Source organism: Micromonospora sp. M61, from assembly GCF_018070245.1.
GTDB lineage: Bacteria > Actinomycetota > Actinomycetes > Mycobacteriales > Micromonosporaceae > Micromonospora > Micromonospora zamorensis.
Genome location: NZ_JAGPYA010000008.1, coordinates 1 through 57,671 on the forward strand (window position 1 = coordinate 1; position 57,671 = coordinate 57,671).

Sequence of the window (57,671 nt, forward strand, 5' to 3'; positions counted from 1 at the left end):
TAGTTGGGGTGGCGGGACTGGCGGGCTCGGTGGAGTGGAGGGGGGATGGGTGGATGGACCAGAGCAGGCGGCGCCACCAGGGGCGGGCGGAGCGCAGGTTGGCGACATAGGCCGTGGCAACTTCGGCGGCGCGGGCCGCCTGGTCGGCCGCCGCGGCGTCGGGGGCGAAGCCCACCCGATTGAGCAGCGCCGCCAGCTCGTCGACGGCCGGATCATCGCCGGTTGCGCCTTTGCCGGTAGTGCCGCTGCCGGTTGCGGTGCTCCCGGTAATGCCGCTGTGGGTTGGGCCGCCTCCGGTCGCGCCCTTGCCGGTTGGGCCTTCGCCGGTGGCGGTGCTGTCGGTCGCGTTGCCTCCGCTCGCTCTTGCTCGGGCTTCGGCGAGGGCCTGGCGGGCGTGCCGGGCCACCTCGGTGGCGGCCAGGTCGTCGCCGACCGGTCGACCGGCCAGCCGGAGCGCGTCGGTGACCTCCCGCCAGGCGCCGGCGATGCGTTGACCGGGGTCACCCTGGACGAGGCGGGTACGGGTGAGCGAGCGGCGCATCGCCAGCAGGGTGAGCAGCAGCGCCCCCACCAGCAGCAGTAGGCCACCGCTGCCGGCGCCGACGAGCACCACTGTGGACGGCCGGCCAGAGCTGGGCGGCCCGCCCGGGGCGGCCACCGGCTCCGGCGAGGCGCTCGGCTCCACAGTGGGTGCCGGCGCCTCCGACGGTGGCGGATCCTCCGGTGTCGGCCGGAAATCCTCCTCGACCGGCCGAGGTTCGCTCTTCGGACGCGGCAGCGGGTCGAACGACACCCACCCCAACCCGTCGAAGAGCACCTCGGGCCACGCGTACGCGTCACCGGCCAGCACCGGCCCCTGCCCACCGGCGCGGAAGCCCACCACCACCCGGGTCGGCAGGCCGGAGAGCCGACCGAGCACCGCGAACGCCGCCGCGAACTGCTCCGAGGTGCCCTCCTGCCCGCCGCCGTTACGCGGCCCGAAGAGGAAGAAACTCAGATTCGGGTACGCGTGCCCGCTCGGCGCGTCCGCCGCCACCCGGTAGTGCTCGGCCAGGAACTGCTCGATCGCCAAAGCCCGCGCGAACGGCGCGCCGTTCTCCTCGGCGAGTTGCGCGGCCAGCCGGCGCATCGGGTCGGGCACCCCGTCGGCGACCCGCAGCACACGGGCCACCTCATCGCCGGCGGGCACGTTGGCGGTGGCCAACAGGTTCGAGTCGGGGTGTTCCTCGGCAGAGGTCACCGCGTACCGCAGCCCCGGCGTCAGCCCCTCCGGCCGGATCAGCGTCCCGCTCGCCGGGTCGTACGCCACCCGTGCACCACTGACCTCCTGAGGCGTCGCCACGGCGGGCAGCAGCCGACCGCTCAGCTCCGCCACGGTGATCTGCTGACGGACCGTTCCCACACTGCTGTCCCGGGGTGGCGTGGCAGCCGGCAGGATCCGACCGGCGTTGCGGTACGTCGCGCCGACCCGCCAGGTCACCCCGTCGTAGTCGCTGAGCACCGCCAACCGGATCCGCACACCGCCACTGGTGTCCGCCGGCCCCGAGGAGGCGCCCGGCTCCGGCTCCGGCGAGGCGTCGTCGGACGGCGGAACCGGCGCGCCGGAGCGTTCCGTGCTCACGTCGAGGAGCTTCTGCTCCGGGTGCAGCGCCCAGCCGGAGATCCGGATCAGCGGGTTCTCGTCGAGCGTCTGCACCTGCGGCGGCTCCACGTACCGGCGCGGGTCCACCGGTCGGCCGTCGACCTGACCGGCGACGACCGGGCCGAGCACCGCGACCAACCCGACCACCAGGGCCACCCCGAGCGCCGCGCTGGTGGCCAGCCGAAGCCGCACCGCCGCGCGTACCCGGGGAGTCAGGCTGGCGGCGGGATCGTCGCCGGCCGTTGTCGTGCTGGGCGGGCTCGCCAGGCCGAGCGCCGCGACCGCGACGAACGCCACCGTCGCCCCGACCGCCGGTTCGGCGTTCGGGCCGACCGCGTAGAGGGCGGCGGCGTAGAGCCCGGCCGGCGGCAGGTAACCCAGCAGCACCCGGCCGGCGCGCAGCGCCACCTCCGCTCCGGCCAGCCCGGCCAGCCAGGCGGCGACGACGGGCACGAGCACGGTGTCCGGTGCGGGCTCCACCGGAATCATCGCGGTGAGCAGCCGCGGGATGCCGTTGCGAGCGGCGTCCGCGGTGACCTCCAACAGGCCACCAGGAAGCTCGGCGTGGTTGGCGGCCAGCCGCAGCGACCAGAGCGTCCAACCGGCCATCGCGGCCACCGACAGCGGCGCCACCAGCCAGGACGGCAGCCGCCGGGTGGCGACACTGACCAGCACCGAACCGACCGCCGCGCCGATGACCAGCCGGGTCAGCAGGTCACCCGCGTACACCCGGCCCAGCACCACCCCGGCGAGCGCGGTCAACCCGATCAGCGCCACCGGGACGGCGGCCGCCCGCAGCACCCGCACGAGGCGCGTCACCACCGGCGTACCCCGTCCCACTCGGCGGCGAACTGCGCGCCGTCCGCCGCGTCGACCACCACCAGGCCGGCCGCGCCCGGCGGCGTCGGCTCGGCCGCGCCGAAGACCCCGACCACCACCGAGGGGTACGCCCCCCGCAGCGCCCCCACGTGCCCTAACTCGCTCCGGCCACCCGGGCCGGTCAGGAAGATCAGCGTGTCGCCGAGCCGGTCCTGACGCAGACGGGTGGTGGCCGCGCGGACCGCGTCGTCGTCGCTCGACAACCCGGCGGCGGCGAGCCGGTCCAACGGCCCGAGCGCGCCGCCCCCGTCCACCTCCCCGCCGGATGTCACCGGCGGGGCCGGCTCCGCGGCGGCGAACAGCAACACCACCGGCAGGTCCGCGCGGTGCGCGGCGGTGACGATCGACGCCGCCGCCTCGCAGGCCGACTCGAACGACTCCACCACCCCACCCACCCGCTCCGGATGGGCGGTGGCGCGATTGTCCAGCAGGACGACCAGGCGGGGCAGGCTGGTGTCCACGTTCTCCCGCACCATCAGCTCACCCACCCGGGCGCTGGTCCGCCAGTGCACCCGGCGCAACTCGTCACCCACCACGTACTCCCGCAGCGAGTCGAACGTGATCGACCCGTGGGGGACCCCGTCCACCCGGCCGTCGAGGCTGCGCCCCGCGCCGGTGGGCACCGCCGACAGCGGGTGGACCCGGGGGTACACCCAGACCGGCACAGTCGCGCCGTACGGGCGGGCCAGCGCCACCAACCCCAGCGGGTCGCGTCGGGTCACCCGCAGCGGCCCGACCGGCACCACCCCACGTCGGTGTGTCGGCACGTCGTAGCGGACCTCGGTGTCCCGGCCCGGACGCAGGCGCAGCACCGGCACCGGCACGGTGCGGTCCCCGCACCGGTCCTCGGCCAGCAGGTTCGCCGACCGCAACCGGCCGGAGTTGCGCACTGTCAACGTCATGCTCGCCGGCTCTCCGCGCGCCACCCGATCCGGGTCGGCCAGGCGGGTCACCGTCAACCGGGGCCGCCAGGCCGCGACCAGTGCGGCGTAGCCGACGGCCGCGCCGGCCGCCGCGCCGAGCAACGTCAACTCGGGGTACGCGAACCGGAAACCCACCCCCAGCAGGACGACGGCGGCGACGAGCAGCCCGACCCCGCGGGCGGTGATCCCCATGCCGCTGCTGCCGGTCAGCCCTGCACCGGAGCTGGCTGCCCCGACGGCAGAGGCACCGGCACCGAGGCGACGGCCTGGCGCAGCACCTCCCCGGCGGTCACACCGCGCACCTGGGCGTCCGGCGTGAGCAGCAGCCGATGCGCGAACACCGCCTCGACGAGCGCCTTCAGGTCCTCCGGCATGATCCAGCCCCGCCCGTCGATCAGCGCGTACGAGCACGCCGCGCGGGTCAACGCGATCACACCCCGGGGACTGACCCCGACCCGCACCTGCGGGTGGGTGCGGGTCGCGGCGGCCAGCCGGACCGCGTACGCGTAGAGCGGCTCGGCGATGTGCACCCGTAGGGCCATCCGGACCATCTCCCCGACGGTGGCGGTGTCGGTGACCGGGGCGAGCGCCTCGGGGGAGCGCACCGTCGCGCCGCGCAGCACCTCGACCTCCACCGCCTCGTCCGGGTAGCCCACGGACAGCTTCACCAGGAAACGGTCCAACTGCGCCTCGGGAAGCCGGTAGGTGCCGTCCATCTCCACCGGGTTCTGGGTGGCCACCACCAGGAACGGCGACGGCACCGGGTGCCGGACCCCGTCCACGGTGACGGTGCGTTCCTCCATCACCTCCAGCAGAGCCGACTGGGTCTTCGGTGAAGCCCGGTTGATCTCGTCGGCGATGACGATGTTGGCGAAGACCGGCCCCGGATGGAACTCGAAGTCCCGGGTCGCCTGGTTGAAGATCGTCACCCCGGACACGTCCGAGGGGAGCAGGTCGGGGGTGAACTGGATGCGCCGCCACTCACCCTTCACCGTGGCGGCGATGGCCCGCGCCAGGGTCGTCTTACCGACCCCGGGCACGTCCTCCAAAAGCACGTGACCCTGCGCGAAGAGCGCGGTCAGCGCCAGCCGAACCACCTGCGGTTTGCCGAGCACCACCGCGTTGACGTTCTCGGCCAGCCGGGCGGCCAGGGCCGCGAAGCCCTGGACCTCCGGTTGGGTGAGCGGCTCGTGGGTGTTCACGGTCGGCGGTGCTCCTTGCCTGGTGGTTCAGCAGGTGGGCAGGACATTGATGTTGTCGCCGCCCTCCAGGTTGAGCCAGGCCCACGGGATGTAGTTCTTCTTCCCGTTGAAGTCGACCTGCACCCACCAGGTGCTGCGCTTGTGGTTGTTGTAGACGTAGGAGTCGACGTCCTCGCCGGACTTCTTGCAGTACGCCTTCAGCCGGGTGCCGGGCTTCGCCCAACCGGCCTGCTGGTCGTTGTCCTGCCGGGTCACCTTGAAGACCTCGTTGCCGTTGCGGCCGTCAACTTCCCTGTCGCAGTAGGTGCGCTGGTCACCGTCGGACCCGTTGTTGCAGGTCGCGATTCCGTACAGCGACGGCGTGGCCTGCGCCCGCGTCGCCGTGCCCTTACCGGCGGCGTTGGTCGCCGTCACCGTGAACGTGTAGTTGGTGCCCGGCGCCAAGCCCGGCACCGTGATGCTGGAGCACGCCCCGGCCTTCGCCGGCTCACCCGGCGTGCTCACCGAACAGGTGGCCTGACCGCCGCCGGCGTCCACTGTGAACGTCACCGTCGCCGAGGTGGCGGTCGACGACGAGCCGGTCACCGTGACGCGTGGTTCGGCGACCGTACGCGCGGTGGCGGTGGCCTCCGGGCCGGGCCCTGCCTCGTTGACCGCCTTCACCTTCACCGTCACGTTCTGGCCGTTGCCCAGCCCGGTGACGGTCGTGCGGGTGTCGGTCACCTCGCTGGCGCGCCCGCCGACATCCACCAGGTATTTCGTCACCGGCCGACCGTTGGCCTCGGCTGGCGCCCACTGCACCGTGACCGCACCCGGCTGGTTGGCAACCGTGCCGGCGCGCAGGTCGAGCGGCCGACCGGGCGCCGCGAAAGGCACCACCGTGTTGCTGACCGGCGACGCCGCCGACCCCGCGCCCTTGTCGTTGACCGCCACCACGGTGAACGCGTACTGGGTGCCGAACTCCAGCTCACCGGCCGGCACCACCAGCTCCGTCTTCGTCGCCTCGCCAGCCGGGGCGTTCGTCCCCGCCGAACTGGCCGTCACCGCGTACCTCGCGATCTTGTTGCCCTGCCCGTTCGCGGCCGGCCACTTCACCAGGACCGTGCCGTCCGGCCGCTCCTGGGCGGTGACGCTCGCCGGCGGATCAGGCACCGCGGCGGTCGGGGTCACCGGATTGCTGTTGCGCGGCGGACCGTCGCCCTTGGCGTTGACAGCGTGCACCGCGAACCGGTACGTCTCACCGTTGGTGAGGCCCTTGACCTCCACCGCACGCTGGTTGGCGCCCACCTGAAGGCGCTGGCCGGCGCCCTCCACCACGTACTTGATGATCTCGGCGCCGTTGGCGGCTGCCGGCCGCCAGCTCACCCGCGCCTGCGCGTTGCCGGCGGCGGCGGTGACGCTGCGCGGCGCGCTCGGCTTGCCCACCCGGGGCTTCTTCGGCGGGGGCGGCGGTGGGGCAACCGGAGGCGGATCGCCGCCGAGCACGTCGTTGGCGTACTTGTTGACCTCGCGCACCTGGTGCTTGTCGTCCACCACCCGGGCGGTCGCCGAGTCGGGGGAGTTGATGAACAGGTGATTTTCCCGGACCTCCAGCTCCAGCGGGCCGTTCGCCCGCCCGCCGATGGTCTCGACCAGCTGACCGCCCCCGTCGAAGGCGTAGATGGTGCCGGTCGCCTCGTCGGCGCAGTAGAACCGGTCCGCCCAGGCCACCGCCGGGCTGAGTCGGTCGCCCTCGCCCGGCACGGTGAACGCCCTCTCCTCACCACCGTCACCCACCACCAGCACCCGCCGGTCGGCGGGCATGGTGACCGGGACCCGGGAGCCACTGGTGTGCGAGGGCAGTGCCGCCGGACCGGACAGCGTCAACTGCGTCGGGTGGACCTTGCCGCTCTGCACCCGCACCAGCTTGCCGGCCGTACGGTCGAGCACCGCCACCCCGTCGTCCAGGGTGGAAACCTGTAACTCGTGGCTGGCCTCGGCGACGTCGTACGAGTCGACACGCTCCGGCCGGAGCCCGGCACCGGGTGAGGCCGCCGAGGCCGGAGCGGACGGCAGTTTGGCGGCGGTGATCGCCGAGACAGTGCCCTGGCTGGGGACCGCGATCCACAGCCGGCCCGTACCGTCGAAGGTGCCGCCGGTGATGCCCGGCGGGTAGCGCACCGGCTCACCGACCGGAGACAGCGACCGCGGGTCGAGTTGCCGAACGATGCCCTGCACGGCGTCGACGATGAACGCCGCGTCCTCGTGCAGGGCCACGCTCACGCCCAGGCCAGGGGTCGTGCGGGTGGTCGCGGTCAGTTGCAGGGTCGCCAGGTCCAGAGAGCTGACCTGCCCGGTCTGCAGGTCACGCAGGATCAGCAGCCGATCGGTCTGGGTCACCTGCATCGGGTGCTGGCGGGCGGCGGGGATCTCGGTGCGGGTCGTCCACCACCCGGGCGGTGACCCCGTTGACCCGGGCCAGCTCACTGCGCGCCGCGCTCCACAGCCAGGAACTCGCGTCGTAGTTGGCCACCGCGTTGTCCGCCGCGCCCAACCCGAGGACGGTCAGCCCCATGGCGGCCAGCAGCGCGGTCACCGTGCCGATGGTCACCAGCCCGCCGCGAAACCGGGACCGGAAGCGGGGGGCGTCGGTCCGTACGGCGTCGTCCATGCTGGCCACAGCCGGCTGCCTTCCCTGAGTCGTGGCAGGTGGCGCGCCTCGCGGCGACCCCTCCCCTGAGCCGGGTGCCATCATATGGCGCTGCTGGTGGCGGGGGAACCCGCACGGTCACCCCTGTGGATACCGAGCGTGTGCGTTGTGGACGCCCAGCTCAGCTCGTGTCAGCTCGGCGACGGCCGCCCTGAGGGCTTTCCGCTCGACGGGGTGCTGCGCTCCCGCGCCGTGCAGACCTGGCCCGAAGTCGCAAAGCTGTCAGTGGAGTAGACCGCCAACACGGTGAAGCAGTGGTCCACTCGCGAGTTCAACCCGTTGACCGTGTAGCTGGTCTTCCCCGGGTCCACGGTGGCCATCACGCCCAACGCCTGCCCGGCACGTCCGGCGGCGACCATGAACGGCACCGCGCCGCCGGACGGATCCGTCCAGGTCAGCGTGATGGTGGTCGAGTTGTCCCGAAGCTTCAGGTCCCCCGGAGGAGGACCGGCCGCCGTCGGTGCCGCCCCCGTCGGCGCCACCGCCGTCGGTGCGCTGCCCCCGGGCGGCGGGTCGTCGCGGGTCAGCACGACCGCACCCAGCCCGGCCACCGCCACGACAGCCACCCCGGCCGCGACCACCGCGCCGATCAGCGTCGCACGGTTGCGGCCCGCCGAGTCGCTCTCGTCGGCGTACGCCGGCCGGTACGCGTCCGGTCCGGGGTGGTGGTACTGCTGACCCGGGTATGGCGCCTGGAACGGCCGGTGATCCTGGATCGGGCGGTGCTCCTGCGTCGGGTACTGGTCCTGCTCCGCCTGGGTCGGCTGCTGGCCCTGGTGGTACTCCGGGGCCGGTCGCGGCGTGGTCGGCGGCGGCGCGCTGCCCCCACCCGGTGACCAGGCAGCCGGAGACGGCTCGACGGGGTGCGGCTGAAGGGCGCCTGGTGTCGGCTGGGACGTGACGGGCTGGGCCGAACCGGCGAAATCCCTGGCCGGACCACTGCCGGGCGCGACGGCCGGGAGGACCTCGGTCTGGTCGGACGCCGCGGCCCGGGCCCGCTGCGTCGGCACCATTGCGGCATCGAGGATGTCCGGCCCGAACTCACCGCCGTCCGCGCCGGTGCGCTCCGCGTCGGTCGGGTGCGGCCCAGCGTCGCCGGCGTCGGCAGTTGGCGGTGGGCCGGTGCGGCTCCACGGTGGCGCGGTCAACCCCCAGGGCGGTGCGGGTGGTGCGCTGACCGGCGGCGCGGAGACGGGTGGCGCGCTCAGCGGGCGCGCGAGGAAGGGCGGCGCGCTCATCGGCGGCGCGGAGATCTGCTGGCCGAACGCGGGTGGTGCGGACACGGGGTAGGTGTGCCCAGGTGGCCCGGATACCGGGTGCGCCGGGGGTCCGGAGACCGGGTGGGCCGGTGGCGCCGAGACGGCGTGCCCGGGTGGCCCGGAAACCGGGTGGGCCGGTGCGGAGACGGGGTGGCTCGGTGGTCCGGAGACCGGGTGGGTCGGCGGTCCCGAAACCGGGTGGGGGAGGGCCGGTGGTGCGGACACTGGCCGCGGAGCAATGGGCGGCGCGCTGATCGGGTGGGCTGGTGCTCCACTGACCGGCTGGGTTGGCCCTGGGTGACTCCTGCTCGGGGATTGGCTGCTCAGAATCTGGGCAGCGGATGCGTCGACCGGTGCGCTCGCCCCGGTGGCCCTGACTCCCGTTCGGGCAGCCTCCTCGGCGAGTAGCGGTTCGATCTGCCGTACCTGGATCGTCGGGTCGTCCCAGCGGGGCGCCGGCAGCCCGGATGCTGGCGTCGGGGAGGCCGGGGTCGGGGCGGTTGCGCGCGATGGCCGGTGGGAAGCGTCGACCGCCGGGTCGTCGCCGACCCGTTGACGGGGCGCTGTGGCGGGCCCGGACGGTGATCGGTGTGGTGGCCGCTGACCGGACGACGGGATCGGATGGCTCTCGGCCCTCGGCCGCGGTGGCTGGCTCTCGACCCTTTGCCCGGGTGGCTGGCTTACCGCCCTCGGCCCTGGCTGGGTGTCGACCGCTGGCAGGGACGGCCCCGGTGGCTGCTGGTCGAGGACTCGGCGGGGCGCCACCGTGGGGACCGCGGTTTCGGACGGCTGCTGGTCCGTGGGCCGAAGCGCCGGCCCTGGCGCGGCAGGCGCCGTCGGGGCGGTGCGTGGACCGGGCTGCGCCCGCGCGATCGAGGAGGGTGCGGACTGCACCCGAGAAACCTGAGGCGACGCTGTGGCGGCGTTACTGGGCGGGGTGGGTGCGGCGGGTGCTCGTACCCCTGAAGGGGTTGCGGCCGGCGGAGCCCAGGGTGAGCTGGTGGCGGCCTGGCCACCAGCGGAGGGTCGCATCGCGGCCAGGGTCGCCAGCGACAGCGTCGGCCCGGACAGCGCCGAGTGGGGGCCGGCGTCGGCCGCCGTGCCGACCGGCTCCGCGATGGGCGTCGGCGGTGGCCCGGGCTGCTCGGTCGGCGCCGAGGCGGGTGGGGCGAGGTAGGCGCGGGCGGCGCGTACCACCGGGTGGTGCTCCCCGAGCACGGCGGGCCCGGCGGTGGCGACGCGGGTGTAGTTGCGGCGGGCCTCGTGCCGGTTGCCGAGCTCTTCGGCTACCTCGGCGAGCTCGAAAGCGAGCGCGAGCAGCACCGGGTCGGAGTGCTCCCACCGCCGCTCGCCCGCGGCGAACGCCTCCTCCAACACCCGGCGGGAAGCGAGCGGATCGTCCGCCTCGCGGTGCAGCCGTGCCAGCAGGTGCGCGGTGTGCAGCACCTCCGGGTGATCATCGGTGTACGGAGGGGGAGGGGAGCCGACAGCCTCCGCGAGCAGCTGCCGGGCGGCGCTGAGGTCGCCGGCAGCGCGCAGGGCGAGGGCCCGGTGCTGGGCGGCTGCCAGAGGGGAGGGATGGGACACACGGCAATGCTGCCGTCAGAGGGCCACCGAACGCCACCCGGACACGCCTGGGCGCCGTGTCCGTGAGGCGTTTCAGGCGGCCTGAACAGGGGCGGAAGCGTCGGAACGGAGGCGCCGGAAGGCGATGTGCATGATCCACGAGCGGCGTGTACAGTAACTCCCCGTGCGGCCCGCCGTGCCGACTACCGATGGAAAGATCATCTGGTCGGCGAGGTAGGCTCAACGTGTAGGTCCGGGTGGCGGAATGGCAGACGCGCTAGCTTGAGGTGCTAGTGCCCGTATAGGGCGTGGGGGTTCAAGTCCCCCCTCGGACACGAACCATAACCCCACGGTGCGCGCTGAGATCCACTGCAGCGCGCACCGTTTGCGTTTCGGTCTGGTAGGTGAGTCGGAGTCCGAGTTGCCGGTAGACCTCGGCTTTGTCGTCGGGGTCGGCGTCGCGCAGCACGGCGACGATGTCGCCGAGCGCTCGGACTAGGTCGGCGATCTGGGAGTGGCTCATCCGGCGTGGCTCTGTCCGTTGGGTCGTTTGAAGATCAGCTTCGGCTCGTGTCCGTTCGGCCTGGGTTTGGGTGATCCAACCGGTGACTAGTGCGGGATCTGCGCCGGCGTCGAGGGCGGCCCGGTACTGGGCGAGCTTTGCGTCACAAGCCGCGATCGTGGCCTGTGCTGCGGCCGTATGTGGCCTCAGTTGATCCGTTGGCTGGGCGTCGCACATGGCGGTGATCGTTTGGTCGAGGTGGTCCGGGGTGAACGCGGATGCCAGCCACTCGTCGAGCGGGTCGGTGAGGGCGTCCTCGCGCAGGTAGACGTTGCGGGGGTGTTCGACCTCGTTGGCCAGGGCGTATTCCTGAGGGAAGCGGCAGCGGTAGTAGGCGGCGCCGTGGTTGTACTGGCCTTGCATGCGTCGCTGACAGACGGCGCAGTAGATCATCCCCCGGAAGACGTAGGGGTTGCGGGCGCGGCGTTGGCGCTCCTGACGGTCGACGGCTTTTGCGCGACGGGTGAGTAGGGCTTGCGCTTGCTCGAAGGTCTCGTCGTCGATCAGGGGTGGGTGGGTGATCTCTTTCGAGACCACCCATTTGTCACGGGTGTTCCAGCGCATGACGCCGGTGTGACCCAGTGCGACGTCGTCGACGTCGAGGAGGACTTCGTCGGTGCGTTGCTTGTTCCACACCTGCCGGCCGGTGTAGCGGGGGTTGGTGAGGATGACGCGGATGGCGCTTTTGGACCAGGCGATGCCGCTGCGGTGTCTGTTGCGGGCCCGGTCGTGTGCCGAGGGGCAGGGCACCTGGTTGGCGGTGAGTCCTTCGGCGATGGCGAATAGTCCGTAGCCGGCGAGGAATTCGTCGAAGATCCGGCGGACGATGGGGGAGGTCTGGGCATCCGGGGTGAGCCCGCGGAGGTGTTTGCCGTCGGCGGCCTTCGCGGGGTTGGGGTGAGGGCCGAGATCACGCAGGGTGTAGCCGTATGGCGGGCGTCCGCCGAGGTATCGGCCTTCCAGGAGTGTCTGGGCGGCCATGGCGGTGCGGACGCGCAGCTTGATGCGGTTGCGTTCGCCTTTGCTCATGCCGCCGAAGACGGACATGACAAGTTCGTGTGCCTCGTTGTCGGGGTCGATGGGGCCGCCGATCTCGGGTACCCAGAGTTCGACGCCATAGTGCGCGAAGAGTGGCACCGTGAGACCAAACTGGTTGCCGTAGAAGGCCCGGTGGGGTTCCCCCACAACGACGGCGGAGAAGCCGCGACGGGGGTTACGTAGCGCAGAGAGAAGAGTGTTGGCCTGGGTTCGGCGTTGCCAGGGCAGCGCGCGGCTCTGGCCCACGTCGAAGTACTCGGTGACGATGCGGCCGCCGTGGGGTTGGATGAGTGCTGTCGCTCGGGTGAGTTGCCACCCTCGCGACGATTCCGGGTCTTGGTTGTCTTCGGTGGAGACGCGGCCATAGAAGGCGAAGGGCTTTGGTTGGGGGGAGGTCATCTGTTCTCCTGCGTTGAGTGCTCGGTGTGGCGGTCGTTGAGGTGTGTGAGCAGCTTTAGTAAGGCGGCAGCCGCCTGAGGGTTTAGATCGGGTGGTTGGTCTGGAGTCACCACACTGCTAACCCCCGTGGTGGTGCCGCCGTCGACGTTGTCGACCGTCCATGAAGGGCTGTCGTCGTTAGGTCGGTCAAGTTGCCTGCCTGGCGCGGATCGTGGCCTCGGGCGTGATGGCCGTTTGTGCGGGTCGCTGGATGGCTGCGTCATGCGCCTCCGTCCGGCGGTCGACCTGCAAGCCGACCTTCTTGCGTTGCCCGCGTCGCGACTTTGGTTACTCGCATCCGAGGCTCGGCCGCGGGGTGGGCGGTGGCAGCACCGGTGCCGTTGCGAGGCGGTTCCGAGGCGTGGTGCCTTGATGCGTGGCTGGTTGGCGCCGTAGCGGTTGGGTGGGTTGTCATGGGTGAGTTCCTCCGGGAGCTGGTTGGCGTCAGGGCATAGAGAAGCGGCCGATGCCGTGAGGCATCGGCCGCTGGTTAAGCAGGGCGTGCGCTAGTACTCCAGTGACACTTCGTGATCTATGTCGCTGAGGGTGAGTCGTCGCTGGTAGTGGGCTTGTCGGGCGACGGCTTTGTGGATGCGGCGCCAGGCTGACCAGTGCAGAGCGTGCTCGATGTTCGGGGCTGGCGTGAACATGAGCGTGTTGAGTGGGCGGCGGATCTCGGGCAGAGTCAGCCGGATCGGGGTGCCAGATCGGGCTGACCGGGTCGGGTCGGCGGGTTCCGCCGGCTGGGTGCCGGCGCAGATGGCGAGGATGGCCAGGGCGAGCATCGCGAGGGCGGTGAAGCGGTGCCAGCCGGTCCAGCCGCGGACCTGATAGTGGTCCAGGCCGGTTTCGTTCTTGGCGCACTGGAAACATTCCTCGACCGCCCATTGGCTGCCGGCGACCCGGATCAGTGTTGCGAGGGCACCCGGCGTGGTGACCAGCACAGGTAGAACGCGAGCTCGCCGGTGTGCGGGTGCCGGCGGACGAGCAGATACTCGTTGCCGCCGGTGCCGATCACGACCTGCGCCCAGTCGTAGTCGCGGGGACCTTTCGCGCCGACGCCAGCCGACATGCGCTGCCAGCAGCCGGCGGTGAGTCGGGCGGCGACCTCATCGGCGCGCAGCCGTGTGCGGCCGTCGTTGACGGCAACGCGCCGGTTGCAGGCGATCGCCAGGACATAGCCCAGGCCATGCGCGCGGACGTCAGCGCGCAGGTCCGGGTCGGCGCCATAGACCTCGTCACCGGTGACCCAGCCGGCAGGGATCCCGGCTCGAACCGCGGCGTCAATCATGTCCAGGGCCAGACGGGGTTTGGTCGCGAACCCGATGTCGTCGGGCACGTCTGCGGCCGTGCGCCGAGACGTGTCGGCGCACCATGTGTGTTCGGGCAGGTAGAGCCGCCGGTCCAGCAGCACCTGGCCGCCAGCACCGGCGTAGGCGAGGAACACCGCGACCTGGCTGTTCTCGATACGTCCGGCGGTGCCGGTGTACTGCCGTTGCACCCCGACGGAGGCGGCGCCCTGCTTGACGAAGCCGGTCTCGTCCGGGGTCAACACGCCGTGCGGATCACCGAGCCGCTCAACCAGCAGCGTCTGCACATCGGCGAGGACCTGCTCGGCGTCCCAGACGGCAGTGCGCAGTAGCCGTTGCAACGGCGCCGGCTCGCGGTACCCAGCCTGCTCCGCCAACTGCCAGCAGGTCTTACGTTCGGCCTGTGACAACAAGCCCGCCACGAACGCTCGCGCGGCCAGCCGTGGTTCAGGTCGGGTGAACCGGCCGGCGATGCGCTGCAGCCACCGCCACGACAAGATCGCGAAGTGTCACTGGATTACTAGCAAGAGCGCCGCGACGACCCGGCCGCAATGGCCGAGCAGCGCAAGGTGTGGAAGCAGATGAGCAAGAAGCCGGAAGGGCTGACCGGCACGTCAGATCTCGGCGGGTGGGTGCTCACCTCGGCTCAACAGCGGGGCTAGCAGTTGGGCACCGGCCAAACTGCCCGCGAGCAGGGCCTTCTCGGGTACGCCCCGAGCCGCGAACGCCGCCCGCAACTTGGCGACCAGCGTGGAGAACTCCAGCGCCCGGTGCGGGGCACAGATCTCCTCGGCCGTGGCATCCGGCACACCCCAGCCGAGCAGGGCGGCCCGGGCATCACCGGCCAGGCCCGCGCGGGTGCCGGCGGCCAGCGAGAACGGGGAGATCTCGTCGATGCCGACGAGCACCGCAGCATGATCCTCCCTGGTACGGCACTGGAACCGGTCCAGGATCGAGACGGTCTGTAGGTTCTGCAGCGGCAGCGGCGTGCTGACCTGCGGCTGTGCGTGAAACCAGGCCAGGTCGAACGGACGCCCTGAGGCCGAGAAGTCGGCGGCGTCACGGGTGGCTCGCAGCAGGTCGGCCTGGAACGGCTCGGCGAATCGGCGGACCTGGTCGCTGAACTCGTCCAGGAGCCGGGCGGCCCGGGCTGGAGCGGGCGGGTGGCTGCGCCCGCGCCGGATGAACAATCCCTGTTCGGTCACGTGGATCGCCAGCATCCCGATCAGCGCGCCCAGCGCGGCACCGGTCTCGGGAAGGTCGATGCCGGTGCCGGCCGGTATCCGGGCGGCGTCGCGCCGGCCGACGTGGACGGCCGCCCGGTAGCCGAGCAGATCCGCTTCAAACTCCTGCTGCTCGCTCAGCGGGCACGCGGACAGGTCGTCGGCGGGCGGGGAGTCGCTGGTGGCGGGACGGTGGTCGAGCACATGGTGGGCGATCTCGTGACCCAGCACGAACGTCACGGCCTGGGCGGTGAGCCAGACGCCGAGCGGCTCGGCCGATGACGTCAGGCGGTGACGCAGCTTGGCGGCGAGTGCGTGAATCCGCTGGTTGACCAGGTAGTACCGCAGCAGACCGCCGAGCAGGGCCGGGTCAGCTCCCAACCGCTGGTGATCGCGGACAGACCGCGCCACCCGCCACAGGTCGCGCAGGCGGCCTCCCGAATAGAGGCCGGTCAGGCCCTCGGCCGCGCAGCCGGCGTAGAGCCCGCAGAGGGTTAACGTCGCGTCGGAGAAGTAGACGAGCGCGGAGCCGTCGGCCAGCTGCCGCAGGCGAGCCGCCACACTCTCCTGTTTGAGGGTGACCACGAAGACCCGGGCGAGCCGCTCGGGTCGGTCGGTCAGGTCGGCCATGGCGGCCATCACCTCGGCGATCAGCTCGGCCATCAGCCCGTCGACCGGGTTGGCGTGCCGGGCGCTCCACTCGCTCTGCCGCCAGCCGCGGGTGTTCTCGTCGAGCTGGGAGAGGTCGTCGGCCGCGTCCAGCTCGGTCAGCCGCTGGATCATTTCCTCCAGCTGATCCTCACGGTCGCTCCTGATCCTGGTGGCCAGGATCTCGGCCATGGACCGGGCGCCCGGGCCGGTACTCATCTGGGCTGAGGCGCGTTGCGGCAGAACTCGCCGAGGCCGACCCGGGCGATCAGTACGGCGACCAGGCCGATCGCCGGCAGCGACGCGTCATCGAGCAGCCGCAGTGTCTCGGCCACGGTGATCGCGTCGACGAGCCGGTCGGAGCCGGTCGTGCCGAGCAACGGCTGGATCCGCTCGTCGTGGCAGACCTTGCGCTGCAGCTCCCGGTGCTTGTTACTGAACCACTCCTTGCCGAAGCGCCGATGGCTCTCGTCGTCCTCCGGTGACAGGCCGACGCCCTCACCGAGAAGCTCGGCGCCCAGCAGGGCGTACAACTCGTCGTCGGTCTTGGTCCAGTACTGCTCTACCGTCATCGGTCGCCTTTCGTGGGGGTGATCGTCACTACGATGCTGTCGCACCGCCGATGGGCGGCGTCAGGGAGCGGAACCGCTGGATCTCGTGGGAATGACCTTCGCGTCGACCTCGCCCGGACCGGACGCCCAGTTGGATGTAAGGCGACACGCCGTCCAGGCTGACCCGCAGCGAGATGGCGGTCGCGCCGGTCAGGGCGACGTCCGTCCGGGCGGCCAGGCAAGCTTCGACGATTGTCGACGCGGCGGCGTCGGCCACGGCGGCGCCCGCCGACTCGACGCGAACCCGGCTGGACGCACTCCGGGGGCGGCCGCCGCGGCCTCGACGTACAGATTGCCCTTGTACTGGGCGATCGTCTTCTCGGCCTGGGCCGACGTGCTCTCCAGCACGCCGGCGAAGAGTCCTGCGGCCTCGGCCGAGGCGAGTTCAGTGATCGGTGGCAGCTCCTGGAGCTTGGCCGCCAGATCCTGGCCGACACCGGGGACCATCGCCGTCCAGGCCGGGGTCCAGACGCGGACCAGCCAGTCGAGCGCCACGAAGGCGCGCTGTGCCTCGGCGTCCGCCGAGGCGTCGACCGGGCTTTCGAGCACGGACCGAATCTGCGACCGGTGCTCGTCCGGCAGCGCTTTCTCCAGCCCGGCCGTCAGAACGTTCAGAAGTACCGAGGCCGACTCGGGCCGGCGGGGTGCGAGTGGTGGTGTGAGCGGGCAGTTGGTCGGTTGAGCGTTTCGCTTTCTGAAGAACGACACTTCTGCCTCCTAGGTCCAGCGCCGGGGATCGTACGCACCCGATCCATCGTGGAACTGTCGGATTGCTGACGCTCGCGGCGATCTCGACCGGGACGTGGGAGGACTCGACTCGGTGGCACGGCAAGAGCAACCATACGGGGGAGGCGGCGGTCGACGATCGACATGCGCCGATATCAGCCCGATCTGGCACCCCGATCCGGCTGACTCTGCCCGAGATCCGCCGCCCACTCAACACGCTCATGTTCACGCCAGCCCCGAACATCGAGCACGCTCTGCACTGGTCAGCCTGGCGCCGCATCCACAAAGCCGTCGCCCGACAAGCCCACTACCAGCGACGACTCACCCTCTCAGCGACATAGATCGCGAAGTGTCACTGGAGTGCTAGGCGTGCATGGCTATCGAGTAGGTGAACTTGCGGGATGTGCCGAGCGCTGCGGTGCTGGCGTGCGTCACCGTGCTTCGGCACCAACGAGCAGTGCTCCGAGAGCGCTTCGTTCACACCGAAGAGGTCGCTGGTTCGATACCAGCATCGCCCACTCTCAGTTTGTGCAGGTCAGAAGCCCGTTGCCGAACGATTCGGTAACGGGCTTCGTCGTATGTGCTGCTTACATTGGGAGCAGATTGGGAGCAGCGGCACGTAGCCGGTTGTGCAGCGGTTGCCGCGATGACCAGGCGGGCAGGCGTGGCGCTGGCACTCCTCGGGCTGGTGGATGAGATCAGGGGCTTCTGGGGTTTCCCGCAGCGGGCGCCATTTGGGGTGGGCGGGTGGTGGCGCTGCGACGTTGCTGCTGGTTCCCTGGCGGGGCCGCAACGGCGTTCAGGGCCCGCCCGAGCGGAACGTGCTGATGTTGGCCGGCGGTCCACCTTTGGAGGCGAAGAGCCAAGCTACTTGCGCGTGGCCTTGCCGGTGTCCCGAGCTTCGTCGCTACAACGCTTGTCGTGTCCGTCGTCGCCGTCGACGCGCTGTGACTCTCGAGGCCGCCGATGATGTGGAGCGTCGTTGCTTGCCCGCCTGGAGTTGACGTGGTTGGGCCTGTCCGCTGCTGCGGGAGGTGGGGAAGTGGTCGTCCTTTCTGTCGACGGTTGGCCTGCGGATCGCATGTTCAGAGAACTGGATGGAACGGCCCGGGTTCGTTGGCTTGTGGTGGGACTGGTTTTGGTTGGCCAGGCGTGTGATGGCGCGGATTTCGGCGCATGGTGCTCAGGGTCGGGCCTTCGGGCAGGTTGATGGTCGGTTGTGGTGTGTAGCCGTGACGGATGTGCATGTTCTTGGCGTCGGAGGTGGTGCTGGTCCAGGACAGGAGGTTCACGTGGTCGAGTCGGCTGCGGTGATGGTTGAGCAAGGCCGTGGCGCGTCCGGAGCGTCTGGCTGTGGGTTGTACGGCAAGGAACGCGAGGTGGTAGTGAGGTTCGGTGGGTCGCTCCTTGGCGAGCAGTCGGTCGAGTAGGTCGAAGCGGTCGGCGTGGGGGCCTGCGGCGTCGCTGAGGCGGGTGGGGTAGTTCGCGGGGGGTGGGATGGGCCGGTATCTGTGGAAGCCGACGGTGGCGGCCGTCGCGTCGTCGGTGAGGTAGATGTCGCCGTAGAACAAGGCGTGTTCGATCCAGATGGCGAGGACGTCGGTGAGGATCCGGCGCCGTGGGCTTGGGTTGGGTATTAGCCATGTGGCGAGAGGGCTGGGATGGAGGGCGTCGGCGATGAGTGCGGCGACGTGGTCTTTGTCTGCCCAGCGGGCGGCGCGGATGCGCGGGACAGTGTCCATGGCGGAATTTCCCTTGAGTTGGTTGCTGGCGGAATCAGGAGTTGTCGCTGCTCGTGGTGTGGGTGTGGACGAGGAACAGGTGGTAGTCATCGACGAAGGCGCCGATCCGGTCGCTGTCGACTGGCGGTGTAAGCGCGGCTCTCTCGTAGGCGAGTAGTTCGCCAGTGCTCGGTTTGAGGATCAGCAGGAAGCGGATGTCGTCGGCGGTGGCGGTGGCGGTGGCGCTGACGCCGGTTCGGCCTGCCCGGTCGGTCAGCGAGCACTCAAGTAGATGGACGTAGGCGAACCCGCCCGGGATGGCATCACAGCCAGACGGCCCCGCCCCTACCGTCTTGAGGCCCTGCCGCGTCGGAGACGCCGCCGACAGACGCGTCGGCACCTGATCGAGTTTCTGTTGGGCACGAGTCTTGAGCTGGGCCGTGGTCAGGGCGGCGGGCGACGGACGCGGTGCCACGGTCGGCCGGGACGCGACGGTGCTTGGCAGCGAGGGTGGGGATTGCACCCCGGCGGTGCCCGTCAAGGTCGGGATAGCGGTGGCGGCCGCGAGCAGGCGAGCATAAAGACGGCGGCCATAACCTTCGTGGCTCCCCGTTCCACCGGGCGGGGCTTGCTGGGCGGAGGTCGCACGGGGGATTGGTTGGTCACGGTGAGCTTCCTCGAGATGAGCGGACACGGCTAGCGGTAGGCGGCGGTGGCCAAGTCACCGACGGCGGCGTCGACGGCGGTGATGATGTCGCGCACCGGCTGGTGGTGCTGCGCAGCGATGGCTTTCAGGCGGCTAGTCATGGCTGGGGTGTCCTCGTCGAGGTAGAGGTGGTCAGTGAGGCCGAGGTCGGCGACGAGGCCAGCGAGGGCGGCGGTGTAGTTGTTGGGTTGTTCGTGGCCGGCGGCGAGGTAGCGCAGGCGGGAGCGGGCGATGACCGCCCATTTGCTGTCGGTGGGCAGGTAGGTGTGGGCGCGGATGAGGCCGCCGAGGCGCCGTTGGGTGTGCTGGCGCAGGATCCCGCCGGCGAACAGACCGGCGCGGGTGCGGTCGTAGAGGTCGTCGGAGAACCCGCGCAGCCACCCCCGCAGGGGTGGGTGGGTGTGGCGGATGGAGGTGGTCGCGGCGTCGGCGATCAGGTCCCCGACTGGCCGGTCGATGTGCGGGTGGATCCGTTGGTGGTTGGCCGGGCGGGTGTCGTCGTTCGGGTCGAGGGTCACCCGCCCGGCCAGGTACAGGTCGATCAGGACCGCGCCCGCGAGTCCCAGGGCGAGGGTCTGCCGGTGCACGTGGGGGTGTCCGGTGTCGTCGTCGTGGCCGAGAAGGAACAGGTCATCGCGCAGCGGCAGGCGCGGGATCGACGCGGTCATCGGCGGGGTTCCTACCGCAGCCCGGCGGTGAGCCGCCGCAGCCGCTCGTGTGCCCCGCCATAGGCGGGCCCAGGGGCGGGGAGCATCGTTTTGTCGATGGCGGCGAGGACGGTGTAGTTGGGGTCGCACACGTTGCCGATCGGCGCCCGTCCCGCCTGCGACACGAGTTGGTAGGCGTCCAGGGTTTCCAGGCCGGTCAGGGCGCTGGCCCAGCCGACGAGGTCGTGCTGGGCGATGCGGTAGGCATCCTCCAGAGGCCTCGCGCACCCGATGGTCAGGATGTCCCGGTCGGTCTCCAACCGCGGCCACCGGGTGCTGACGCCTTTGATGACGTCGATGGCGAGGGTGGTGGTCGTGGCGATCTCCACGCCGACGCCGCAGGCCTCGCCCTCGCCCTGGCGTGCGTGTCCGTCGCCGAGGGCCAGCATCGCCCCGTGGACGTTCACACCCAGGTAGAGGGTGGTGCCGGCGCGCAGGTGCGGGGTGTCGAGGTTCCCGCCGTGGGTGTCGGGCACGAGTGTGGAGCGGGCTTCGAACCCGCCGGGGGCGACACCGATCGTGCCGATCATCGGGTCCAGCGGCAGGTCCACGCTGTGATCGCTACGCGTGGCCTCGAACCGTACGGTCCCGGCCTGCCGGTCGATGCCGTACACCCACACCCGCTCTTCAAGTGGCGGTTGCAGGGTGGCGGTGTGGGAGGTGGACGTCAGTGCCCCGAAGTGCGGGAACGTCGAGGACACGCCCCAGTCCCGGGCCGGGGTGATGGCGGCGAGGTGGACGGCGAGGGTGTCGCCGGGCTCGGCGTCCTCGACGAAGAACGGCCCGGACACCGGATTGAGGTACGGCATGCGGCACACCTGCGACGGCAGGTCCGCCGGCCCTCTCACGAGACCACCGAAGCAGTCCTCCGTCACGACGGTGAACACGTCACCGCCGCGCACGTGCGCCACCGGCATCCGACCGCCGAAGGTGTAGGCCAGCTCGTCTCGGGCGGGCCGGTAGGTGAACCTGTCCATGCCGGTCACACCCGCTCCACGTGACGCGCCTGCGGCTGCGCGGGCGCCAACCCCGAGAGGGCAGGCCGGCGACCGGACAGGTACAGACCAGCCAGAACGATGACGCCGAGGGCGAGCCACGCCAGGCCAAGACGCTGCGCGGCGATGTTGGCGTTGACCACCACCCACACCAAGATGGCGAAGCCGAAGGCGGGCATGACCAGGTGCGCCCACCAGTTCCCGCTGCGCGCCCGGATGAGGTGATGCACCACGACCGAGACGTGCAGGACGAGGAACGCGACCATCGCCCCGAAGTTGATCAGCGACGACAGCAGTGTGATCCCATCCGCACGGGTGGCCATGTACAGGCCCAGCGCCAGGGACACCGCGCCGGTGAGCAGCGTCGCGTTGATCGGCACGTTGCGCCGGATCGACACCTTCGCCAGGAACGCCGGCAGCTGCCGGTCCCGGGCCATCGCGTACAACAGCCGAGATGTGGCGACCTGCGCGACCATCGAGTTCGGCAACCCCCACGCAATCGCCGTCGCCACCGCGCACACCGTCGCCAACCACCCCCCGCCGGCCTCGGCGGCGGCGTCGTAGAAGGCAGTGCCGCTTGGATCGCCCTCCGCAAGAAGGGTGCCGGGCTCGGGGACGAGCATCGCGGCCAGCCACGTCTGCGCAATGAACAGCACCCCCGCCAGGATCAGGACGGCCGCCATCGCGCGGCCGATCTGACGAGAGCCGCCCTTGGTCTCCTCGGCCAGCATGCTGATCCCGTCGAAACCGAGGAAGGACAGCACCGCGATCGACACCGCACCCGCCACCACGGACCAGGTGAACGTGTCGGCGCTGTAGAACGCCTCCCAACTGAACCGGCCCCTACCCGAGGTGAGGGCCCACCCGGCGACGGCCAGGAACACCGCCAGGACGATCAACTCGCCGATCAACATCACCTGGGTCACCGCGGCGGTCATCCGGATCCCGACCGAGTTGACAAGGGTGTTGACGGCAACGAAGCCGACCAGCCACAGCCACACCGGGACCGACGTGACCGTCGAGTGCATGGCAACCGACGCCACCAGGTACAACAGCCCCGGCACGAGCACGTAGTCGAGAAGGATCACCCAGCCGGCGAGGAACCCGACCGGCGGGCTGATGCCACGCCCTGCGTAGTTGTAGACGCTGCCCGACATCGGGAACGCCTTCACCATCTGCGCATACGAGAACGCCGTGAACACCAACGCCACCACACCGACCGCGTACGCCAAGGCCACCATCCCGCCAGAGCCGGCGTAGACGCTGCCGAAGATCGCCATCGGCGCGATCGGCACCATGTACACCAAGCCGTAGGCAAGTAGGTCCCGGAACCGCAGTTGGCGGCTCAACTCCTGCCGATATCCATATCGGGACAGCTCATTCTGGAGGCTCATTAGACTCCTCAAATAGTCGACGCCTGGCTGATCTCACGACTTTGCAGTTGGCCCGCCAGGAAGGGCATCTGCCCGTCGGCTCAAATCGCCGCCAACAATTCGCCTGGCGTCCGGACGGTTATCTCAACAACGAGAATTGCGCACCGGGCCAGACGAGTCGATAGCGGTGATGCGGACATAGGGCGTTGTCCGCATGCAACTGTCCGCGTAACGTTCGATCACGTATGGTCAGGCCTGCCTGACTGCGGCAGCGATGGGCAACGGCATCCAGGAGTACCGGTGGCTCAGGTTCCACGACGGCTGACCCCGCATCGATCGGTGCTGCATGGGTTCGGTGCCGCGCTGCGACGGTGGCGCGAGTGCCGCGGGCTGTCTCAGCGCGCTCTGGGCAGGCTGGTGCACGTCAGTGGGGACCTCGTCGGCAAGGTGGAGAAGGCCGAACGTTGGCCGTCAGCCCGCCTCGTCGAGTCGTGTGAAGCCGCCCTGCAGGCGGGTGGTGAGCTGCTCCGCTTCCTGCCAGACCTCGAACGTGAGCGTCGACTGACCGTCCTTGACCAGAGCTCGGCCCGGGTGCCGACGGCCTGTTCGAGGGCGTCATGGATCATTCCGAGGAGCCTGACCTGCTCCACCGTGGCACGAACAGCTCGTCGGCCTCGCCACTGCCGGAAATCGCATCGGGTACGCGGGGATGGCGTCCGCCGCCCGTGCGCAAATCAGCGCCGCAGCCACCATCGGGCGGCGGAGCAACTCGACCGATCGTCGAGACGTACTCATCGCCCAGGCACTGTGGGCCGAGTTCCTCAGCTGGATCGACGAGCAGAGCGATGCCGCCGAGGCGGACGCATGGCTGCGACGCGCCCAGCAACACGCCGTCGAAGCCAACGCGCCGTCACTGGCAAGCTACGTCCTGATGAGGCAGAGCCAACGCGCCCTCGAACGATTCGACCCGCGTAGGGCCGCTGTCCTGGCGCGGCAGGCGCTGGACGAGGTCCGGCTACCAGGCCGCATTCGCGCTCTTTTGCTGGTCCGTCAAGCCCAGGCCTACGCGATGGGAGGTGACCAGAGCGCCTGCGTAGCCAGCATCGACAAGGCGCACAGGGTCGCCGACAGCGCCGACGGGGACTCCGAGCTGCCCGTCGATGTTGGCGCCCACTGCAACCCGGTGTACGTGGCTGTCCACGAAGCGCAGTGCCGTCTGCTGCTCGGCCAGCCGGCGGCGGCGGCCGATCTCTACGAGCAGCTCCTTCAGAACTGGCCAACTCAGTGGCGCGTCGACGAGGCCCTCTGGCGATCGGTCCTGTCCACCGCCTACGTCAACAGCGGCGATGTCGAACGCGCGGCGACCGAGGCCACCAAGGCCCTGACCTTGGCCGCTGGTACCTCCTCCGAGCGGGTTCTGCGCTGGTTGAACCCCACGGCGGTGGCCCTTCGACAGCAGCCAGCCGTTCCCGAGGCGGCGGCCTTCGTGCTCGCCTATCGGCAGGCGACTCTCGAAGCGTGTAACCATTAGCCCCGTGGACCTGATCACCACAGCAACGAGCGCCGACGAGTCCGAGCGAGCGGCGTCCATCGCGGTCCTCCCAGTCGGGAGTTTCGAACAGCACGGCGCCCACCTGCCGCTGCTGACGGACACCATCGTGGCATGCGCGATTGCGGCGGCAGTCGCCGAGCGCTACCGCCTCTTCCTGCTTCCGCCCGTGACGATCTCCTGCTCCCACGAGCACGCCTCGTGGCGTGGAACGGTCAGTATCAGGGCCACCACCCTCGCCGCCGTGGTCGTAGACATCGCAGCCTCCCTGCATGAATCGGGCATCGATCAGCTCGCCGTGATCAACGGACACGGCGGGAACTACGCGCTTGCCAACGTCGTTCAGGAAGCCAACGTCGCCGGACCGCGGATGACTCTGTTCCCTGCTCGGACCGACTGGGACGACGCTCGACTGGCCGCCGGCCTGTACAGCACCGCCCACCAGGACATGCACGCTGGCGAGCTTGAGGTTTCGCTGCTTCTGCACGTCGCGCCCGAAGTAGTGCGTGATGGCTTCCAGCACGCCGACCACCTAGCGGACGATCGACGTCACCTCCTCACGCGGGGCATGAGTGGCTATACCAGCAGCGGCGTCATTGGTCTGCCGTCCCAGGCCACCGCAGCCAAGGGCAAAGCCGTACTCGAAGACCTTGTCCGCTCCTTCGCCGGCCATTACAGCTCCTGCCGAGACCCAAGGCATGACCGGAATGATGCGGGACGAGAGCTGCTGTCCGCATCGACTTTGTCCCGGCGAACGATCGGGCGGAAGCAGTTTGCAAGGTGCTCCGGGGGCAGGGACGAGGTGCTCGGACGTAGAGTCGGCCACGTCTACGCGCTCACGCCGCCCCGGAAAAAGCCCTGCCGGTGACCGCGCCGGTGTCCCGGCGTCCGCTTGACGAGCCCGCCGCCGTCCGGCCCGCATGAAAGTTGTTCGAGGAGGATTTGTGAGGCTGGGCGACGGGATCGCTGAATTGTCGGTGGACGACGCCGTCCGCGCCTCCGTGAGCTATGACCAGCTGCGAGCCGGTGATGACGGCCTTTACTGGCTGGAGACTCGCCCCGACGCTGGCGGGGGTACGACGGTGACACGGTGGCGGTCCGGCGAAGGCAATCGTGATGTCTGTCCGGCGGGCTTCAATGTCGCCAGCGGTGTTCACGCGTATGGGGGCGGATCGTTCGCTGTCGTCGACGGGACATTGTGGTGCGTCGGGGGAGATGGCCTCTACCGGAGCCGTCGTGACGGCGATGAACTCGAATTGGTCAGCCATGGATGCTTCGGTGGCCTGACGATCGGCGACGGCGAGTTGCTGGCCGTGCGGGAGTCGGAGCAGGGTGACCAACTCGTCGCGATGTCGCTCAGTGGTGCTCCGCAGATGCGAACTCTCGTCTCGTCCCGGGGGTTTTTCGGTGCGCCTCGGCCCGGTCCGGGTTGGTTGGCCTGGACCGCGTGGAGCGAACGCGACATGCCCTGGGACACGTGTGAGGTATGGGTGGCCTCCTACTCGCCGCCTGGATCGGTCGAGGACCCAGTAAAGCTCGCCGGCGGTCCGAATGAGTCTGCGGTGGAGCCGCGGTGGGGACCCGATGGTGCGTTGTACTTCGCGTCGGACCGCAATGGCTGGTGGAACCTCTACCGGTGGAATGGCCTCAAGGTGGAGGCGGTGGCGGCGATCACGGGTGAGTGCGCCGCGGAGCCATGGGAATTGGGTTACGCGTCGTATGGCTTCCTCGACGACGGTCGGATCGTCGTGGCGGTGCAAAAAGGGCCGCGACACCGCCTCGTCGTCATCGAGCCCGACGGCACTGTCCGCCCAGTCGACGTCCCGTACACGTCGATCAAGCCGTACCTGGCCGTTCGAGGGACGACGGTGGCGTTGATCGGATCGTCACCGACCGCGGCCCCGCAGGTCGCGCTGATCGACCTGGCTGACGCCGATCCCCAGGTGGAGGTGCTTGCCAGGTCAGAGCACGCCCGACTCGACGGGGCGCGAGTATCGACGCCGACGGAGCTGCGCGTTCGAGTAGCCAGCGGTCGGGAGGTGCTTGCCCTGGTGTATCCGCCGACAGGCGCGGCGGCGGACTGGCGAGCACCGGTGATCGTTCGGGCGCATCCTGGGCCTACAGCCTCCTGCCTGCTGCGCCTGGACTGGCAGGCGCAGTTCTTCACCAGTCGCGGGTTTGCCGTCGTGGATGTCGACTACCTGGGTAGCACCGGGTACGGACGGGTGTTCCGGGAATCGCTGTACGGCCGGTGGGGCCTGGACGATGTCGATGACTGCGCGGCTGTGGCGGTGCACCTGTTGTCGGCGGGACGGACGGTGCTGGGGCAGGTGTTTATCCGCGGTGCCAGCGCTGGCGGATACACCGCGTTGCACGCGGTGGCACAGGACGGTCCGTTCGCCGCTGCCACCGCCGTGTCGGCGATCGTGGATCCTGACCGGTGGGCACAGACGGTGCCCCGGTTCCAGCGGGCGCATGCGATGCGGCTGCGAGGTGGTGCCGGCCGGGTCCGTGCCGCCGCTGTTCAACGTCCACTGCTGCTCATTCACGGCACCGCTGACGAGGTGGCCGTGGTCGAAGATGTGCGCGAACTCGCCGAGGAGTTGACGTCTCTCGGTACGGCGCCTGAGGTGTTGCTTCTTGCTGATGTCGGCCACTATGTGGCGTCGTCCCATCGAGCGGGCGCGGCGCTGGAAGCGGAGCTGGCTCACTACCGTTCGGTGATGGCGGGTGCGGCCAACGATCAACGGGGGTTACACAGCGGCCAGCGGTAGTCGGTGACGTACGTACTCGCCGAACTCGCGGACCTCGGGCTCACACCGATAGGGCTCGAGGTCCGCCTGTACCTCGACGATGCGCTGCAGGCAGCGGTGTGAGGTGGTTCGTGCGGCGTAGTCGACTGCCTCGCGTGCGGTGGCGCAGGCTTCGTCGATGCGGCCGGTGGCGGCCAGCGACGAGGCCAGGAGCGCGGTGTCGATGGCGAGTCGCCGGACATGGGTGGGGCTCAGCGCGGTGAGGGCGTCGCCCAGGTGCCGTTGGGTGTGCTGCGGTCGGCCCAGGTCGTGGAAGCAGTGGGCGATCTCGTCGGCGAGGTACGCCGCGTCGAAGTACCGGATCCACGCCGGCTCGTCCTCGGGCTTGCTGCGGGCCAGTTGCTTCTCCGCGATGTCGAGGTGGGTTAGGCATTCGCCTTCGCGTCCAAGGCGGGCGTGCGTGCGCGCCACCACCGCGTGCAGAGCGGCTGCCACAGCGGGCGTCGTTCGGGTCTCGCTTCCTTTCACCGCCGTCAGCACCATCCTGCGTGCCGGCTCGGGGTGCCCGCAGTGCAGCGCGAGGTGGCCGATGTTCACGGCGAGCAGGTAGCTGCCGTACAGGCGGTCGTCGGCAGCTTCCGTCAGACGTAGAGCGCGAAGGTAGCGGCGCTGGGCGAGGCCGTGGGCGCCGGTGTCGACCGCTTGGTATCCGCAGAGCTCGAAGAATCCCGCCGCCAGCGCGTATAGATGGCGACCAACAGCCTCAGAGGTTGGAGTATTCGCCAACAGCCAGTTCAGTTCGCCTTCGACGTACCGCTGCACCTGCGCGTGGACTCGTCCAGCGCCGTGGGTGTGGTCCAACTGCCGGAACATCCCCAGAGCGGTCTCGGCCGAATGAAGATCCTCTTCGTCGACCTGGCCAGGCGAGCCGAGTCGTCCGGCCACGGACAGGCGTGGTGCCCCTGAGGCGTTCAGCCAGTCCTGTGCGGCGCGGTCAAGAACACCGGGCTGGAAGGGTACACGGACAACCATGTCCGCCACCCCGGGCGCCTCCTGAGCTAGGGCCAGCAGGGTTCCGGCGTTGGTGGGACCGCTTGCGGAAGCTGTCCGCATACCCTCGTTGGCGCGACTTCCCTCGACAAGCGGTAGCAGGCGGATCAACGCCCCTCCGGTTGCCAACGCCTTGTCGCAGGCTTCAACGAATTCCCGGGAGGGGAAACGGTCTGCTGTCTCGACCCGACGCACGAGGTCGGCACTGAACCGAATCATCGCGCCGAGTCGCGCCTGCGAGAAGTTGGCCCTCTCCCGCAGCCGACGCAGCTCGGCTCCGAAGAAGTGGCGCTCAGACAGCGAGGGCTGAAGCGTTCGCGGGATCTGGCCCACAGCACCGCCTCCTCTGGCTGATCCCACCACCATGGCGATGAGCAGCATGGATATCGCGCACATAGGGTCACTCAGTGTTCAGCGCGGCGCAAGCAAGAACACTGAGATGCGGAAGAAGCTATCGGTGACGCACATGCGGACAACCGCTTCGTCCGCATGCCTGGCATTCACTCCACCGACTCGATGGGCGAGTGTGGAGACGGACCTGGCTACTCGTCAGATCCGCCCCTGACTTGAACGAGCGCGGGAGGTTGCGGTGGAGCAGGAGACCGTTCCGCCGCCGTGATCTTGATAAACGTCGGCTGCGTCCTCGGCCTTGCCGCTACGAGCGGTCACGCGGATCGGCATCCGGGTATAGGGCTGGGGTATCCACGTGCCAGCGGGTTAAAGGGGCCACCAGCAGATCGGACCTGACCTCTCCCACATCCGGAGGATGAAATGTCCCTCACGACGTTGTTCGACGAGGTCACGGTCAGGGAGATGATGACCGCCTGGCCGACCAAGCCGGAGCTTCACAAGCTGCCCGACGACAGCAGCGTTCTCAATGTCGTCAACGCGGAACTCATCAACGGTTACCTCGACACCGGTACTGCACCCGCAGAGCAGCTCATCGTGATCAAGGACGGGGCAGCGCTCCACCCTCGGGCATACACGACGGGCGGTTACGCTGACACTGGCAAAATCGCGAAATGGCGCGGCCGGGGCTACACCGTCCAACTGCGCAACCTGAACCGTTGGTGTCCCGCGGTGCACGCGATCTGCTCCGCGATCCAGGACGAGACCGGTTACGGCTGCTACGCCACCGGCTTCGCCACCCCGGCAGGGGGGCAGGGTCTGTATCACCACTGGGACCAGAACATGGGCCTGATCTACCAGATAGCCGGTCGCAAGACCTGGCAGATCTGGGAGCCAGGAGTCGATGAACCTCACAATGAGCAGTTCGCGTCTAACACCTCACCGGGCATCGGCCTCATCGACCGCATGAAATCGATGCATCCCGACTTCGAGTTTGACCTCGTCCCCGGCCAAATCTTGGTGCTGCCGCGAGGGTGGATGCACAACCCGCACGCTCGTGGCCAGACGGAGGACAGCGTCCACGTGACCTTCGTGGCCCGCGAGCTCACCGGCTACTGGATCGTCGGAAAGCTGGTCCAGGCCGCGCTCACCTCAACCCCGCTGCGGCGCGTAATCCCGCCTGCCAGTGTTGTCGACGCCGCTGCCTTCGCCGGACAGGTCGCCGAGGCGCGCGACCAGCTGACGCAGTGGCTGGCCAGCGCCGACGTCAGCGCGCTGGCCGTCGAGCTGCTCCAGGCAGCACGCACCGAGCCGAACGTCGACTACATCTCCCACGCACCGCGACCCCGCCCCACCGGCCCCCAGTCGGCCCGCTGATTCGGGATTTCCCCGGCGCATCAGGCGCCGGCGATCCATACACCCCTAGGAGGAGTCGTGACCCTCGCGACCGCATTGCCGGTTCAGGCCGACAAAGACCCCCAGACCCTCGTCGACCCGGAGACCTTCGACAAGCTGGCCCTGCACTTCGCCGCCGCGCAGGAGGTCACCAAGACCTACGCCCGGCGGGCCGTCGGGCAGATGCTGCTCATGCTGAAGGCGCACGCCGACTCGCAGCACGACCCCGACTTCGGCCGACTGCTGCCCGACGGTCGGTCCTACCGGGTCGTCCCGACCGAGCCCATCGACGCCGCCTGGCATGTTTCGCTGCAACACACCGAGCTGTACCACGCCGCCTGCGAGCAGATCGCGGGAGGCTTCGTGCACCACGTGCCGATCCTGACGGAGGGCATGGCGGACGGCTCCTCGATGGAGTACACCCGCCAGGCTCTGAAGGCGACCGGCTACTACATCGACCCCGAGTTCTGGGACGGCGAGGCGAAGTCCTGTTGCCCGCCGAATCCGGGAGTCTGAAAGGGAACCCTGACCGATGCGTATTGACTGGACCGCGTTACCCGAGGCTGTCGCCAAAGAGGTAGCCGACCGGGCCGGCGGATCTCACATCATTCCTGCTACGACCGGTGACCACGCGGAGATAGCCGCAACCGTCACCGGGACGAGCGGGAAGGTGTTCGTCAAAGCGGCCCATACCGACTTCGGTGTCCGGTCACTGCGCTTCGAGCTGCGGGTGAGTGAGGCCGTCAGCGGGCCTCACTCACCCGCCGTCGAGTGGCACTTCGAGGCGGGTGGCTGGCTGGTGGTGGGCTTCGAGCACTGCGACGGACCGCACGCTGACCTGTCCCCGGATAGCCCCGATCTGAATCTCCTCGGTGAGGCGCTGACGGTGCTCGGTGAGACACCAGCACCCGATGTGCCGCTGTTCAGTCCGAAGGCGCGGCTCGGGTTCGCGCATCCGGCGATGGACGGCGACCGGCTCGCTCATACAGACCTCGGCCCGGCCAACCTGATCGTCACCCCGCGTGGCCTGCGGATCGTCGACTGGGCCATGGCGACCAAGGCCGCGCCGTGGGTTGAGCTGGCCATGCTCACCCCGTGGCTGATCAGCGCCGGACACGCCCCTGCGCAGGCCGAGCAGTGGCTATCGCGACACCCCGCCTGGGGGCTGACCGATCCAGAGGTATTGGACTACTTCGCGACGAAGAACGCGGAGAAGTGGGCGTCGAAGTCGGCCGGGTTCGCTGCGGCTTGGATGTATGACCTCGCGGCCTGGACGTCTCAATGGGCGGCCTACCGGACCGCCTAGCCGGCTTCAGCGCATGACTCTCCGCCTACTCAGCAACTCCGTCAGCCGTAATGTCCTGACCTGGAGCTTGGTTCCTAAGTCCAGTCTGGAGGATCATTGTCCTCGTTGAGGACGAGGGTGGTCTGTGTTCGGGCTGTCGGCGATGATGGTGGAGTCGGTTTAGATGATCGCGGCTGAGGTTGCGGTGGTGTGGCCGATGCCTCGCGTGCCGTCGTGGAGAGCACGCACCACCGGCGACGAGAGTGACTTAAGACGTAGGCGGTCGATGTCGGACGTCTCTTCGTCAACGTCTGACAATCCGCCGACAAGACGCCCTCCTCCGGCTGCATCGCCGAGCGAACCCGTTAGCAGTGCGCACAGTCGCAACCAGCAGCTTACGACCGAAGTAGGCGGCTTAATGGTCAGGGTTGGCCAATGTCGGAGCTTTGTCAGCGATCGACGCGGTGGGTTATCGACATCCAAAGGCCGGTCGTTAATGGGGGTACCACCGTGCACGCCGACGGCGCAGGAAGCAGCGGCGACGGGCGATCCGGCCGCCAGCTGGTTACCCCTGCCCAACGCTCCCGTAGGAGGGATGTGCCATGGCCCCACGAACCATGCCCGAACCCGGTGCGGTCGATCGCCGAGCCGCCGAGATTTCTACCTGCTCACGCAACACCCGTTGTCCGAGCGGCTGCGTAGCTTGTCGATCGGCGTCGTCACGCAGGAGTACCACAACTGGCCGTTCACCGCCGCCACCAACATCGCCATCGGCGACATCACCACCACGACGGAGCAGGACCGGATCGAGCCGCCGCCTGCGCCGTCGCCCACCACATGATCACCGAGCTGCCCCACGGCTACGAGACGCTGCTGGACCGCACCTTCGCCGACGGGCAAGACCTCTCCGGCGGGCAGACCCGACACGCGGTCAATGCCTATATGTCGGGCGTGAGGGACATACTGTCCCCCCGGCGGCTTCGCCACAGTCGGGCCTAGGCTATCGCTCCGGGTTCATCACCGACGCGCGGACATGAGGTGGATTGAGTGCGGAAGTTGACGTTGCCGCAGTTGGAGCGGCATTTGTTCGCGGCGGCGGACATCCTGCGGGGCAAGATGGATGCCTCGGAGTTCAAGGAGTACATCTTTGGGATGCTCTTCCTGAAGCGGGCGTCGGACACGTTCGACGCCGAGCAGGAACGAGTGCTTGAGCGGTTCAAGTCCCGCGGCGAGGAGGAGGCCAAGCACCGGGCCGAGCAGCCGGAGTCGTACCGAGAGGCGTTCTTCGTCCCGTCCATCGCCCGCTGGCACCATCTGCGCCGGCTGCACGATAACGTCGGCGACCAGATCAATAAGGCCCTCGCCGCGCTGGAGCACGCCAACCCGGACTCGTTGGAGGGCGTGGTTCAGCACATCGACTTCAACCGGCAGGTCGGGGCCTCCCGGATCCCCGACAAGCGGCTGCGGGATCTGATCGCGCACTTCAGCCGGCACCGGCTACGGACCGAAGACTTCGAGTTCCCCGACCTGCTCGGCGCGGCGTACGAATATCTAATCAAGGAGTTCGCCGACTCAGCCGGTAAGAAGGGCGGGGAGTTCTACACCCCGCGCGCTGTGGTCCGGATGATGGTGCGCCTGGTGAAGCCCGAAGAGGGCATGAGCGTCTACGACCCGTGCTCCGGCTCCGGTGGCATGCTAATCCACACCAAAGAGTACGTGGAGGAGCACGGCGGCGATCCCCGCAACCTGGTCCTCGCCGGGCAGGAGGCCGCCGGCAGCGTCTGGTCGATTTCCAAGATGAACCTACTGCTGCACGGCATCCCCGATGCGAAGATCGAGAACGACGACACCCTCGCGAACCCGCGTCACGCCCACGGCGGCCAGCTTGATGTCTTTGATCGGGTACTGTCCAACCCGCCGTTCTCGCTGAACTACTCGCAGGACGGCATGCGCTACAGCAACCGCTTCCGCTGGGGCTGGGCGCCGGAGGGTGGCAAGAAGGCCGACCTGATGTTCGTCCAGCACATGGTCGCCGTGCTGAAGGCCAACGGGACCGCCGCCACCGTCATGCCGCACGGGGTGCTGTTCCGCGGCGGCGCCGAGCGGGAGATCCGCACCAACCTGCTCGATGACGACATCATCGAGGCGGTCATTGGCCTGGCGCCGAGCCTGTTCTACGGCACGGGCATCCCCGCGTGTGTGCTCGTGCTGCGCGCCCGTGGCTCCAAGCCGGTCGAGCGGGCCGGCAAGGTGCTGTTCATCAACGCTGACCACGAATACAGCGCTGGCCGCGCGCAGAACTACCTGCTGCCCGAGCACATCGAGAAGATCGTGTACGCCTACGAGGCGTTCGAGGACATCCCGGGCTACGCGCGGGTCGTGACCCGCTCCGAGTTGCGCGACAACGACGACAACCTCAACATCCGTCGATATGCCGACAACGCCCCGCCACCAGAGCCTCACGACGTGCGCGCCCACCTGCACGGCGGTGTACCGAAGGCCGAGGTCGCCGGCAAGGCGAACCTGTTCGCCGCGCATGGCTTCACCACCGAGGCCGTGTTCGTCGACCGGGACAACGCCTACTACAACTTCGCGCCCGAGCTCGACCGGGCCGTGCTCGCCCCACTTGTCACCGACCATGCAGGGGTACGCGGCCGTGAAGCCGAACTGGCTGCCGTCCAGGGGTCGTGGTGGCAGGAGCACCGCAAGCTCGTCATCGAGTTGCCGTCGACCAAGCGGCTGATGGCGGCACGCACCGAGCTGATCGAGTCGTTCACGACCGCCCTACTGCCGATCGGTCTGCTCGATCGCTTTCAGATCGCCGGCGTCATCGTCCGCTGGTGGGACGCCAACCAATACGACCTGCGCACCCTCGCGACCCACGGCTTCGGCGGCGTCATGGACGGCTGGACCACCACTATTAGCACGGCTCTGGACGACGAGAAGGCCAAGATGGACCCGCTGGAGCACCGGCTGGTGCCGAAGCTCGTGCCGGAGTACCTGGACGAGCTGAACGCTGTCGAGGCGCAGCGCGCTGAGCTGGACGTACAGATCAAGGCTACGACCGCATCCGCCGACGGCGAGGACGAGTCAGCCTACGAGGATACCCAAGACACGATCAGCCCGGCCGAGCTGAAGCGGCTGAAGTCCGAGCTGGCCAAGGTGAAGAAGCGGCAGCGGGAGCTGAAGGTGCAGTTCATCACAACCTTGGAGAAGGCGCGAGCGGACCTGACTGGCGGCCAGGAACAAGACCTCGTCATGCAGATCTGGTACGCCGACCTGGCGGCGCATCTGAACGGTTACGTCACCGCCAACCGCCGCAAGGTCATTATTGACCTCGAGAATTGGTGGGACAAGTACGCCACCTCCCTGGCTGACATAGAAGCCCAACGAGACGCCGCGTCCGCGAAGGTCACCACCTACCTTGAGGAACTCGGCTATGTCGTCTGAAATCCTAAAGCGACACTTCGGTGAACTGCCGCCAGGGTGGTCCACGGAAAAGATCGGGGACTGCCTTACCGAGGTTTCAAGTCCCATTCGGATGCGCGACTCTGAGCGCTACCCACTAGTCAGCGTCCGGCGCCGCAACGGTGGCATGTTTCATCGGGGAACGCTACAGGGTAAAGAAATCCTAACGAAGACACTGCAGTGGGTGATCCCAGGGACATTTGTCATCGCCCGCATGCAAATCGTTCACGGGGCATGCACCTTCGCTCCCGAGGATTTCGCAGGATGCGCGGTCTCCAAGAGTTATTCCAGTTTTGCATCGACGCCTCGTTGCGACGCCAAGTTCTTCTCCTGGTTGGCGCGGCATCCGCTAATGTATGCCTACTTTGTTGATTCGAGCCATGGTGTCGTAATCGAGAAGATGACATTCGACCAGGACCGTTGGCTTTCTCAGCCAATATGCCTTCCGCCCCCGGCGGAACAGTCCCGAATCGTGGAGATCTTGGACTCGGTCGAGGAATGCATTCGCTCCACGGAGCTCCTGATCACCAAACTAGAGAAGCTCAATACCGCGCTTGTCTGCGAACTCCTGACAGGCGGCTCGGATACGGATTTGGAGCGAGCGCGAGTCGGAGAAGTTCTACATAGGGCAGAGTATGGAATCTCCTCGCCCTTGGATTACTGTTCGGGTACGCCAGTGCTCCGGATGAATAATCTTAAGGACGGTGAAGTCGATACGTCGGACCTGAAGTCGACACTCCTGCCCGTACCAAGAAAGTTGATGCTTTCAACCGGCGATGTGCTCTTCAATCGAACAAATAGCTTCGATAATGTCGGGCGGACTTCCATCTGGCGCGGCCCCTCTGGGGCGATTACCTTTGCCTCATATCTCGTTAGGCTTGTCCAGGATGATCGGGTCATACTGCCGGAGTACTTAACCCTCTGGCTAAATTTAGAGGAAGTTCAAAAAGAAATGCGCCGGTTCGCCACTCCGGGGGTGCACCAGGTGAACATCAATCCGACTAACCTTAAGAAGGTCGGAATTCGATACCCGACATCCCTAGCGCAGCAAGCAGCGGTCTGCAAGCGCGTTGCGGCCAGCAGGGAGCCCATTATTCGGATGCGCAGCGAGCTGGGAAAGCTGCTTAAGCTTAAGCAAGGACTGATGGAGGATCTGTTGATGGGGCGGGTTCGCCCTCATGCGGAGGCGGTTTAGCGCATGGGTTCGGGGCCGGAGTACGAGCGGGTTGAGTTGCCGTTGGTCAAGCAGCTTTGCGGTATGGGCTGGGAGCACATCGAGTGCGCGCACTCCTCCCGACCAAACGATACCGGACGGGAAAGCTTTAATGACGTACTCCTGCTTGACCGAGTTCGCGCCGCACTGCGCCGGATCAATATTGACGATGATGGAAATCAGTGGCTCGACGATGGCCGGATAAATCAGGCGATCTCCCGGCTCACCCGGCCGCAAGCCAAGTCTCTGCTGGAGATCAACGAAGAGCTAGTTGAGACGCTTCTGCGCGGCGTGATCGTGGACGGTTGGGACGGCGGGCGCGCTCGTACCATCCATTTCGTCGACTGGATAGCCGCCGACCCGCTGGACCGTAACGATTTCCTGGTTGTCAACCAGTTCCGTGTTGACCCGCCCGGCAGCCGTACGCCGATCTATCTCGACGCTGTCCTGTTCGTCAACGGCATCCCGCTGGTCGTGATCGAGGCCAAGTCGCCTACCAAGCCCGACCCGATCGGTGACGCGATCGACCAGCTGCGTCGCTACGCCAACCAGCGCGAGTCGGTTGAGCCGGAGGGCAGCGAGCGGCTGTTTCACACCAACCAGTTCGTGGTGGCGACCTGCTTCGAGGAGGCCAAGGTCGGCACGTTCACCTCGCTCGCCGAGCACTACACGGAGTGGAAAACGACTGCCCCCGTACGGGAAAAGGATGTCGAGGCCGAAATCGGGGCGGCACGGCTGTCGCCGCAGCAGCGCCTGGTCGCGGGCATGCTGCGGCCGGACCGGCTGCTGGACCTAGTCCGGCATTTCACGCTGTTCATGCAGCCCGAGGAGCGCAAGATCAAAGTGGTCGCGCGCTACCAGCAGTATCGGGCGGTATGCGCGACGATCGACCGTCTCGTCACGGGCCGGACTCGCGCCCAGGACGGCGAGCACGACCGGCGCGGCGGGATCATCTGGCACACACAAGGCTCCGGCAAGAGCCTGACCATGGTGTTCCTGGTCCGAGCGATGCGCTCGCACCCCGCACTCGTCGGGTTCAAGGTCGTCGTGGTGACCGACCGCAAGGACCTCCAGAAACAGCTCGCCTCCACCGCCGAACTCACCGGTGAAACCGTCCTGACTGCCACACGCGTCGCTAAGGCCAAGGAGCTACTGCGCACCTCTGGCAAGGCGCTGATCTTCGTCATGATTCAGAAGTACCGCGACCCAGAGGCGAAGAAGACCGACGACGCGGCGCTGAAGAACATCGGCGAACTGGACCCCTCGCCCGAAGTGCTGGTGCTGGTGGACGAGGCGCATCGGTCGCACGGCAGCACCCTGCATGCGGCGCTTCGCAAGGCCTTGCCAAATGCCGCCCGCGTCGGCTTCACCGGCACACCGATTATCATGGGTGACAAGCCCAAGACTCACACCATCTTCGGCAACTACCTGGACCGGTACGATATCCGCCAGTCTGAGACCGACGGCGCCACCGTGCCAATCGTGTACGAGGGCCGCACCACTCGCGGCGGCGTCACCGACGCCGACGACATCGACGAGTTCATCGACCTGTACGGGCTTACCCCGGAACAGACAGAGCAGCTAAAGCAGCGGTACGCCACCAAGCGGAACGTCGCCGAAGCCGAGCAGCTTATCGCCGCCAAGGCAAAGAACATGTTGCGGCACTACGTCGGCGCTGTACTGCCCAACGGATTCAAGGCGCAGGTAGTGGCCACCAGCCGACGGGCCGCCGTCCGCTACCGCACCGCGCTGCAGGCCGCCCGCGACGCCCTCGTAGGCGATCTGGACGCCCTCGACCCCGTCTGGAAATCCTCCGACGCCTTAGAGCGCATCGATCGACTGCCCGCCAAACGGGCCGAGCTAGTGCGAGCGTGGCCGTACCGCGACGTCATCGCGCAACTCGACTTCGTGCCGGTGATCTCCGCAGCGCAGAACGACGAGACCGACATCGCGCCGTGGACAAGTGGCCATGAACAGGTCGTCGAGGACTTCAAGACCCGGAAGCTGCCGATGGCCGGCGTACCGGCCGAGCAGGCCAACCCGGTCGCCATGCTGATCGTCAACGCGATGCTGCTTACCGGCTTCGACGCCCCCCGGGAGCAGGTGCTTTACCTGGACAAGGCGATCCGCGAGGCGGACCTGTTGCAGGCTATCGCCCGGGTCAATCGCACCGCGCCGGGCAAGCGCAACGGCTACGTCGTGGACTACTACGGCGTCTCGCACCACCTGGCGGAGGCGCTCGAGGCGTACGCCGCCGACGACATCAAAGGCGCACTTACCAGCCTGAACGATGAAGTACCCCGGCTGGCCGCCGCCCACGAAGCCGTACGCCAGCTCTTCGCGCCGCTGCGCGACGTCGGTACGGTCACCGTGCAGGACGCCTGCGTGGAAGCCCTGGCCGACGAGCGGCTGCGGGTCCGGTTCGAGACCGCGTTGAAGGCGTTCACCCGCAGCATGGAGATCGTGCTGCCGTCGGAGACGGCCCTGCCATATGTGGCCGACGCGAAGGCGTTTGGCACTATTGCTCACCTGGCCCGTCGCCGCTACCGCGATCACACCTTGTTCGACGTGCGGGTGTATGGCGAGAAGGTAAGGGCGCTCATCGATGCCCATGTCCAGGCGCTGGGCATCGAGCAGAAGATCCCGCCGATCTCGATCACCGCCGCCGACTACGCCGATAAGGTCAGCAGACTGACGAGCCCGCGAGCCAAGGCGTCGGAGATGGAACACGCGATTCGTCACCATATCAGCGAACGGATGGACAGTGACCCCGCGCACTACGCGCGGCTGTCCGAGCACCTGGAACACGTGCTGAGCGAGCTTAAGGACCAGTGGGAACAGCTCGCCTTGGCGCTCGCCGACTTCCTGCCGGTGGTGACCGCCGGTCGTACCGAGGCCACTGACGGGCTCGACCCGCTCACCGAGGCGCCATTCCACGACCTGCTCATTCAGGCGCTGACCGAAAACAGCCGGGAGGTCACGCCAGAGCGGGCCGGGCCGTTGCGCCAGGTAACGATCGACATCGTGCACCTGATCAGGGAGGACGTACGGCTGGTTGGCTTCTGGGACAACGCCCACAAGCGAGAGCAGTTACGCCGCGCGGTCATCCACCGCCTTGATGACACCAGGATGGAGGACGGCAGCGACCTATTTGACTACGCCTGGCTCCGTCCCCTCGCCGACCGACTCCTCGAGTTGGCCAAGCACAACCATCACCGACTGGCGTCGTCGTCGTGAGCGTGACAGAGGCGCTGCCCGACACCATGCTGATCGGGGACCTTCAATTCGCGGTTCGCGAGTCGTCACGCCGAGCCACCGTCGGGATCACCGTCGACCGGGACGGCTCGCTACAACTTCACGCGCCCGCAGCCTGCCCGCCGGACGCGCTCGCCGCGTGGGCTCATTCCAAGCGAATTTGGGTGTACCGCAAGCTCGCCGAGAAGGACCTGCTGTTGTCGACCCGGCCGACGAAGGAATTCGTCTCTGGCGAGGGGTTCTCGTACCTGGGCCGCAGCCACCGGCTGTTGGTGGCCGACGCCGAATCTGTCCGGATGGACCGCGGCCGGATCGTCATGCCCCGCGCTGCGATCACGAGCGGCACGGCGGGCACGGCACTGATTCAGTGGTACCGCTCGCGCGGCAAGCACTGGTTACCAGGCCGGCTCGTGCCATGGTCCGCCCGCACGGCATTACGAGCCAGAGCTGTCGAGGTGCGGGATCTCGGCTACCGCTGGGGCTCCCTCAGCAGGAACGGCACGCTGAACGTCCACTGGGCGACGCTTCAGCTTGCGCCTCGGCTGATCGACTACGTCCTCGTCCACGAGCTGGCGCACATCCCACATCCACAGCACACTCCCCAGTTCTGGGCAACGGTCGAGCGCGCCATGCCTGACTACGAACGCCGGAAAGATGACCTCGTGGTCGTCGGAGCAGGTCTATGGCTGGGCTAAATCAACTCGTTCGTTCGGCGCCTACTGCCTCCGGCCGTCGCCGATACGAAGCAGAGGAGCGAAAAGTCTTCTCTGAGAGCGAACACCATAGTGACCCTTAAGGTCGCATCAATGGGACTTGATGGAGCGACTATCCGGACGTGTTGGCATCAAAAGGTCTGGGCGGCGTCAAGGATTCGGTGTGTGGCCTGACCATCGGAACGGCGGTCAAGATGGGTCCGAGTGTCGCTGGCGGGTGGCGCAGGCGGTACGGCGGGGTGACCGCTTGGTCGGACGGGCCGCTGGTTTGTGTCCGATGGGCGACTTTCACCGTCTCGCTGCAGAGCTACTCGGTATGAACGATGCGCATCTTGCAGACGCTGCAGCGGCAGCACGAGAGTCGCATAGACCCGGGGGGCCAACAGATGGGACTGTTTGGACCGAGCAACCCGCTTGACGAAGACCTGCGACGAGCCCTAATCGGAGATTCAGGTTCCGATCGCAAGGTGGTGGCGAAGGCTCAGGCTGCGATTCGGAGCTCTCTCCGATCGGGCGAGCCGGTCCGGGCCATCGCGGTTGATCAGTTCATGGGTTGGCCGATGCTTGTCGTGACAGACCGTCGATTAATGGTTATGGACCGAGGCGGGAAGTCGCTGCAGAAGAGCCTCGACCCCGAGCAGATCGATCAGGCTGCGCCTGCCGCCTCCGGCCTTGTCCGTGTCCTGACCGATGACGGTGATCTTGCCGTGAGGCTACGGGATTACGCCTGTGCTCGAATGTTCGTCCGCGCCGTCAACGACTCGCTGCTGTCCCGACGCCCGCGGACAATTCCGACGCTCTATCCGAAGTTCTTCCTCGAATTGCTGGCCGCGGCGGACACGCCAGCGACGCCGACCAACGTGAGCCGGTTCGTGGAACGGGTCTTTGTCATGATCAAGGGCCAGGCGAACGTGTTCTTCCAGCAGCTGGACGAACCGGCAGCTCAGGCTGAGTTCAACAACCACTTCGACGGTGGCGGGCCCGAGGACCGGGTCCTCAACTGTGTCGATGACATGATCGACTGGCTGTGGAAGTGGAATCCCGCCTGCCACCGCCCCTTGGAGCGCACAGTCCGGAGTATCCACGATGGCTTGCTGATGCCCCACAGCTTCTTGCACACCAACGGCGGCGACATCACGCCGTGGTCCGAGTGGGCGAGCAAAGCCTAGGCCGGGACGCCAAGGTACGAACCGACTGTTGAACTGGACGCCTAGGACCGGACCATGGAGTTTCGCGAACTGCTCAGCCGCATGGCTGCCGTCGAACAGATGTGCGATGCCGCGCGGCAACACAACGACATACCGTTGTTGGAGTCGGCAATTGACCAGGTACGTTGGGTTCTCTCACAGATGTCTCCCGCCGATGCTTTACGACCGGATTTCAGCGTCGAACTCGCCCGCTGCCTGAGCCTGAAATACCGACTCACCGGAGAGATTTCGGCTCTGCGGGAGTCCATCGCGGTGCTGCGTACGGCGGCGTCCGCCGTCGCGGTGACTGACGCAATCCAGCTGGTATGCCTGAACAACCTGGGCAACGCCCTAGCGGACTGGCATCAGGCGACAGGCGAGGCGGCGGCACTCGAAGCGGCTGAGGCAGCGTTTCGGCGCGTTGTAGCTCTGATGTCGGACGCGGACATGCGTCGGCCCAACGTCCTGAGCGCCCTCGGCGACGTCCTCTACCAGCGATACCGGGAGGGCGGCCGACCTGCGCTCCTGGACGAGGCGCTGGCTCTGGTGCGGTTGGCTGTCGATTCGATGACCGCGTCATCTCCCGGGTACGCCGTCGCTGCCAACAACCTCGCGAACGTCCTGCTGGAGCGTCATCAGATCACCGGCGACTCCACAGCGCTGACCGAAGGTGCGGCGAGGCTTCGATCAGTGCTGACCGTCCCCAACCTTGACCCGGCCGACCACGCGTTGGTCCTCGGCACACTCGGCACCGCCTTGGTGCTCGAACATGAGGCGACAGGAAATGCTGAGGCGTTGATTGAAGCCGAGCGCGCTTTGGCGACGACGCTCGAGCTCACTCCACCTGGCGGCACCCTACGCGCCGGCTACCTGAACACCCTCGGTAACGTCTACTCCGACCGCTTCCGAAGAGCTGGCGACCGTGAAGCCCTCGACCGGGCGACGCTCTTTTACCGGCAGGCAGTCGAGGCTCTCGGCCACTCCGACACGTCCTATCCAGCCTTCATCGCCAACCTCGCCAACACCCTGGCCGACCGCTACGAGCTCTATGGCGACCTGCCCGCGCTCAACGAGGCAGTCGCACTACTCCATCAGGCGATGGATCAGTCGGCCCCATCCGGTAGGGCTCTGATCGGAAGCAATCTCGGTGCGGCGTTGCTGCGCAAGTACCAACGCGAGCGCGATCAGGTCGTCCTCAATCAGGCCATCTATGCCCTAGAGAACGCGCTGCATGTCGCTGACATTGGCGACACCCGCCAACCAATGATCCTGAACAACCTCGCCAACGCGCTACACGAGGCATATAAGCTCACGGGGGATGCCGCGCGGCTGCGGGATGCGCAACGGTGCTATCGCCAGGCGGCCTCTGCCGGCGGTGATGGCGATCCCATTACGGCGATGGCCTTGAGTAACCTCGGCAATGTCTTGGTCGATGTCCACCAACGCTTCGCCGACCAGGATGCCTTGGCGGAGGGCATTGACGCCCTACGCGAGGCTGCCAGCCACACCCACAGTGGGCATGCCATCCGGGGCCAGATCCTGACCAACCTTGGCTCGGCCCTACGCACGCAGCACCGCCTTACCCCGTCGGAGGGACTGGCAGCCGAGGCGGGCCAGGCGTTCGCCGAGGCGGCACAGCTTTCCTCTACCGCTCCCCGACGACGGGTCGCCGCAGCCCGCGCATGGGCTGAATCGGCGGTGGCGACAGACGGCAACGAGGCGCTGCACGCCTACCAGTTGGCGGTGGACCTGCTGCCGGATGTTGCCCCTCACCACATGCATCGGCAAGATCAAGAGCATGGCTTGACCAGCCTGGGTGGCCTCGCCGCCGATGCCGCGGCAGTTGCCCTCGCCGGTGGCGATGTCATGGAGGCCCTGAGGCTGGTCGAATCCGCCCGTGGCGTCCTTGTGAGCCACACGATCGACCGGCAGCACGATCTCGCGCTGCTGCAGAGGGAGGCCTCTGACCTCGTCCACGAATATACGGTGCTGCGGATGCAGCTCGATGCGCCCACGAGCACGATCACGTCGCCACTCCTGGCCGCAAGCCCGACGGGCAACAAGACCCGACGCAGACACCCCTCGTACGCCGACGAGGTGGAGCGGCGCAGGGAGCTGACGGAACGATGGGCCCGGCTTTTGCAGGACATCCGCAACCGTCCCGGGCTCGAGGGCTTCCGCACCCCGCCAACCGCAGCCGACATTCTTGTTGACGCCGGTGACGGCCCGGTTGTCGTTCTCAACGTCAGCCGTTACCGCAGCGACGCCCTGATCATCCTGCGGCGTCGCGTCTGGTCCATTCCACTACCAGCGCTGACTCCCAAATCAGTGTCCGAGCAGGTGATGGCGTGCTCCAGAGCGTTGGGCGAAGCCCACAACCCCCATGCGCCGATCATGGAGCGTCAGATCGCCGAGAACGAACTCCTGCAGATCCTTGCCTGGCTATGGGACGCTGTCGCCCAACCCGTCCTGGACGCACTCGCGCCGTACCTGTCGGGCACACGCCGCATCTGGTGGGTGCCGACCGGACTGCTCAGCTTCCTCCCCATTCACGCCGCAGGCCACTACGACAAGCCGGCCACCACCCTCCTCGATCGGGCCGTCTCGTCCTACGCCCCGACCATCCGGTCGCTCGGCCACGCACGACGCCGACGACCATCGTCAGCGGCGCGTACGCTCCTCGTTGGCATGCCGGAGACACCCGGCTGGGCCGCGCTGCCCGTCGCCGTCTCCGAATGCGAGGCGGTTGCTCAACTCGTCCGATCTGCCACTCGGCTCGTCGGAAAAGACGCAGTCAGGCAAAGACTGATCGCCGAACTCGGCCAGCACCAGCATTTCCACTTTGCCGGTCATGCCCACGGCAACCTTGCCGCACCTTCGGACGGACGCCTGCTCCTACACGACCACGCCCGAACCCCATTCACCGTCGCTGACGTGGTCCGACTCGACCTGACCGGCGCCGAACTCGCGTTCCTGTCCGGCTGTGACACCGCCCTGTCTGGTATCGACCTGGCTGACGAAGCGATCAACCTCGCCTCGGCCTTTCACCTTGCCGGTTTCCGACATGTTGTCGCTAGCTTGTGGGCCATTAACGACGCGCTGGCCCACCAGGTGGCCGCGCCGGTGTGGCGCTCGGTCAGCGACCGTAACACGACGGCGAGCATCGCTGCTGCGACAAACGAGGGCGTGCGCGCACTGCGCGATGCATGGCAGCGCTGCCCCTCACGCTGGGCCGGCTACATCCACGTTGGCCCCTGACGACGCCGAAGGGATCAACACCATGGTGATCGACAAGGCCGGACTTGCGACGTTATGCGACTTGCTCTGCTGGCTCGCACATATGCGGCTGACCCCCGAGCAAGCTTCCGAAGCCCAGGCCTTGATCACGGCCGCCCGCCGCGGCGAATACCTCGGCGATCGACTGGTGACATTCGCCGCGCAGTTCGGCGTCCCCCTCGAAGTTGGCCACCTGCGCGGCGGCAACCCCGGAACCCTCATGGGGGCGACGGAACATGTCTCCATGCAGATCTACGCCTGCCCCGCCGGTGAATGCAGCCGGCGTTGGATACGGCGTCCCGGACGCGACATCCCGCTCTGCGTTGTCAGTGGGCGCCAACTGCACTGCCAGCGCTCATGACGGGCTTCTTCAGCGAACTCGGCAAGCAACTGGCCGAGAAGTGGGTCTCCCTGCTGGTAATGCCCGGTCTGCTATTCGCTGCCACAGTGGTGACCGGGCTCCTCGCCGGACACCGGCACGCCTGGGATGTCGAACGGCTCGTGCGCCGAGGTGACCAACTCGCCACCTCGATGCAGAAGACCGGCACCACTGCTGTCCTCCTAGCCGCGGCCGCCGTCCTCCTAGCCGCCGCGGCATGCGGCGTCCTGGCACGCGCCGTAGCGTCGCTCGTCGAGCAGGCATGGCTAGGACGATGGCCCGCACCCTTGCGACGCTTCAGTACCTCCCGCACCCAGGCGCGGGCAGCACGATGGACCTACCTCTCAGAGCAGTACGAAGCCGCGGAACATGCACCTCCCGCTGTCCGGGACCGCCTCGCGGCCGACCGTCGGCAAGTCAGCGGAAGCGAGCCGCAGCGCCCCACATGGATGGGCGATCGACTCTGCTCCGTTGACGCCGTCATCTGGGCCGAATACCGCCTCGACCTCACCTCGGCGTGGCCCCGGCTCTGGCTGCTGGCCGCCCCCGAGTCACGGACCGAAATACAATCCGCGCGCGTTGCCTTCGACCGGGCGACGCTACTCGCCGGGTGGGGTGTCCTCTATTTGCTCGTCGGCATAGGTTGGTGGCCAGCCATCATCCTCGGAAGCATCGTGTGGTGGACGGCCTGGCGGCAGGGCAGGAGCCGAATCGACGCCTACGCTGACCTGGCCGAAGCCCTCGTTGATCTCCACATCGGCCAACTAGCGGCGGCATTGTCCATCCCCTCAAGCGATCCCAGCAACACCATCACTGGCGTAGGCCGGCAGATCACTGAGCGACTCCGCAAAGGCCGCTAGACCCAAATGCCGTCACCAGCCTGTCCATGGCGCCCCGCAGCATTCCGACGGTGCGCGAGTCCCTGGCCGCGCACACCCTGCACGAGTGCTGCCAGATCGCCGACACGGCCCTTGCCGCCCCCAGCCCGGATGCAGCCCGGGCCGCGGCGGCCGGTGCTTCGCGTCAGCTCCGTTCCGGCGACGGCGTGTCCGTGCGGTGAGCCGGCCACGGTCACCAGCGGTCCGTCGTTCAGATTGTCCAGCCTGACGGCGCCCTCCACGTCAGGGCAACAGGCGGCCGGCGAGGCTGCATTGGATCGACCCGGCTCGTGCCCGCACGCCAGCCGCTGAACGCATAAAGTTTCCTGGCTGCTTCCTCACCGCTTCACAAAGGCGTCCTTCGATGGCCACGATTGTCAGAGACGGTTGCCGTCCACCCAGTGCTGAGGAGGCCCCTATGCGGGTAACCCGAGTCCCTGCCCGTTTTCCGCGCATCACGCGCCATGCCGCTGCGGTCGTCCTCGCCGCCGTCGCCGCCCTGGTCGGCGTCAGCGCACAGCCCGCGTCCGCCGCACCGCCCGGGATCCCGTCGAAGGCAACAGCGCAATCACAGCTCAACGCCCTGACCGTGGCAACCCAGGGCTCGACCAGCGGCTACTCCCGGGACCTGTTCCCGCACTGGATCACGATCAGCGGTAGCTGCAACACCCGCGAGCAGGTCCTCAAACGCGACGGCACCTCCGTCGTCGTCGACAGCTCCTGCGCGGCCACCTCCGGCCGCTGGTACAGCCCGTACGACGGCGCGACCTGGACGGCGGCCTCCGACGTCGACATCGACCACGTCGTCCCCCTCGCTGAGGCGTGGCGCTCCGGCGCCAACTCGTGGACGACCAGCCGCCGGCAGAGCTTCGCCAACGACCTCACCCGCCCGCAGCTGATCGCGGTGACGGACAACGTCAACCAGTCAAAGGGCGACCAGGACCCCTCCACCTGGCAGCCGCCTCTCTCGTCGTACCGGTGCACCTACAGCAAGATGTGGATCACTGTGAAGTACAACTGGAGCCTGAAACTGCAGTCGTCGGAGAAGTCCGCCCTGCAGAGCATGCTCAACACCTGTAGCTCCTGAGCGCGATCCGGCTGACGGTCTGGCGCCCCGAGGCGCGGACCGTCAGCCGGGTGCTAGGTCTGCTGTGGCGGCTGGCTGTCGCCGGACTGCTTGCGCCATTGGCCGCCCGCGTCGGCGGCGAGCAGACGCTTGACCATGGCGAGCGCCTCGTCTTCGGTGTCGAACTCCCACCGGAGCACTCGGCCGGTCTCGCTGTCGCCGGCTCGGGCGGTGACCTTCCACCGGACCTCGCGGACGAGCCACACATCTCGGCGGCCCAGGCGCCCCCAGATCCCGTTCCACCAGCGCGCCGCCACATCCTCCACGAGCGCATCGTACAAGCGTACGAACGACGGATGATGTTGGGTAGCGATGTGGCCAGGCTGGGGTGGTGTCGTTCTCTGATCGGACCACGGGCCGCTTTGGCTCTGGTCGGTTGGCAGCCCATGCCGACGTCACTGGTCCTGGGGGACAGGGCCCTCGTACCGGAAGGTTGGCGGGTCGACCTCGCCGGCGCAGCGGAGGTAGCGGTGTTGCACCGGCGGGCTGGGATGATCGCGGGCACCGAGGTAGGCGCCGCTCTGCGGCAGGACGATGGCCTGCGGAAGGGACCCGTCGTCGTCAACCTCAATGTGGGTGAAGCGGCCGTCGGCGGGTCCGCCGAGCAGCCATGCCTCGACGGCGGGCATCAGCGACTCACTGTCAGTGCGGCGGCGGCTGTCAGCAGCCCGGCGACGGCGGCGAGGAGGGCGGCCGTCGCGCCGATGAGGCCAGTAACACCGGCGAGGTGCTCCAGCGGTGTCGGCCTGTCCGTGCGCCGCGATCGGCTGCGTCCACCCCGGGTCATGGCTGCGCTCCTTCGTCGTTGGATGGGACGTGGCGTCGTCCCTGTGGAGGTACTTCAGCAGTGGTGGTCCAACTGATCAATGCCCGATCGGATTAGCTGTGGACAACTCAGGTGCCTGTGGATAGCCGGATGATCACTGCGGGCTCGTGAGATCATGCGCCGCTCTTCGCCGACCCCGAGCGAGATGGGCCGATGAGAACGCCGTCGTGAGCCCACACGTGGTGACCGTCGGGCCATTGAATAGCTGGCCCGTCGTCGGCATGGAGACGGTCCTGCTCGTCGAGTGTGAGCAGGGTGGGTCGCTCGCTCATGACCACGGTTCTGGGGAAGGGCCACCAGGGTCCGCTGGTGAGCGCGACGTCGCGGCAGCCCTGCCAGGCGGTGCCGGGGTCGGTATCGAAGATTCTGCGGTAGGTGTCGATGGCCGCTAGGACCATGAGGTCGGGGTAGAGGCACCAGGCCGGGTCGAAGAATCGGTCGTTGAGGTCAGGTGTGCTGTAGCGGACGACGGCACGGGCTTCGTCGTTCTGGTCGACGAGCCCGTGCTCGTCGGGCCAGTACCAGGCCGGTTGGAGCGTGTAATCGGCGCTGATCGCGCGGTCGATCGCCGACCACTGAGGGCTCAGGACGTGCCGGTAGGTCTGGTGCACGGCGTGAAGCACGGGCCGCAGCGCCGATCGCTCGGACGGCAGGACAGGCGGGCACCGGTAGGGGCGCTCCATGAGGTCGTACCGCTCGTCCATGCCGTCGTAGCGTTGCTCGCCGTAGAACCCCTTGCGTTCGAAGTAGGAGTGGAACTGACCGAAGGCGCTCAACCGCTCAGTGTCGCTGGCCCGATCGATGAGTGGGGCGCGGGCTGCGGACAACGCCTGGTTCAACACCGCCCGACGCACGGATTTGACGAGTGGAGCCTGCCCCTCGTCGAGGAAACTCCTGATGAGCTCGAGAGCGGCCCGGGGAGACGGGCACCAGATGAACTCTGTGGGCTCGGGCCTGCCTGCGGTGCGGTAGGCGGCGCGGGCTGCGGCTTCGGCGGCGTCGTGATCGGCGGGTTCGGTTGTCAGGACTGCGCGGGCCCAGGTGCGGGCGATGCCGTCGGTGGGGTAGGCGGATGTGTTAGAGGGCTCCACGGTTCCATCCAATGCGTGTTGGTGTCGTTGGCAAGAGGCCCGCAGGCGGGAGACGGCCTCACCACGAGGCTTCCTCGAGGAGATTCGTCGGCGGTTCGGCGGACGGTGACGCTGGTGCGCTTTCGGCTCGCCTCTGCTGGCCGTGAGTGATTGACAGGTGACGTGAATGTGATCCTCATGTTTGACTATGGACATGGGGGCGGGGGAAGCGCGGTTGTCGATCGACTGCGGCAGCGCCGGCACCCAAGCCGTCCTGGCGTGGGCCGACGGCAGCGCACACGTGCTGACATTCGACGGGAATCCCGCCGTACCCAGCGCGCCGCATATGCCCGCCAACGGGCAGGCGGCGGGGCAGCCCGCAGCGTTCATTCCGGGGCCGCGCCATCCGATGGAGGACGCGACGGCAGGTGACGCTGGCGGCGACGCGCTGGAGGTGGCGGCGTCGCCGCTGCGCCGGGTCGCCGCCGAAGCCGAGCGGGTCGTCGGTCAGCCGGTGCGGGATGTGCGGGTGGTAGTCCCGGCGGGATGGGGGCCACGGCGGCGGACCTGGATGCGACAGGTCGCGCACCGGGCGGGGTTGCCGCAACCACGTCTGGTGGAAGCCCCGGTGGCGGTCGCCGAGTATCTACTCACCACTGGTGTGCGGGTGCCGGTCGGTGCCTTCCTTGTCGTCTGTGACGTCGGCGCTGGCGCGGAGGTGACGGTGCTGCGCCGCGGGCCCGCCGGGTTCGAGGTCCTCGCGACCCTCGCCGACGCCGCGGCTGGCGGCACGGCAATCGATCACGCGCTCGCCGACGCCCTCATCGGCGCGTCGACGGGAGAGGGCCAGCGCGCGTCGGTGGCGGACAGCGTTCGAGTGGCCAAGGAAGCGTTGGTAAGCCATCCGGCTGTCACGGTTCCGCTCCCGGACCGGCCGCCGGTAATAGCGAACAGCGCGATGCTCGACGAGGCCGTCCGGCCGGTGGCGTGGCGCGTGGCGCAGTTGACGCAGGAAACCGTCGCCGCCGCCGAGCTCACGCTCGGCGACCTCGCCGGCATCTACTGTGTGGGCGGCAGCGCCCAGTTACCGCACCTAGCGGCGGCGATCGCCGAGCACACAGGCACCGCACCCATAGTCGTGCCCGAGCCGGCGCTGGTCGCGGCCCGGGGCGCCGCTGACGTCGGCGCCGTCGATACCGCGACGGTCGAGCGGGTGGAGGTGCCGGTGCCGCCCGTGCGGCGGGCGGCGGCGATCGCGGTCCCAGGCTTCGCGTCGCTGGCCCTGATCTGGCAATGCCTCCTGACCGCGGAGCGGCACGGGACGCTCGGTGTGTACTACTCGGTGAGTGTGAACTGGGGCGAGTTCACGATGGCGGCCGTGATGGCCTTGCTGGCGTGCCTGGCCGCGGGCACGGTCCTCGGCTCGCTGATCGCCGCCCGCAGTCCCACCCCCGGCACCCGAACCGAAGGGGGAAGGGTCAGCGTCGGGATCCTCGCCGCGGTGTCCCTCGGCGCGGCGATCGCTGGCCTGTACGCGGTGGTCACCAGCCAATACTTCGGTATGCCCGTCGGCCCGTACCTGAAGTGGGCGCTGTGGCCGATCGCGCCGGTGTCGGTGATGGCCGTGGCGATGGCGGTCGTCGCCGCCCGGCAGTGGCGTGCCCCGCACGGCGGCTGGTCGGCGTTGCTGGCCGCGCCGACCGGATCCATCGTCGCCGCCACGCTCGGCATGGGGCTGATCCAGTACTCACTGACCGCCGACCGGTGGCCAGATCGGATCCTGTGGATCGACATCGCCGGCCGCGTCGGCGGTCTCCTCCTCGGCGTCGCCGTGGTCATGGCAGTGGTGACGCCCCTGATGTTCCGCCTCATCCTCGCCGCCCCGCTGGCGGTGATCTTCGCGGCGATCGTCAGTAGACGGGCCGCCGGCATGCTCGGCGTCATCTACGCCATCGCCGTCGCGACCTGGTGGGCTACTCGGCTCTGGAGCCGTGTCCTGCGCCCCGCCCCACCCACTCCCACCGCACCGCCCACGGGCCGGGTTCGGGCGGACCTGTCACCGGGTGGAGGCGGGTGACATGCGGTGGCCGCGGCAGCTGATGTCGCTGCTGTTCGTCCTCGCGCTTCTGGCCGGCCCTCCGATAGTGCTGCTGTCACTGATCGGAGCACCCATACAACGTTGGCCGACCGCCGCGCAGGCCCGAGAGTGGGTGCAGAACCCGCTGACCGAACAGACCCTCACCGCCGCGCTGACCATCGCGGCCTGGCTGGTGTGGCTCCTGCTCGCCTACACGGTCACGATCCGGGTGCTGACCCGCCTGAGCGCGACCGTGTCGTGGCTGCGGCGCATGCCGCTGCCGACACCCTGGCAAGCCACCGCCGGTGGCATCGCCGGCGCGGCCGTATTCGGCGTCAGCTCCCACGCGATCGCCGTGCCGTCATCGCCGCCCATGCAGCCGGTAGCGGCCGGAACTTTGGATGAGGCCGGTAAGCCCACGGCACCAGACGGCGACGTCCTGGCCGACGCGGGGATCAGCGTCGCCGGTGGCTGGCTGCCGCGCGACGTGGCGGAGCAGGTCAGCGCGGCGGCGGCGCTGGTGTGGCTACGACGCCGTCGCTCCTACCGGCCCCGCCCGCCCGGTCCACCGAGCCGCGAGGACACGGACCTGGCTCCGCTGCCCCGGACAGTGGCGGCCGTGCAAGCCGCCCTCGCCGACGCGACGCCACCGCCTAGTGAACCCGGTGCCGCCTCGGCGGGCTCGACGCTGCTCGGCCGGCCAACCGTTGGCGGGGCTTTCCCCCGAGCTGCGGTCGGTCTGACCGGGCTGGGGGCGCAGGACGCGGCGCGAGGCCTGCTCGTCACCAGCCTCCTAGCTGGGCGTCATCACCCGGCAGTGTCCGTGGTCGTCACCCGATCCGTCCTGGCCGGGTTGCTCGGCCCCACCGCCGAAACGCTGGGCCGGCGCCTGCCGGGGCTGGCCGTCATCGACAACCTCGGGCAGGCAGCAGGGTTCTTCTGCGGAGACCACCCTGGTCATGGCCTGGGCGGACGAGACCAGGCACACCGAGACACACAGGAGGGCACCGGCCCACCCGGCCCAACCCTCATCGTCGATGCGGCGTCCGCGACGGACAACGCCGAGACCCTGGCGAGTCTGGCCACCGCCTCCGCCGCGGTGGCCGTGCTCGGACGGTGGCCGGCCGGCCAGACATGGCAGGTCGACCCGTCCGGGCGCACCCACCACCAGGACGGCAGCGGGTCATCCTGGCCACGGATGTGCGTCCTTACCCAGGTCACGGCCACCGACCTGCTCACCGTCATCGCCCACCCCGACACGGCACCGCCAAAGCCTGGCACACCCGGCCCGTCGCACAACCCCGCCCTGACAGGCCGGTCCCCGCAGTGGGAGGCCACCGCCCAGGACCACCCCGTCCGCTCCGGAGACGACAAACAATGCCTTCAGCTGCGCGTGCTGGGCGAACCGACACTGCTGCTGGACGGCCACCCGGTGGAGATCCGGCGTACCGCCGCGCTCCAAGTCCTCGTGTTCCTCGCCGCCCACCCCGACGGAGCCGACACCCGACAGCTGACCGACGCTATCTGGCCGGGCCTGCCCCGCCGCTCTCTCACCGGCCGCCTCTACACCACCCTCAGCGACCTCCGCGCCACCATCCGATCCATGGCAGGGATGACCCTCATCGAGCACACTGACGACCGGTACCGCCTCGACCCCACCGGCGTCACCGTCGACCTGTGGCACTTCCACCACGCGGTCCGCGACGCCGCCACTGCCGTCGCCACCGACGCGACGACCTGGAAGGCCGTCATCGACGCCTACCCCGCTGACCTCGCCGCCCGACGTACCTGGCCCTGGCTCGACCCGATCCGCGAGGCCACCCGCCGGCACGCCATCGACGCACATGCGGCTCTCGCCAGCGCCAGCCCTGACGGTCTTGAGGCCCTGGCATGGCTGCAGGCCGGCATCCGCATCGACCCGTACAACGCCGACCTGCACACCCGCGCGGTCACCGCACTCATCGCCCTCGGCGACCACGACGCGGCCGACCACCTACGGAAGGGCTACAACCGGCGCCTCGCCGCAGCGGGCATCCTCCCCAACGACACCGACCTCACGACAGCCACCCTCGAAGACCGGCCCGCCATCCCCACCCGGTAACGCCGCCGGCTCCGAGCACGGGTAGCACAGTTCGGGAAAGCCCGAACTGTGCTACCCGTGCTCGCTTGCGGCTCCGGTTCCGCTTGCGGCGGCCCCCGTGCTCGGGCCCAGACAGCCAGCTCGTCCTGCTAATAGAAGGCGCCACTGGGCCTCAGCAGATGCCGCCGGTCGCACCGTCTCGACTCCTTTTCGACTGCCTGTGAGCTGGGGTTGTGAGGTCGTGTGAGGTCGTGTGAGGTCCTGTCAGCCAGCGGAACCGCGTCCTCTTCTGCCGCTCGCCCTACGGTCGATTCGTGGCCAACGTTTCACGGCGCCGCCAAGCCGGCTCGGCGCCGGCTCGGCGTCCGGTCCCGCACACGGCAGCAAGGGAGGGGCGATGAGGTCCAGGGTCGCATCGGCCGCTCACACGTCGGCGGTCACATTGCTGGTCGTCGCTGTGCCGGTCACGCTCGTCCGCGTCGGCAGGTGGCCACGCCCGCAGGGCTCGTGGACAACTCTGCTCCGCGGCTGGGTCGACGAGCCCCTCAGCGGCGGCTTCCTCGCCGGCATCGCCTACCTCGCGGCGTGGCTGCTGTGGGCAATGCTCGCCGCCGCCATCACGGCCCGCCTGTACGCCCAGGCCGCCCGGATGTCACGGCGACTGCCACGGCTGCACATGCCCGGGCCGCTGCAGGGCCTCACGGCGGCTGTCCTGGGAGCGACCGCCGTCAGCACGGCGGCCACCGCGACGGCCGCCCACGCCAGCGCGACCACCACCACCGCCGCCGCGGAGACGCCCCATGCACCGCAGAGCGCAGCAGCCACAGCGCGTGCCCACGCCGACGACCAGACCACCTCACCAACCACCGGCAGGGACCAGGCCAAGCACACCTACACAGTGCGGCGCGGCGACACGCTGTCCCGCATCGCCCAGGACCGCCTCGGCGACGCGGACCGCTGGCCCGAAATCTTTACCGCCAACCGTGGCACCCGCTTCCCCCACACCGGTGGGACACTTCGCGACCCTGACCTCATTTACCCGGGCTGGACACTGCGACTACCTCCCACGGTCAAAGCGCCACGCCAAGCACCACGCCCGTCGCCTGCCGCAACGCCGACGACATCAGCTCCGTCAGGACCTTCCAGCAGCCCGACCGGAACGGACACCGACGACGGCCTCGTGGAGTCCGCCCCAGCGTCCACGTCCGCGCCAGCCGACCATGCTTCGGCGTCGGGACCGGCTGCCACGCCCACCACTCGCACCGCCGACGAACGAACCGCCCCAACGCCGCGACCGCAGCCGGGTGTGTCGCTCGGTACGAGTAGCTGGCTCGACATGGGACTCGCCGCCGCAGTCCTCGCCGCGGTTGCCCTCGTTTGGGCACACCGCCGTCGCCGCTACATCCCCCGGCGACCCACCGCGCGCCCACGCCTCGATGACCCGAGCGTCGAGGCGATGCCGGCGGTGGTCACCCGGATCCGTCGCGGCCTACGGGCCCTGACACCGAGCGCCAAGACGAATCCTGGCCCCGACCTCGGCCCTCCGCCCGACGAGCCCGTCGCGGATTCTGACGCGGACCCGGCAGACGCGGCCGACGACGAGATCTCCAAGCTCACAGCGCTCGAGTCGCAGCCGTCTATACCCGCGCCGGCCCGCCCGCTGATCGCGGTGTGGCCGTCTGCGGGACTCGGTTTGATCGGGCCCGGAGCCGAGGCGGCGGCCCGAGGCGTGCTGGTGTCCGCCCTCGCCGCCGGCGGAGCGGATGACCCCGATAGCCGCCACCACGTTGTCATCGCCTCGGACACCCTCGCCACGCTGTTAGGCACCACCATAACCACACTGGCGGGCACCCCGCGGATGACCATCACCGGCGGACTCAGCGACGCTTTGACGCTGATCGAGGAGCAGACGCTGCACCGCGCACGCATGTGCGGCGACTACGAGGTCGACACGATCGCCGACCTACGGGACCGAAACGGGATCGCCGAGCCCGTGCCGCCAACGGTGCTGATCGCCGCCCCCACCGCTGCTGATGAGCGCACCCGTATCGCCGCTCTGCTCACGCAAGGACACCGACTTGACATCCACGGCGTCCTGCTCGGCGCCTGGCCCGATGGCGACACCATCCTCGTCGCCGAAGACGGCTCCACCAGCATCGATAAGCACGACGCGAAACAGCACAGCTGTCCTGCCGCCGTCGGCCGCCTGAGCGTCATCAACCGCAGCGAGACCATCGAACTGCTGCGGCTCCTCGCCGAGTCCCATACCGGCGAGCCTCAACCGCCAGCGCCGCGCATACCACTCGACAGGCTGCTCGGCGCCGCCCCCGCGCCGAACCCCACACCCGAGAATTCTGCCGTCGCACACCTGCAGGAGCGCCGCGACCACGCCGGGAATGAACCGCACCCGGCGAGCGACGACCGGCCTTACAGCACCGGCGGACTCGTCGACGTTCGAGTGCTCGGCGGGGCCCGCATCGTAGACATGGACACGACCACGCCGCTGCGGGCGAAAGCCCTCGAGCTGCTGGTCTACCTCGTCGTTCAGGACGGCGACGCAGCACAGGACAACATCCTCGACGACCTGCTGCCTGACGCCCCCGCGTCGAAGGCACCGCACCGCCTGCACACCTACGTATCCGCACTACGCAAAACCCTCGTCCTCACCGGAGGACCCGCCACCTACCTCACTCACCCGCCGCGCCGCTACGCGCTTAACCGCGACGCCCTCGACACCGACCTGTGGCGTATGCGCGCCGCGCTGCGCGACGCCGCCCTTGCCACCACCGACGCGGACCGCATCGCGGCACTGCAGCGCGCCGTCGATGCCTACGACGGCACACTCGCCGACGGCTTCGACTACGAATGGATCGAGGCATACCGCGAGGGCATCCGCCGCCAAGCCCTCGACGCCCACCTCGCCCTCGCTGCCGCTACCAGCGATCCGACACAAGCCCTGGCCGTCCTGGAAGCCGCCATGCGCCACGACCCGTACGCCGAAGCCATCTACCAGCAAGCGATGCGCGCCCACGCAGCACTCGGACACCTCGAGCAGATCCGCTCCCTACGCCGGACCCTCACCCTCCGCCTCGACGAGATCGACGCCGAACCCAGCGAGGACACCCTCAGACTCGCCGACCAGCTCATCGCCGACCTGCGCCGGCAGAAGCCAACCGGGAAGCCCGACTCTCACAACAACGGACTTCACCCATGACGCCGGACTCCTCGGCGGCACCCGACGCACGTCGTGGCAGCCCGCACGATCAGCCCAACCGCGGCGGCGACGGCCCGCAGGCGACACGCTGGGACCGCAACGGCACCGCGTGGCCAGTGCGGGCAGCCGTGCTCGCCGGCCATCCTGGGCCCGCCCGCAGCCCTCAGGACGGGTCTACGCGTCTACATGTCTCGTCCCAGGCGGCGCTCGACGCGATGGACGCCGACCTGGCCACCGCAGTCCGGCACGCCGCCTGGATACGCCAGGCGTTCTACATCCTGGTGCTGCTGGTCGCCCTCATTGGACAAGTCACCGGCGCCGTCGAAACACTCGGCATCCCACTGGTCGTCGCGGTCCCGGCCGTCGCCGCGCTTGAATTGGGCGGCGTGGTCGTGATGGCCAACGCCGACGTGCGACGCCGCCTCGGCGAGCGGGCAATCGGATCACGCCTGCTGTCCGCCGCGATCGCCGCCGGAGCCGTCACCTTCAACTGGGCCGCCCACCCCGACCACCTAGTTGGCGGCTTCTACGCGGGCATGTCCGTCCTCGGATACCTCGTCTGGCTGATGCACGCCGGCAACCAGCGCCGCGACCGGCTACGCGTCACCGGTGGCCTGCCGCCCACACCACCCGCCTACGAGGTGTTCGGGCACTGGATCTGCCACCCCCTCGTCACCTCCCGGGCGCGGTCCATCGCCAAATCCGACGGCCTCGAGCTGTACGAGTCCCTGACGGCGGCCCGCGCCGCCATCGCTCGCCGACAGCGCGACACCGCGATCGCTGAGGTGCTCCATCGCAAGATAAGAGCCGCCGTGGACCCCACCACCGCCGACATCGCCATACGCGTGTATGACCTGGACGAGATCGCCGCACGCCTCGCGGCCACCGCCGACTACAACGGGCTGACCACGCTCCTGGCCGCTGACCTCGCCCCAGAGCGGATCATGACGGCCCACAGTTCCAGTCGCCGCCGTCACTGGTTCAGGCGAAAGCGCCTCGCCGATGCACCACCGGCACCTGAACCCGCCGTCTCCCCGCCGCAAGCGCCCACCGCGTCGCTGGCGGACACGCCTCGCGATGACCGGCAGGAGCCGAAACCAGAGCCAGAGGAGAAGCCTCAACCGGCCCCGAGCGGCCACCAGCAGAGTGCCGAGAGCCGCGACGCTGACCCACCTGAAGCAGTGTCTTCGGACGATCCGGCCGTCGCGGACCCAGTAGACAGGAGCGAGGACGAAAAGGATGTCCTTGGCGTGGACGCCGACGAGGAGACGGACGACGGCGATCCGGATGCTGCCGGCGACGACGCGAACGACGACGAGGCCTCGGAGGTGCCCCGGGGAACCGCGCAGGCAGTGGCCTACTGGCTGCGCAAGGAGCCGAACCTGGACCCTGAACTGCTCGCCGAGAGGATCGGCAAGTCGCTGCGATCGGTCTACCGATACCTGCCGGCGGACTATCCCCGCCGTCCGGGGATCGCCAGGCGACGGACCGGACGCCAGCCCGGCCCCGCCCGGCGCACGAGCCGCAGCGAGTGACGGCAACAAGAGCGACCGCCTACCGACCTGTCGGCGTACAGGTCGGGGTGGTCCTCAGCCCGTCACGACTCGAAGGTGAAGCGCAGCGCCTTGGCGTCGCGGATGCCTCCCAGATTGACGGAGCCTTGCGGAAGCACGCTGAGGTGGTTGAGCGGATCCGTGATGATCCGGACCTCCGGATCCTTGTCGCTTTGCTCGACGTTCCCGACCACGACGAGGAAGAACTGCTCGGTTTCCTGGGCACGGCGGAACTCGGAGTTAGTTAGCGAGATGGTCTCGGGGATCTGCCCGGCGTAGACCTTGAGTTCGAAGAAGTTCTTTAGATCGTCGATCGCGTCAGCGCCGACGTTGCGCTGGTGTCGGATGTCGACAATCTGTTCCTCGTCGCCTCCAAGTACGAGCCGTACCAGCGCTAACCCGGCAGATTCGCGCTCGAGCTCGGTGTAGTTCTTGGTACCTCGTGCGCCATCTACCGACGGCTTCTTGGGGTTCGAAGCGTCGGGGTCGCGAGGCTTACCAGACGATGTCGTCGACTTCTTGCCGGTGGGTTCACCGTCTCTGGCAGGCGCCCCACCGATGAGCTCGCCGTCCTCGTTCTTCAGCTTAAGGCTGTCCGGGTCGACCAACTGTCTGGTCTTCTTTGGCTTGGCCTCGGTAGCCTTGGTCGCCGTAGCTGCTTTGCTGCGCTTGGTGTCTGAAGTGCCCCTGTTTTTCAAGCGTCGGTTCTTGCCCTGCTCCACCAACTCCCGCAGGAGTTCCTCACTGCGCTCGTCGCG

At 68.4% G+C, this 57,671-nt stretch carries 36 protein-coding genes, 1 tRNA gene and 6 pseudogenes (1 of these 43 running past the window's edge); 23 read left to right on the forward strand and 20 right to left on the reverse strand.

All coding sequences use genetic code 11. The annotated features are described in order from the left end of the window. The 5 genes and pseudogenes from KBX34_RS06800 to KBX34_RS34380 form a co-directional block, all read right to left on the reverse strand. A partial coding sequence (locus KBX34_RS06800; protein ID WP_307871339.1) for a transglutaminaseTgpA domain-containing protein occupies positions 1–2,464 on the reverse strand: 2,464 nt, incomplete at its 3' end. Next, positions 2,458–3,636: a DUF58 domain-containing protein gene (locus KBX34_RS06805; RefSeq protein WP_210923829.1), complete on the reverse strand. Its 1,179-nt coding sequence runs from the start codon at positions 3,634–3,636 to the stop codon at positions 2,458–2,460. The genes KBX34_RS06800 and KBX34_RS06805, both read right to left, overlap by 7 nt. A 14-nt stretch (positions 3,637–3,650) precedes the next feature. Further along, the gene (locus tag KBX34_RS06810) at positions 3,651–4,646 is read right to left on the reverse strand and encodes a MoxR family ATPase (protein WP_141910326.1); all 996 of its coding nucleotides are present in this window, start codon (positions 4,644–4,646) and stop codon (positions 3,651–3,653) included. Between the two features lie 27 nt (positions 4,647–4,673). After that, positions 4,674–7,305, reverse strand: a pseudogene (locus KBX34_RS06815) (fibronectin type III domain-containing protein). A 161-nt stretch (positions 7,306–7,466) separates the two neighbouring features. After that, positions 7,467–8,618: a fibronectin type III domain-containing protein gene (locus KBX34_RS34380; RefSeq protein WP_210923830.1), complete on the reverse strand. Its 1,152-nt coding sequence runs from the start codon at positions 8,616–8,618 to the stop codon at positions 7,467–7,469. 892 nt (positions 8,619–9,510) lie between these two features. Between KBX34_RS34380 and KBX34_RS06825 the strand changes: the two genes are divergently transcribed. Both KBX34_RS06825 and KBX34_RS06830 read left to right on the forward strand, forming a co-directional pair. Continuing rightward, on the forward strand, positions 9,511–9,771 hold the full coding sequence (locus KBX34_RS06825) for a hypothetical protein (RefSeq protein ID WP_210795778.1): 261 nt from the start codon (positions 9,511–9,513) through the stop codon (positions 9,769–9,771). Positions 9,772–10,411: 640 nt separating this feature from the next. Continuing rightward, positions 10,412–10,495: transfer RNA gene (locus KBX34_RS06830), tRNA-Leu, on the forward strand. On the opposite strand, the gene KBX34_RS06835 is transcribed toward KBX34_RS06830, so the two are convergent. From KBX34_RS06835 to KBX34_RS06880, 10 genes and pseudogenes are all read right to left on the reverse strand, one after another. Then, positions 10,477–12,159: a recombinase family protein gene (locus tag KBX34_RS06835; protein ID WP_210923832.1), complete on the reverse strand. Its 1,683-nt coding sequence runs from the start codon at positions 12,157–12,159 to the stop codon at positions 10,477–10,479. The two genes, KBX34_RS06830 and KBX34_RS06835, sit on opposite strands and share 19 nt — an antisense overlap. Positions 12,160–12,704: 545 nt before the next feature. Then, positions 12,705–14,008, reverse strand: a pseudogene (locus KBX34_RS06840) (IS701 family transposase). A 114-nt stretch (positions 14,009–14,122) separates the two neighbouring features. After that, a complete protein-coding gene (locus tag KBX34_RS06845; RefSeq protein ID WP_210923834.1) occupies positions 14,123–15,598 on the reverse strand; it encodes a hypothetical protein in 1,476 nt (491 codons plus the stop codon). Continuing rightward, a complete protein-coding gene (locus tag KBX34_RS06850) occupies positions 15,595–15,951 on the reverse strand; it encodes a hypothetical protein (RefSeq protein ID WP_109817739.1) in 357 nt (118 codons plus the stop codon). Before KBX34_RS06850 ends, KBX34_RS06845 begins: the two co-directional genes overlap by 4 nt. 189 nt (positions 15,952–16,140) lie before the next feature. Then, positions 16,141–16,539: a hypothetical protein gene (locus KBX34_RS06855; protein ID WP_210923836.1), complete on the reverse strand. Its 399-nt coding sequence runs from the start codon at positions 16,537–16,539 to the stop codon at positions 16,141–16,143. Positions 16,540–17,801: 1,262 nt separating this feature from the next. Next, positions 17,802–18,458 (reverse strand): GNAT family N-acetyltransferase, encoded by a 657-nt coding sequence (locus KBX34_RS06860; RefSeq protein WP_210923838.1) that lies wholly within the window; start codon positions 18,456–18,458, stop codon positions 17,802–17,804. Positions 18,459–18,492: 34 nt separating this feature from the next. After that, the gene (locus KBX34_RS06865; protein ID WP_210923840.1) at positions 18,493–18,978 is read right to left on the reverse strand and encodes a hypothetical protein; all 486 of its coding nucleotides are present in this window, start codon (positions 18,976–18,978) and stop codon (positions 18,493–18,495) included. 155 nt (positions 18,979–19,133) lie between these two features. Then, positions 19,134–19,811, reverse strand: a complete 678-nt coding sequence (locus tag KBX34_RS06870; protein WP_210923842.1) for a GPP34 family phosphoprotein — start codon at positions 19,809–19,811, stop codon at positions 19,134–19,136. 11 nt (positions 19,812–19,822) lie between these two features. Next, positions 19,823–20,827, reverse strand: a complete 1,005-nt coding sequence (locus KBX34_RS06875; protein WP_247671523.1) for an acetamidase/formamidase family protein — start codon at positions 20,825–20,827, stop codon at positions 19,823–19,825. Positions 20,828–20,832: 5 nt separating this feature from the next. Continuing rightward, positions 20,833–22,239, reverse strand: a complete 1,407-nt coding sequence (locus tag KBX34_RS06880; protein WP_210923846.1) for an APC family permease — start codon at positions 22,237–22,239, stop codon at positions 20,833–20,835. 279 nt (positions 22,240–22,518) lie between these two features. Between KBX34_RS06880 and KBX34_RS06885 the strand changes: the two are divergent. The 3 genes and pseudogenes from KBX34_RS06885 to KBX34_RS06895 all read left to right on the forward strand — a co-directional run bounded on the left by KBX34_RS06885 (position 22,519) and on the right by KBX34_RS06895 (position 26,541). Continuing rightward, a pseudogene (locus KBX34_RS06885) lies at positions 22,519–23,749 on the forward strand (helix-turn-helix domain-containing protein). Positions 23,750–23,753: 4 nt separating this feature from the next. After that, positions 23,754–24,469, forward strand: a pseudogene (locus tag KBX34_RS06890) (creatininase family protein). Between the two features lie 242 nt (positions 24,470–24,711). Then, on the forward strand, positions 24,712–26,541 hold the full coding sequence (locus KBX34_RS06895; protein WP_307871340.1) for a prolyl oligopeptidase family serine peptidase: 1,830 nt from the start codon (positions 24,712–24,714) through the stop codon (positions 26,539–26,541). Here KBX34_RS06895 and KBX34_RS06900 read toward each other — a convergent pair. Further along, positions 26,521–27,903, reverse strand: a complete 1,383-nt coding sequence (locus KBX34_RS06900) for a helix-turn-helix transcriptional regulator (protein WP_210923850.1) — start codon at positions 27,901–27,903, stop codon at positions 26,521–26,523. The two genes, KBX34_RS06895 and KBX34_RS06900, sit on opposite strands and share 21 nt — an antisense overlap. A 438-nt stretch (positions 27,904–28,341) precedes the next feature. Between KBX34_RS06900 and KBX34_RS06905 the strand changes: the two genes are divergently transcribed. The 14 genes and pseudogenes from KBX34_RS06905 (at position 28,342) to KBX34_RS06970 (ending at position 46,054) form a co-directional block, all read left to right on the forward strand. Beyond that, positions 28,342–29,295: a JmjC domain-containing protein gene (locus tag KBX34_RS06905; protein ID WP_210923852.1), complete on the forward strand. Its 954-nt coding sequence runs from the start codon at positions 28,342–28,344 to the stop codon at positions 29,293–29,295. Positions 29,296–29,352: 57 nt separating this feature from the next. Beyond that, positions 29,353–29,829 carry a hypothetical protein gene (locus tag KBX34_RS06910; RefSeq protein WP_210923854.1) on the forward strand — a complete coding sequence of 159 codons (477 nt, stop codon included), beginning with the start codon at positions 29,353–29,355 and terminating at the stop codon, positions 29,827–29,829. Positions 29,830–29,983: 154 nt separating this feature from the next. After that, positions 29,984–30,619, forward strand: coding sequence for a phosphotransferase (locus tag KBX34_RS06915; RefSeq protein ID WP_307871341.1), 636 nt, complete (start codon positions 29,984–29,986; stop codon positions 30,617–30,619). A 688-nt stretch (positions 30,620–31,307) separates the two neighbouring features. Next, positions 31,308–31,516 (forward strand): annotated as a pseudogene (locus KBX34_RS06920) (ABC transporter ATP-binding protein); the annotation flags it as partial. 129 nt (positions 31,517–31,645) lie between these two features. Beyond that, positions 31,646–34,048, forward strand: coding sequence for a class I SAM-dependent DNA methyltransferase (locus KBX34_RS06925; protein ID WP_210923858.1), 2,403 nt, complete (start codon positions 31,646–31,648; stop codon positions 34,046–34,048). Positions 34,049–34,139: 91 nt separating this feature from the next. Then, the gene (locus KBX34_RS06930) at positions 34,140–35,261 is read left to right on the forward strand and encodes a restriction endonuclease subunit S (RefSeq protein WP_210923860.1); all 1,122 of its coding nucleotides are present in this window, start codon (positions 34,140–34,142) and stop codon (positions 35,259–35,261) included. A gap of 3 nt (positions 35,262–35,264) precedes the next feature. Continuing rightward, complete coding sequence (locus tag KBX34_RS06935) at positions 35,265–38,516, forward strand: type I restriction endonuclease subunit R (protein ID WP_210923862.1); 3,252 nt, start codon at positions 35,265–35,267, stop codon at positions 38,514–38,516. Beyond that, entirely contained in the window at positions 38,513–39,229 is a 717-nt protein-coding gene (locus KBX34_RS06940) for a M48 family metallopeptidase (protein WP_210923864.1), read from the forward strand. The genes KBX34_RS06935 and KBX34_RS06940 overlap by 4 nt, the downstream gene beginning before the upstream one ends. 350 nt (positions 39,230–39,579) lie before the next feature. After that, positions 39,580–40,416: a hypothetical protein gene (locus tag KBX34_RS06945; RefSeq protein WP_210923865.1), complete on the forward strand. Its 837-nt coding sequence runs from the start codon at positions 39,580–39,582 to the stop codon at positions 40,414–40,416. A 54-nt stretch (positions 40,417–40,470) separates the two neighbouring features. Next, entirely contained in the window at positions 40,471–43,692 is a 3,222-nt protein-coding gene (locus tag KBX34_RS06950; RefSeq protein ID WP_210923867.1) for a CHAT domain-containing protein, read from the forward strand. Between the two features lie 22 nt (positions 43,693–43,714). After that, positions 43,715–44,071, forward strand: a complete 357-nt coding sequence (locus KBX34_RS06955; RefSeq protein ID WP_210923869.1) for a hypothetical protein — start codon at positions 43,715–43,717, stop codon at positions 44,069–44,071. Then, positions 44,068–44,949: a hypothetical protein gene (locus tag KBX34_RS06960; RefSeq protein WP_210923871.1), complete on the forward strand. Its 882-nt coding sequence runs from the start codon at positions 44,068–44,070 to the stop codon at positions 44,947–44,949. The genes KBX34_RS06955 and KBX34_RS06960 overlap by 4 nt, the downstream gene beginning before the upstream one ends. 11 nt (positions 44,950–44,960) lie before the next feature. Beyond that, positions 44,961–45,149 (forward strand): annotated as a pseudogene (locus KBX34_RS06965) (hypothetical protein); the annotation flags it as partial. 236 nt (positions 45,150–45,385) lie between these two features. Further along, positions 45,386–46,054, forward strand: a complete 669-nt coding sequence (locus KBX34_RS06970; protein ID WP_210923875.1) for an HNH endonuclease family protein — start codon at positions 45,386–45,388, stop codon at positions 46,052–46,054. A 53-nt stretch (positions 46,055–46,107) separates the two neighbouring features. Here the strand turns inward: KBX34_RS06970 and KBX34_RS06975 are convergent, their stop codons facing one another. The 3 genes from KBX34_RS06975 to KBX34_RS06985 form a co-directional block, all read right to left on the reverse strand. Beyond that, positions 46,108–46,359, reverse strand: a complete 252-nt coding sequence (locus KBX34_RS06975) for a hypothetical protein (protein WP_210923877.1) — start codon at positions 46,357–46,359, stop codon at positions 46,108–46,110. A 129-nt stretch (positions 46,360–46,488) separates the two neighbouring features. Further along, the gene (locus KBX34_RS06980) at positions 46,489–46,722 is read right to left on the reverse strand and encodes a hypothetical protein (protein ID WP_210923879.1); all 234 of its coding nucleotides are present in this window, start codon (positions 46,720–46,722) and stop codon (positions 46,489–46,491) included. Positions 46,723–47,032: 310 nt separating this feature from the next. Beyond that, a complete protein-coding gene (locus tag KBX34_RS06985) occupies positions 47,033–48,010 on the reverse strand; it encodes a DUF6745 domain-containing protein (RefSeq protein ID WP_210923881.1) in 978 nt (325 codons plus the stop codon). 193 nt (positions 48,011–48,203) lie between these two features. Here KBX34_RS06985 and KBX34_RS06990 point away from each other — a divergent pair, with 193 nt between their 5' ends. The 4 genes from KBX34_RS06990 to KBX34_RS07005 all read left to right on the forward strand — a co-directional run bounded on the left by KBX34_RS06990 (position 48,204) and on the right by KBX34_RS07005 (position 56,895). Further along, positions 48,204–50,066: an Hsp70 family protein gene (locus KBX34_RS06990; protein WP_210923883.1), complete on the forward strand. Its 1,863-nt coding sequence runs from the start codon at positions 48,204–48,206 to the stop codon at positions 50,064–50,066. A 1-nt stretch (position 50,067) separates the two neighbouring features. Continuing rightward, a complete protein-coding gene (locus KBX34_RS06995) occupies positions 50,068–52,167 on the forward strand; it encodes a hypothetical protein (protein ID WP_210923885.1) in 2,100 nt (699 codons plus the stop codon). Positions 52,168–52,543: 376 nt separating this feature from the next. Further along, a complete protein-coding gene (locus KBX34_RS07000; RefSeq protein WP_210923894.1) occupies positions 52,544–55,360 on the forward strand; it encodes a BTAD domain-containing putative transcriptional regulator in 2,817 nt (938 codons plus the stop codon). A gap of 215 nt (positions 55,361–55,575) precedes the next feature. Then, positions 55,576–56,895, forward strand: a complete 1,320-nt coding sequence (locus KBX34_RS07005; RefSeq protein ID WP_210923896.1) for a hypothetical protein — start codon at positions 55,576–55,578, stop codon at positions 56,893–56,895. A gap of 62 nt (positions 56,896–56,957) precedes the next feature. Here KBX34_RS07005 and KBX34_RS07010 read toward each other — a convergent pair whose 3' ends face one another. Further along, on the reverse strand, positions 56,958–57,671 hold the end of the coding sequence (locus KBX34_RS07010; RefSeq protein ID WP_210923898.1) for a sacsin N-terminal ATP-binding-like domain-containing protein. The gene runs 3,753 nt beyond the window's last position; only the last 714 of its 4,467 coding nucleotides appear in the window; the start codon falls outside the window, past its right edge — the gene reads right to left on this strand; it ends in the stop codon at positions 56,958–56,960.

Coding starts and splice junctions, on each gene's coding strand:
- KBX34_RS06805 (WP_210923829.1), bottom strand. CDS start 3,636: ATGGGGATCACCGCCCGCGGGGTCGGGCTGCTCGTCGCCGCCGTCGTC.
- KBX34_RS06835 (WP_210923832.1), bottom strand. CDS start 12,159: ATGACCTCCCCCCAACCAAAGCCCTTCGCCTTCTATGGCCGCGTCTCC.
- KBX34_RS06845 (WP_210923834.1), bottom strand. CDS start 15,598: ATGAGTACCGGCCCGGGCGCCCGGTCCATGGCCGAGATCCTGGCCACC.
- KBX34_RS06850 (WP_109817739.1), bottom strand. CDS start 15,951: ATGACGGTAGAGCAGTACTGGACCAAGACCGACGACGAGTTGTACGCC.
- KBX34_RS06860 (WP_210923838.1), bottom strand. CDS start 18,458: ATGGACACTGTCCCGCGCATCCGCGCCGCCCGCTGGGCAGACAAAGAC.
- KBX34_RS06870 (WP_210923842.1), bottom strand. CDS start 19,811: ATGACCGCGTCGATCCCGCGCCTGCCGCTGCGCGATGACCTGTTCCTT.
- KBX34_RS06875 (WP_247671523.1), bottom strand. CDS start 20,827: ATGGACAGGTTCACCTACCGGCCCGCCCGAGACGAGCTGGCCTACACC.
- KBX34_RS06880 (WP_210923846.1), bottom strand. CDS start 22,239: ATGAGCCTCCAGAATGAGCTGTCCCGATATGGATATCGGCAGGAGTTG.
- KBX34_RS06905 (WP_210923852.1), top strand. CDS start 28,342: ATGTCCCTCACGACGTTGTTCGACGAGGTCACGGTCAGGGAGATGATG.
- KBX34_RS06930 (WP_210923860.1), top strand. CDS start 34,140: ATGCGCGACTCTGAGCGCTACCCACTAGTCAGCGTCCGGCGCCGCAAC.
- KBX34_RS06935 (WP_210923862.1), top strand. CDS start 35,265: ATGGGTTCGGGGCCGGAGTACGAGCGGGTTGAGTTGCCGTTGGTCAAG.
- KBX34_RS06950 (WP_210923867.1), top strand. CDS start 40,471: ATGGAGTTTCGCGAACTGCTCAGCCGCATGGCTGCCGTCGAACAGATG.
- KBX34_RS06955 (WP_210923869.1), top strand. CDS start 43,715: ATGGTGATCGACAAGGCCGGACTTGCGACGTTATGCGACTTGCTCTGC.
- KBX34_RS06960 (WP_210923871.1), top strand. CDS start 44,068: ATGACGGGCTTCTTCAGCGAACTCGGCAAGCAACTGGCCGAGAAGTGG.
- KBX34_RS06970 (WP_210923875.1), top strand. CDS start 45,386: ATGCGGGTAACCCGAGTCCCTGCCCGTTTTCCGCGCATCACGCGCCAT.
- KBX34_RS06980 (WP_210923879.1), bottom strand. CDS start 46,722: ATGCCCGCCGTCGAGGCATGGCTGCTCGGCGGACCCGCCGACGGCCGC.
- KBX34_RS06990 (WP_210923883.1), top strand. CDS start 48,204: ATGGGGGCGGGGGAAGCGCGGTTGTCGATCGACTGCGGCAGCGCCGGC.
- KBX34_RS06995 (WP_210923885.1), top strand. CDS start 50,068: ATGCGGTGGCCGCGGCAGCTGATGTCGCTGCTGTTCGTCCTCGCGCTT.
- KBX34_RS07000 (WP_210923894.1), top strand. CDS start 52,544: ATGAGGTCCAGGGTCGCATCGGCCGCTCACACGTCGGCGGTCACATTG.
- KBX34_RS07005 (WP_210923896.1), top strand. CDS start 55,576: ATGGACGCCGACCTGGCCACCGCAGTCCGGCACGCCGCCTGGATACGC.